The following is a 57,671-nucleotide window of genomic DNA, read 5'->3' on the forward strand; positions in this document are numbered from 1 at the left end:
ATGGTACTGTCTGGAATATTGGGACTGTAAAGCTTAATTTAAATAATTCATTATCTATAGAGAGTTTACAGCTTTCAGGAACAGTCGATAATGATATTCTAATTGGTGGAGCAGGAAATGATCAATTATTAGGGTTGGCCGGTGATGATATATTAGATGGCGGAGCTGGTAATGATGCACTGGATGGTGGGTTAGGAAATGATATCTATTTATTTGGACGAGGTTCAGGTAAAGATACAATTAGTTCTTATGAGAATAACAAGAGTAAGTTAGATATTGTCCAGCTTGGAGCAGATATTTTCCCAGACGATGTGTTACTAAAACGAGAGGGCGATGCTCTAGTTTTAAGTATAAGAAACAGTTCAGATAGTATAAGAGTAAATAACTTTTTTATAGGTGATGCTGCCTCAGGTTATCAAATTGAACAAATCAAGTTTGCAGGCGGGACATTCTGGGATGTTGAGACAATCAAAACGAAGGTTATGGAAGCGACGCTAGGTAATGATAGTTTGATTGGTTACGCAACTTCGGATCATCTGGTTGGTTTGTTAGGGGATGATTCGATTTATGGACGTGCAGGAGATGATCGTATAGAAGGTGGGGCTGGAGAAGATATTCTCTATGGAGAGGATGGAAATGATCTTCTTTATGGCGGCTCACAAAATGATAAGTTATACGGTGGTAATGGTAATGATACTTTGTTTGGTGATGAAGGTGATGACCTCTTAGAAGGTGGTGCTGGTGATGATATTCTGCATGGCGGTGTAGGAAAGGATATTATCTTTGGCGGATCAGGTCGTGATACCGTTATTTTTGATTTACTTAAAGGTTTTGAAAAAGACTCTCTTGGTGGTAATGATCAAGATATTTGGCAGGATTTTAGTCTAGTTGATGGAGATAAAATTGATATATCAGCTCTACTGATTGGTGAGGTTTCGAAAGCAAATTTAGCCCAATACGTTTATTTTGAGAAAAGTTCAAACAACGTTATCTTATCCATAGATCGAGATGGTGCTGGGGAACAGTATGAAAGTAGCCGTTTCTTAACATTAACAAATCAGCCGCAGATTAAGTCATTAGAAGATTTTATTACTTCGAATACGATTCTCTATTAATTAGGAACTCAATGAAACAGGTGTTTAAACAAACACCTGTTTCATTTTTATCAAGCTACAATGGTACTGCGACTTTTTTGCTGAATGCGTTTGGCAAGGTTATAGCAATCTTGTACATGCGCTTCGGTAATTTTACGCATCATGAAATAGCCTAAACTGGCTGCAACAAGTTGCCCGCCTAAAGGAATAAATTTAGTCACTTGTTTGGTGGCGATTTTGGTGAAAAAACCATTAAATGATTTTTTCATGGCAGTACGTGCCACCACAAAACCTGAAAACTCAAAACCACGTTTACGTAGTTCATCCCAGTGAACTTTTTTGGTTTCAGGATCATAAACACTGATATGTTCAGGAGCGAGACCAAAACGTGCATTAATATCTGGAATGATTTGTGTCAGCATGCCTAAATCGACAACAACATCAAAAAATGGAATCGGTACAATCGCTGCACCCGCTGACCAATAGGCACGCTTCTTGGCGAGCTCCAAACATTCATCACGAATCTGTTCCAAGTTCAAACTTGGGTCAATTGCATCAGGAATTTTTTCAATTTTCATAAAGTTATACCTAAAGTCTATCCCTTGATAGTACATTCAATCGTATTGAGTGGTGAAATTCAAAACAATTTTTTTATTGGATTGTGTGTTTAGCGTGACATAGTGATCTGAAGTTGTATAGTGATGATGATAGACATTTTGGTAGAGCAAAATGGTGATTTATTGATGGGGTTATATTAACGCATGGGTATTCATGTTATTCAAAGTCAACGCCTTGACGTGTTATTACAAGGTGTGATGGCATCAATCACTCAGCCGAGTAACTCACCCTTTCAGGTGTTTAAAACCCAGCATTTTATTGTCCCGAGCCCCGCACAAGAACAATGGCTGACGCAAAAAGTTGCCGAACAACAAGGCATGACCGCCAACTATCAATTTCACCAACGCATTCGTGGTTTTCAATGGTATGCCTACCAACAAGTTTTGGAAAATAAAGAGCAAGTGCGTAAAGCCAATATTCCACGTTTGATTTTAAAGTGGCGTATTCATCAAGCCTTACAGCCTTTTATTCAACCCGAACAGAATACTGTTGCGAATGAGCACCCTTTATATTCAATTGTGCAACGGATTTACGACAGCGCCGATCAACTGCAACAAGGCACTGAAAAACAACTTAAAAAACAAAGCATGTTGTATTGGGTGGCAGAGCAGGTTTCACAACTGTTTAACAACTACATGATTTATCGCGGTCATTGTCAACGCGGTTGCCAAAGCAATTGTACTTGTGCAGGGAATTGGTTAGCGACCTGGGGACAGAACAAAGCCTTAAATATCGAACAATTGATTGCTCAAACAGATCAACAAACTTCAGCCTTTAGCTTACAACAAACCGAACAATTGGAAGCTTGGCAGCGTTGGTTGTGGCAAAACTACTTTCATGATGATTTTGTTGAAATACAAAGCATTGATGCTGATTTCTGGCAGCTTCTAGACAATGAGCAGACACGATCACGAGCTTTGGCACAATTGCCGAGTCAGGTGGTTGTATTTACGATTTTAGATTTACCACCAAGCCAACTGCAATTTTTACGTCGTTTGGGACAGTATCTGGATGTGGTGATTCTGCACTATAACCCATCGCAGGAATATTGGGCCGACAGTGTCGATCCACTCTGGAAAAAGCGTTATGACCTCGGCGTGAAAGAGCGCTATATCGCCAAACATCCCCATGCCAGTGATGCAGACATTGCCGCATTCTTCGACAGTTTTAGTCTGGGGTTTAATGCCTTAAATCGAGAGTCTCGGCATCCCTTACTGACACGCTTAGGTAAGCAAGCGCGTGATCATTTTTCCCTGTTATCACAACTGGCAACAGGAGAGGAGGGAAAGTGGGTCGATGCCTTTGTAGAGCAGTTTCCTGAAACGCTACTCGGTAAGATTCAGTCGGATATTTTCTATTTAGCTGAACCTCAGCCTCAGCAATATGAACTTGCGCCTGAGGACGAGTCAATTCAGATTCATGTTTGCCACTCCAGTGTGCGACAGCTCGAAGTCTTAAAAGAACAGTTGCTGTATTGGTTATCTCAAGCAGATACGACACCGCGTCGCCCAAGTGATGTGCTGGTTTTGACCCCGAATCTAGCCGAGCTTGAGCCTTTAATTCGCAGTGTCTTCCCTACGGTTGCAAATGAACATGAAGTCTTTTTACCCGTTAAAATTGCAGGGGTGGCGCAGTTAGATGCCTTAAATGCATGGCGTGCTGTACTTGGACGCTTGCAATTGACACAGGGTCGTTTTACGCAGGATGATTTTGCTGATTGGCTCAATCTTTCCGCGACGCAACAACGTTATGGCTTGGATTATACACAGGTACAACGGATTCTGAGTTTACTCGATGATGCTGGCTTTAAGCGTGGTTTGGATGCTGAACATTTAAAACCAACGCTCAGTGATGACGATCAAGATTACCGTTATAGTTTTAAATTTGCCCTCGATCGTTTGGCGCTTGGGATTGCCGTGCCAGCCCATGTGATGGTGCAAGACATCTTAAGTTATGCGCTGGTGCAACCAAGCGATTTTGAACTGATTGGGATTTTGATTCAGATTTATCACGAGCTATCGGCACGGCGAGACTGGTTGGTGGCGCATGAACAAGGACAGCGTTTGCCTGTTGAAGTCTGGTTACAACGGATCAAACAGGATGTGCAAGAGTTTGAACAAGCCGATGTGGTTGCTTTAAAAGCAATCCGCGAAATTATTCAGAAACAAGAGCGGATGCTGACCTTGGCCAGCTACTACGAAGATGCTGAAACACAGTTGCGCCAAATTTCTTTGCCATTGCCTTATATCATCGAAGAAATTCAACGAAGCCTAGAAAGTCAGTCCGCACAAGTTGAACCGACAGGACAAATCACCTTTAGTCAGATTGGACAGATTCGTCCGATTCCTTATCGCCTGATTGTACTGTTGAATTTGGATACAGGTAAATTTCCAAATCGAGACAGTCATATTCCGTTTGATTTGATGGATGCACTGCGTCAGCAATTGGGTGATCGCTCTCGTTTGGAGGATGATCAAGGGGCATTTTTGGATGCCATCTTATTGGCACAAGAACAGGTTTGGCTGTTTTATAATGGCTTTGATCTCAATGATGGCGAAGTCAGAGAGCCATCCAGTGTGTTGCAGGGGTTCCGCGAGCATTTGGCTTTGATTGTAAAACCGACGAGCAGCGAAGATGGCCCTCCTTTATCCGAAGCGGATTTAGCCGGATTGAATGCTTTGCAAGTCCCTGCACAGCTTTATCCGTTGTATCATTTACATCGTCTACAACCGTTCGATCCACTCGGCTTTGTTTCGGATCGTCCTGTGCGCTTTCAAGACCAATGGTTTAAGGTCGCTTCACAGATTCAGCAGGTGAAGGGTGAGCGACAGGCGTGGGCCAATACCGTCTATCCCGTTGAACAAAATGAAATGATCATTTTGGAGAGTCAGCAATGGATTCAAGATATCAGTTTCCCTGCGCGGCTGTATTTAAAGACCTTAGGTGTGGAAAATTTAACCGCACAAGCATCGCTTGATCAAGCTGAACCATTATTACTCGATGGTCTCGGTAAATATGCCATTCGACATTTTTTACAGCAGCAGGATGACCAGCTATCTCCAAGTCTTTTGCAAGATCAGTTGCCCGTTGGCAAAGTTCAGCACAGTGCTTGGCAGCAAAGTCGCTTAGAGCAGCAACGCTTGTTGGAGCGCTTGCAGCAATATGCCCCAGCACCGACTGAAACCACGCAACGGGTTTGGCGGGTCTCGAAACAATTACAAATCGCCTGTGTGACCCCGAAACAACTAACCCAAGATTGGGTCAGTTTGGAGGCGTCAAGTGCACGTGCCAAGCGCTTTGCCAAAGTCTGGCTGGAATATCTGCTTTGGTTGGCGCTAATCAATAGTGACGCTGCTACAGAGAAGCGTCGAATTGTAGTGTTTAGCGATCAGACCGTGATTTGTGAAGGCTTAAGTTCACAACAGGCACAGCATTATTTAAAGGCATGGTTACAGCTTTGGCACGATGCACAGCAGCAGCCTGTGGTCTTGCCTGCTGCCTTAGTGTTAAAGCCTTTAGAAAAGGGCAAGCAATATGAGTGGATTGAGCTGGATTCAACTCAGGTGTTAACTGAAGAGAGTCAAAAGCAAGTATTGAAAGACTGGAATGATACGGGGGATTTCTCGGGTTTTGATATGACCCAGAATGAAGCTTGTAAATTGCACCGTGATTGGCAGTTCATTTTGCAAGAGCAAGATGCAACCGCTTTATTGCAGTATGCCTGTGATCATTATTCCTTTGCTTTATATCAACCGATTTTTGAATTTTTACGGGTGGAGTAAGACATGAACTCACAGTATCCCGTGTCTTATCAGCCGATTAGTGATATTCAATTTGAAGGGTTGCATTTAATCGAAGCCTCAGCAGGAACGGGGAAAACCTATACACTTTCTAGTTTGATGGTGCGGATTTTCTTAGAAAAATATTTGCCCAATCAGGTGATTGCCACCACCTTTACCCGTGCTGCAGCCGCAGAACTCAAAACGCGTATTCGTTTGCGTCTGGTCGAAATCCTTGAGTTTTTAGAGCCTTTCCGTGATGTATTGGAACAAGATATTCAGGTCAAGGCATTACAAGAAACTGATCCGTTAAAACAACAGGTCTTACAAAACTTTGCGCCACGAATTGCCTATGCCTGTGAACGGCTCAAACTGGTCATCGATCAATTGGATGAATTGTTTGTTGGAACCTTGGATAGTTTTAGCCAAAAGCTATTGCGTGAGTTTGCCTTTGAAAGTGGCAAAATTGAACGCGCAGAAATTACTGAGGATGCCAAAAGCTATACCCGTCAATTAATTCATGATGTGTTGCGGGAATGGATTCAGACTCAACCACAGCAAGTGATCAATGCGCTATATAGTGTGGGGGGGCTGAAAAGTGTCGATCATTTTGTCGGGATGGTGGAAAGCTCGCTGAATTTTAGTTCGGCACAATTTAAACTGCCTGCCATGCCTGAAATTGAGTTGGCTCAGTTGCAGCAGTGGCAACAGCAAGCACAGCAGATTGACCTGAGCAGCTTGGCTGAATACTTTCAGTTAGAGGGCGCCTATTATGCACATATCAATGGCGCTTCTTTCCGTAACAATGCCTTTCATAAACTATTTACAGAATCCTTGCCGCCCTTATTAACTGCACTCAACAGTTCTGAGAATATACAGATCTTTGATGCCTATTTTGCCAATGCACGTGATGCGGTATTTAAGTTTTTAGACAAACTCGAAGCACAAAAAATTTTTAAGAAATGTCCTGTGGAAATTGCCGAGGGCTTCTATCAACATCCATGCGTGTTGCAACTGCAAAAGCTGTTTCAAGCTGTACAGCAGACTCAGCAGGAATTTGAGCAGTTACAGGTCTATTTAAAAGCCTATTTATGTGTTGAAGTCAAAAAGCGTTTGCCTCAAGTGTTGCAGCAAAAAGGGGAGACCACCTTTGCTCAGCAAATCAAGACTTTGTCTGAAGCTTTAAAAGGCGAGCAAGGACAACGTTTCGCGGTATTTGTACAGTCACGCTATCCATTGATTTTGGTGGATGAGTTTCAGGATACCAACCAAGATCAAGATGATATGTTGGCCAGTATCTGGCGCCATCCGCAACGTTATCAAAAAGGTTGCATGATTATGGTGGGTGACCGTAAGCAGGCGATTTATGGTTTCCGTGGTGGCGATATGCTGACCTTCCTGAATGCTTATCAGGATATTATGGCCAAACAGGGGCGTGAGTATAAGTTGGTGCATAACCACCGTTCGGTGAAAGAACTGGTGGAAGTGGTGGATGTGCTGTTTCAGCGCCAGATCGATTTTGGTGAGCAGGTCAGCTATGACCCGATTCAAGCGGGTTCACGTCCACATCCCGCCTTGATTGAAAATGCCCAACCCAATCCAATGCCTTTACGCTGGTTGCATTTGCAAGAGGGCAATGAGCAGGCCACACAGGTGGCGTGGCAGATTCAGCACTTACTCAACCAAGCCTATTTAAAGCAATTGTACTTAGAGGGTGATATCCCGACTGCGATTGATGAAGATGATATTGCCATTCTTTCGCGTAGCCATCGCCAACTGGATGAAGTGCAATATGTATTGGAACGTATGGGGATTCGGGTCAATCGACCATCGAAACGCAGTGTGTTTGATTCCAGCATTGCACAGGATGTGGGGGCCCTACTCACGGCGTTGCTTCATCCTTATGATGAGGCCAAGCTCAAACGGGCTTTGCTCAGCCGTTTATTTGGCTTTGATCTGGCTAGACTATTGGCATTAGAACAAAGTGCAGAAGGCTTGAGTGATTATATTCAGCAGTTTGATGACATACGTGAAATGTGGCTGAATCAGGGCTTTTTATCAGCGTGGCAGCGTTGCCTAAATCAGTTTGGTCTTTGGCAACAACTGGTGGCCACACAAAGTAAAGACAATGAACGTGCCGTGGTGAATCTACGCCATCTCACTGATCTGTTGAGTCAGCACAGTGAACATGTACAAGGGATGCAAAACCTGTATCACTGGTATTTAAAACAATTAAATTCGCCAAGTGATCGAGATTGGGAGCTTGAACACAAGCTGTCGAGTGAAGCGGGTGTGCAACTGATGACGATTCATCAGTCCAAAGGCTTGGAGTTTAAAATCGTCTTTTTACTGGGGGCGAATAAGGCTTTTGCTGAAGTACAGAAAACACTGAATTTTTCTACCACTGAAATCCAGTTGCCTGAGACGGGTCAAATACGGACGCAACGGGTGGTAGCTGTGGCGGATAAAAATTTTTTACAGCAAACTGAGCTGGATCAACATCAGCAACGCGCTTTAGCGGAACAAAACCGGTTGTGGTATGTGGCACTGACGCGTGCCAGTCACCGTGTTTACGCCGTGTTTGAACCGGAAAAAGGCGATAAAAATAAGTTTTCAGGTTTGGCTTTTTGGAAGAATCAGGGCGATAACTTTCAACATCCCTATAGTGCCGATGCTGCGCTGATCTTAGCGCGACCACAAGCCTTACAGATACAACAAACTCAACAACAACGCGTACTGTTGGCCCAAACACTGCCGACACAACGTTTTTATGCACGCGGAAAAACCAGTTTTAGCTATCTGGCACAACATTTAAAGCATAAAGCGACTCGGGCTGATCGCTTGGCCAATATCGATACTGATTTTGAGCAAGCTGAAGATGAGTTGAATCTTGCTGAATTGGAAAATAAAACCACGGCTCAGCCGATTGCCTGGATTAAACAGTATTTCCCGAAAGGGACTTTGGCTGGCAATTTCTTGCATGAGATTTTTGAGCAGATTGATTTTCAGCAACCCCACATGTGGGTGGAAGAAATTCGCCGTCGTTTTAAAAATACCTATCAAAGTTTATGGTCAGAATTGTTGCAGCAATATCAGCTGCATTTTCCTGAACAAGAAAATAGCGAGCAGCAACTGTATCAATGGATTGCTGATTGGCTTGGTGAGGTATTACACACGCCACTCAATCAGGGTTTTCAGTTAAAGCAATTAGCTGCAGGACAATACTTGTCTGAATGTCCTTTCTATCTGGCTTTATCGGATCGAGTGCTGGCGATGCAGCGTGTACAGCAGCTGTTTGAGGAATATGGTATCGAAATGCCTGAGTTACTTGAGGCTAAATCTGCCCGTTACTTAAATGGCTCTATTGACTTGGTTTACTTCGATGGCCAGCGTTACCATATTGCTGATTATAAGAGTAATTATCTGGGGGCGGAGCAACTGGATTATCAGCAGCCTCAGATTGCAGAAAGTATGTCGCTGTCGAGTTATTGGTTACAAGCGGCGTTATATCTGGTAGCGCTACATCGTTATCTGTCGGTGAAATTACAGGATTATGAGATGCAGCAGCATTTAGGCGGCGCATCTTATCTGTATTTGCGCGGCATGAATGGGCAAGCGCAGCAAGGCTGTTACTACTGGAAGCCTGAGGATGAGTTTATCTTGCGTTTGGATGCAATACTTGGATATTTTTCTGAGGATAAAGCTGGAAAAATGGTGTAGATAAAGTGCGTGATTTTAAATTAAACAAAAGCTTAGCTTGTGAATAACTCTGTTTATAACCTTGTGGACAAGCGTGTGGGTAAGTTTGAGGATAACTCTGTGGACAAACAAGTTGATGATCAGTCAGCACAAATGACATGGTTAAATATGTGGAGTGACTATCTCTCACAAGCACCATTTTCTCAATCTACTCAATCAGTTAACGCTGCACAGGTACTACAACAACTGGTTGAAGCCAGTTTACAAGGCGACAGTTGTATTGAGGCTGATCCAGCACAGATTGAAGCACTGGCTGATTTAGCAGTTTCTAGTGAAATTGCAGTGACGCAAGTCGCGCCGTGTGTCTATGATCAGCAGGGCTTGGCATTATACCGATATTGGCATCTAGAGCAACGCCTCGCACAGCAGATTTGTCGATTAAAGCGACAAACGATTCAGGTGGTTGATGCTGAACATTATCAAGACTTATTGAGTGACGTGCACCAGCAGGCTGCACTGAAAATGGTGCTGCAACAAGGTCTGAGCATTATTACCGGCGGTCCAGGGACAGGTAAAACCTATACCTTGGCACGTATTATTGCAGCCCTCAACCAGACCATTCCCGATATTCGTATTGCCATGGCTGCACCGACAGGTAAAGCCGCGCAACGTATGCAGGAAGCATTACAGAACTCATTGAATGATCCAAAATTATTGGAATCAGGTTTAATTACAGATGAGTTGCGTAATCAAACCACGCAGACCTTGCACCGTTTACTGGGCATGGGCAATCGACAAATACCGAGGTTTAATCAAAAACAGCTTTTGCCTTATGACGTGATTGTGGTTGATGAAGCCTCAATGCTGGATTTGAATTTGGCAACTCTATTATTCGAGGCAGTCCCAGATCAATGCCGAATTATTTTGCTTGGTGATGCCAATCAGTTGGCTTCGGTTGATGTCGGCTCGGTTTTGGCTGATTTACAGCAAGTACAGGCATTGGCTGAAAACCGAGTCCAGCTACAGACCAGCCGTCGTTTCTCTGGTGAAGCCAAGATTGGGCAATTCGCTCGATTTATTCAGGCGCAACAAGATCTAAGCGACCCCGATTTAGTCTTATCAAAACTAGAGACGGAAATTGTTCAGGCTGCACCTTTGCAAGCCATTTCCTTGAATAAAGATATGCCTGACCTGATCCAGCTGGAATATCTACCCGAGCAGCAGGATGTGGAGATTGAACCTTATCAACATCAGTTAATGGCTGGATTTCAAGCTTATATCGAAGCTTTGAAACATTATATACAGGCAGATGAACCTGCCGAACAGATTCAGAACGTGATTCAAGCCTTTGATGATTATCGAATCTTAACGGCAGTTCGACATGGGCCACTGGGGATTGAACAACTGAATCGTTATGCCGGACATTGGCTCAATCAGCAACTCAAACAAATCGCTGTTGGAGACTGGTATATCGGGCGTCCTGTAATGATGACCTATAATGACTATCAGCTTGGAATTTCCAATGGTGATATCGGAATCTGTTTTAAACATCGCACCCAGTCACAGCAATTTGAAGTCTTTTTCCCGAGCTTAAATAAGTGGATTGCAGCACATCGACTGCCACGCAGTATGCAAACCGCCTTTGCTTTAACTATTCATAAATCACAAGGCTCGGAATTTACCCATACCGCGATTGTTTTAGATGCGCATGCCGAGAAGCTGTTGAGTCAGGAATTGATCTATACCGCAGTCACCCGTGCTAAAAAAGTGGTGAGTATTTTGGCTGATTCAAAGGCTTTGCAGCAGGCATTGACGATACGGACTGTTCGGCGTAGCGGTTTAGTGCAAAAGATCAATTTGAACAGATTGTGAACTTATTCTTTAGAATTCACTATTTTGTAAGTAAAAGCTTACAAGGATTCGAGATATTGTCGCTAGAGCAAGCGCAAGGTTTTTGAGATTATGTACACACAAAGAGCCTAGCATGGAAAGCTAGGTAAATCGCAAAAATATAATAATAACGTCGTATGACAGCGAACTTACAGTGAAGTAAGTGATAAAAGAGGAAACTTACAGCCGCTAAGCCTTGTAGTTTTGGGAGAGACTACAGGGCTTTTTTATTTTCATGTCAAAATTCACTATAAAATCAACATAATCCATATCGCTCATAAAGTATTCTGAGAATATGTGAAAATTCATGTTTTTCAGCATATGAGTCTATTTCGCTTCAATTAAATGATCAAATAAAAGGAAGAAATATAAAACTTATTGTCTGACAATTTTTTGTTATTATTAAGTTAAATGTTATACAGACTTGTACGTTTTTTCTTACACAGAGATAAGAAAAATGCTATTTTTCTTCACAATTGAATCTGACAGAATAGTCGGTATAGGAAGAGCGAATAGCAAGAGAAACAACAATAAAAGAGAAGGGTGTGGAGTCTGCATTCAGAGGGTCTGAATGGTATAGGAAAAAAGAATAAAAAATAACAAAATTAAGAAGAATGATAAGTTCAAGCGCAAAAGCCCAAGTTTAACTTGGGCTTTTTTGTGCGTGTGATTTGGATGAATAGCCCTTATACCAAATCTGCTTCAGTACGGTCAGTTGCGAACAATGAGCGACGTTGATTTCTTGGAATCTTTGGGCAGTTGGTTGAGATTTGATAAAGTGTTTTTGCCAAGGCTGGTAAGTGGGTACCAACCACAGATTTGCCTGTGGTTAAGAGCGATACACTGATATCCCGTTCAGGATCAGCCCAGCATAGGATATTGGAAAATCCAATATGTCCAAAAGCTTGTCCTGTCATTGGGCCAAACAAGCCGACAGGATTACTGCCGAGCATTGGACCCAGCGCATAGCGCATTGGAGCTAATAAGGTACGATCTAAGCTAACACCAGAGGTTGGCAGGGTGGAGCGGAATACAGTTTGAGCACTCATAATTTGTTTGCCCTGATATTCTCCGCCACTTAATAGCATTTCAAAAAAACGTCCTGCTTGTTCAGCACTGGTATAGATGTTCCCCGCAGGGCAAATGGTGTCCATGAAACGGGTATCATTGGTGACATCGACTGCAAGCTGTAGACCGCCACCGAGTACATGGTTGAGATAATGATCTGTACCTAAACTTGGATGGATACCTGTCGCATAGTTCAAGGCAACATCAGCGCGATATTCAGGTTTTAAACCATAATTGAAATAATCCAAGCCCATTGGTTTTTCAATATTTTCAGCCAAAAACTCTCGAACGCTTTGACCTGTTACACGTTGAACGATTTCACCCAGAATATAACCTGCGGTAACCGCATGGTAGGCAAGATGAGTCCCTGATGGAGAAACGGGTTTGGCGGCACAGAGCAGTTTTAATATATCATCTTGGTTAAACAGAAGTTCTGGTGTGACTTCAGTGTCGATACGTGGAATACCACCACGATGGGAGAGTAGATGGAAAATCGTGGCACGACGTTTACCATTCACGCCATATTCCGGAATGTAATAACTAATCGGATCAAGTAAATTTAGCTCACCACGTTCATCCAACATATGAATCAACATCGCCGTGACCATTTTGGATGCAGAGAACAGGCAGACTGGTGTATCTGGGCTGCCGATTTTGGCATTGGTTGCTAAGCCATCTGGGGAGTTGCCTTGCGCATAGCCGATGCTACGATTTAAAAGAATTTTCCCCTGACGACGTAAACATAAAGTAATGAGTGGATAATTGCCTGTTTTATATAGACCTTCAACACTGTTCCATATCTTTTGAATCTGTCTCTCAGTCATACCACCCGATTCGGCTGAGACTTCTTCTTTACTGCGAATCACTTGATTTAAGTCATGTGGTACATAACAGGTATTGGTTGATAAAATTTTCACGATTCCCTCGCAATATTTTCGTTTTCTTTCTTCTCTGTCATAAATTGAAAACAGAACAAGGGTAGTGTGCCTATTTTGTTCAATGCTGTCAGCTGCCGAATTGCCGGCAGATATAAAACAATTTTGCAATATAGCGATAGATCACTTAAAATGGGCGCCTTGCTGTAGTGATGCACGGCAGTCGGTTGGTTTCAACTGATCATTATCATTTTATTTTTGTAAGCATCTCGGAGAAATCGAATGGCTTTAACTAACACTGATCGCGCAGAGATCATCGCTAAATTTGCTCGTGCTGAAAACGACACTGGTTCACCTGAAGTACAAGTTGCTTTATTGACTGCTCAAATCAATGATTTGCAAGGTCACTTTAAAGAACACAAACACGACCATCATAGCCGTCGTGGTTTGATCCGTATGGTTAACCAACGTCGTAAATTACTTGACTACTTAAACGGTAAAGATCACGGTCGTTATGTTGCTTTGATCGGCGCATTAGGTTTACGTCGTTAATTCGATTTTACTTTGTTTTCGCTATTTCGCATGTTGCAATGCTTTATCGCTGAAAAGAGAGTTTCATCTAATTTACCTTAGATGATTTTTAGAAGGGGCGCTTGTTCGCTCCTTCTTTGTGTTTAAATTTATTTAAAATTTTGATCTAGTGCGATGGCTTCTAAGCTTTGTCATTTATCTACACAGCAGTTGTAGTCTGAATGCCAAACCTTAGGGGTCTCACTAGAATAAAACTAGGAAAATATAATACATGTCAATGTTTAATATCGTTCGTAAAGAATTCCAATTTGGTCAACACCAAGTTGTTTTAGAAACGGGTCGTGTTGCACGTCAAGCAAATACAGTTTTAGTTACCATGGGTGGCGTGACTGTTCTCGTTGCGGTTGTGGCTCAGCCTAAAGCAAAAGCGGGTCAAGACTTTTTCCCGTTAACTGTTAACTATCAAGAAAAACAATATGCTGCTGGTCGTATCCCAGGTGGTTATGGCAAGCGTGAAGGTCGTGCTTCTGAAGCTGAAACTTTAATTTCACGTCTGATTGACCGTCCGATTCGTCCGTTGTTCCCAGAAGGTTATTTCAACGAAATCCAAGTGACAGCAACAGTTGTTTCTTCTGATAAGACGATGGATGCCGATATTGCTGCAATGTTAGGTACTTCAGCTGCATTATCGATTGCAGGTACACCATTCCGTGGTCCGATTGGTGGTGCGCGTGTTGGTTTAATCAATGGCGAATACGTACTTAACCCGAACTTTGAACAACTTGCACAATCTGATCTTGACCTTGTGGTTGCGGGTACAGAATCTGCTGTGCTTATGGTTGAATCTGAAGCGAAAGAACTTTCAGAAGATCAAATGTTGGGTGCAGTTCTTTTCGGTCATGACGAAATGCAAATTGCGATTCAAGCAATTAAAGAGTTTGCAGCAGCAGCTGGTGCAGTTGAATCAACTTGGGTTGCGCCAAGCAAAAACGAAGCACTTCTTGAGCAATTAAAAACTGCTTTTGAAGCGAAAATTTCTGAAGCATATACGATTGCAGTAAAGCAAGATCGTTATGCAGCACTTGATGCACTTTATGCAGAAGCCGTTGCTCAGTTCGTTCCTGAAAATGACGAAACTGGTATTGCTGATGAAGTAAACGAATTATTTGAAGATCTTAAATACCGTACTGTACGTGACAACATCTTGTCTGGTAAGCCGCGTATCGATGGTCGTGATACCAAGACTGTTCGTGGTATTGACGTTCAGGTTGGTGTATTAGGTCGTGCGCACGGTTCTGCATTATTCACACGCGGTGAAACTCAAGCGTTAGTTACAACGACTTTGGGTAATACACGTGATGCGTTGATGGTTGATACGCTTTCTGGTACCAAAACTGACAACTTTATGTTGCACTACAACTTCCCTGCATATTCTGTAGGTGAAACGGGTCGTGAATCAGGTCCTAAGCGTCGTGAAATCGGTCATGGTCGTTTGGCTCGTCGTGGTGTTCAAGCCGTTCTTCCTGCGGCTGATCGTTTCCCGTATGTGATCCGTATCGTATCTGATATTACTGAATCTAATGGTTCATCTTCTATGGCTTCTGTATGTGGTGCTTCATTGTCACTTATGGATGCTGGTGTGCCATTGAAAGCACCAGTTGCGGGTATCGCAATGGGCTTGGTTAAAGAAGGTGAGCGTTTTGCCGTTCTTTCTGACATCTTAGGTGATGAAGATCACTTAGGTGATATGGACTTTAAAGTCGCAGGTTCTGCCAACGGTATTACCGCACTTCAAATGGACATCAAGATCGAAGGGATCACTGAAGAGATTATGGAAGTTGCATTAAACCAAGCATTTGCTGGTCGTATGCACATCCTGAATGAAATGAACAAAGTCATTTCACGTGCACGTTCAGAAATCAATGCACATGCGCCAACGTTTGAAGTGATCAACATCAACCCTGACAAGATCCGTGACGTGATTGGTAAAGGTGGTGCAACCATCCGTGCGATTACGGAAGAGACTAAAGCAGCGATTGATATCGAAGATAACGGTACTGTACGCGTGTTTGGTGAAACTAAAGCGGCTGCGAAAGCTGCGATTGCGAAAATCCAAGCGCTTACTGCAGAAGTTGAACCAGGTACAATCTATGCGGGTAAAGTTATTCGTATCGTTGAATTTGGTGCATTCGTCAATATCATGCCAGGTACTGACGGTTTGCTTCACATTTCACAAATCTCAAATGAGCGTATTGCGAATGTGACTGACGTATTAAAAGAAGGTCAGGACGTTAAAGTACAAGTTGCTGATGTCGACAACCGTGGTCGTATCAAGTTGACAATGAAAGACATTGAACAAGCTTAATGCTAGCAGGCATTTTGCTTAAAAAAAGCGCATTGTTTTAACAATGCGCTTTTTTATTAAGTGAATGATTGTTAAGAACATAAAAAACTGAAACTATAAACATAAAATTTCTTGATATTAGACATTAGTCTAATGCTTTAATTGTGTGCCTCACAATTAACGTAGAATTCCCCAAATTTCCGTGCCTGCCTGCGTTTATGTGGTTTTAGATAGACAGTCGGAAGTCTATTTGTTCATCTCAATATGAAGGAATATCGCACATGCTTGTCGATCATGTCGCCACAGGTCAAGATGACCAACAGCCTCCCAAGAAACCAAAGTTTTATCAGATTCTCTATGTGCAAGTGATCTTCGCGATTGTCGCGGGGATATTGTTAGGTCATTTCTTCCCAGAATTAGGTGAAAGCTTGAAGCCACTCGGCGAAGCCTTCATTAAATTAGTTAAAATGATTATTGCTCCTGTAATTTTCCTGACCGTTGTGACAGGGATTGCAGGCATGAAAAACCTCGGCAGTGTAGGTCGGGTGACCGCGAAGGCCATGATCTACTTCCTGACGTTTTCAACCTTGGCCTTGATCGTAGGATTGATTGTCGGGAATGTGATTGAGCCAGGTCACGGTTTGAATATTGATCCAAGTAGCTTGCACAGTACCAAAGTTGATGAATATGCTGCCAAAGCACATGAGTCGACGATTACGGGCTTCTTGATGAATATTATTCCAGATACATTGGTCAGTCCATTTGTATCAGGTCAAATTCTTCAAGTCCTGTTTGTCGCGGTATTGTTTGGTTTGGCTTTGGCAAAATCAGGTGATTTAGGTCGTCCAGTCACAGATTTTCTACAGCAGCTCACTACGCCAGTATTTACCTTAGTCGGTATGTTGATGAAGTTTGCGCCGATTGGTGCATTCGGTGCCATGGCCTTTACCATTGGTGCTTATGGGATCAGTTCAATCGGTAATTTGATGTTATTGATTGCGACCTTCTACATTACCGCTTTGCTGTTCGTGATTATTATTTTGGGCGCAGTGGCTCGCTATAATGGTTTCTCGATTATTGATCTGATTCGTTATATTAAAGACGAACTTTGGTTGGTACTCGGAACAAGCTCATCAGAAGCAGCATTACCGTCCTTGATGGCAAAAATGGAAAAAGCAGGCTGTGAAAAGTCGGTGGTTGGTCTGGTGATTCCAACGGGTTATTCATTTAACCTTGATGGTACCAATATCTACATGACATTGGCGGCATTGTTCATCGCCCAAGCCTGTAATATTGAATTAACCCTCACCCAACAAATCACGATTCTATTGGTCGCGATGCTGAGTTCTAAAGGTGCAGCAGGCATCACAGGTGCGGGCTTTATTACTCTGGCTGCAACCCTGTCAGTTGTTCCTGCAATTCCAGTCGCAGGTATGGCATTGATTCTGGGTATTGACCGTTTCATGTCAGAATGCCGTGCATTAACCAACTTGGTAGGTAATGCTTGTGCCACAATCGTGGTGGCAAAATGGGACAATGCCTTGGACAAAGAGCAACTTGACCAAGCCCTTAAATATGGTGTGGTTGAGAAGAAAGAAGTGTAATCTTCCTGAGATTCGGAAAAGCCTCCATGCTGTGCATGTGAGGCTTTTTTATTGGATGTCGTTTCAGTCCTGTAATAGCCGTAGCTTTTTATCTGGCTTCGTGGCAGCATTTCTCTCGCCATTCTAATTTCTATTGTCCTATGCAACTTTATTATTTTTATCGTCATAACAGTGAAAATACGATTTTTATCAGTGCGGAACAACAAACAGAACATACGCTTGAATTTTTATGGGTGGATAGTCTTCGACAAGATCTGGTGAATCATACAGAGGCTTGGCAGAAGAATATTTATGAGCATACGGGATTGGTACTGAATGAATTCCATTTGCGGGATTTACTCAATATTGAGCACCCTTGTGCATTTGATACCGTCGAGGAATATGACCTGTTGGTGTTTCGCAAACTGATTAGCCCAGACGACCAGATTTTGGCAAATGAGAATGCTTCAGAATCACATGAAAGTGTTTTTGGTTTGGCGACCACACCGATGAGTTTTATCTTAACACCTACGGTTTTGCTGAGTGTGAGAGAGCAGGGCAATCAGGCGGTAGAGAGCTATATTCAGCGTATTCAGACCATTATGGGACGACCGAGTACCGAGCAGAATAAACCACGTAAGTTAGCCAGCACCCCCGCAGATTTATGCTTACGCTTATTGAATAGCATGATTGATGGTTATCTGAATTTACGCACACCCTTAACCCGCCGGGTTGAATATTGGCAACAACAACTTTTACAGGGCAATCGTCGTTTTAAGCAATGGCATCAATTGTTCCATGAAGATATGGCCTTTCAGCAAATCGAAAATCTCTGCGAGGAGCAGATCGAAACCCTGCAGGAATTTAGAGATGAACTGGTCGATAATTATCATCATGTGGTCGGTGAACATAAGCACAAAGCGCAAGATATTCTGTTGGTACGTCTGAACGATTTGATGAGTCATGTTGAACGGGTGCAAAAGCATACCTTGCGCTTAAGAAATGCCATTCAATCGGCCATCGATTTGCATTTCTCTGCGATTGCCAATCAAACCAATGAAAACATGCGCATCTTAGCCATTATTACCGCCATCTTTGCACCACTGACTTTATTGACTGGGGTCTATGGTATGAACTTTGAGTTTATCCCTGGGCTGAAGTCACCTGTTGGCTTCTGGATCATGCTGGGTGTGATGCTGATGAGCACAGTATTTTTACTGTATTATTTTTATCGGCAGCATTTGGTTGGGCGCGGTGAGCGCAGTGTGATTGATTTACTGGCACAGCAGCATCGGCAGCGTAATTTTAATCTGTTGTGGTTTTTGGATTATGAACCGATTAAGCAAACGCTGAAAGAAGTGGAGAAAATGACCAAGCTGAAATAGGGATGGGCTTGGTCATTTACAGGATGGCTTAATGAAAATGCTTGAGCTGTTTACGCAGCTGTTGCACTTCATCGATTAAATCCAGCATCACCGCTACGGCTGATAAGCTTGCATCGAAGTCACGTTGTAAACGGTAAGCACGTCTAGCCCGACTGACATCTTCACCAATAAACTGATAGCTTTGCGGTTCCACAGAAATCTGCAAAATATCGTAATCAATCAGTTTTAACACCCAGTCGGTACTTTGACCGCATGCCTCAGCGAAGTGCTCAAGATCAAGTGCCAATTGTTCATCAATGATTTCAACTTGGCTATGACCGTCATATTGAATTTCTTTGTATTGAATGGTTGTCATGATCTTACTCCTTATGAGGCGCGAGGTCGGAATGAGGCAAAGGCATCGGCAAATTGTTGGTAGGCCTGTTGCTCTTGCTCATTGTGCACTGGCGGTAAAACAATATTAATAATCAGGTATAAATGTCCCGCAGTTTTGTTTGGAATGCCTTTGTCTTTTAAACGCAGTTGTTGCCCATTCTTGGCATTTTTTGGTAAGTTAACTTTGAGCTGCCCAGCAGGGGTACTGAGCTCGATGCTTTGCCCTATACCAGCTTCCCAAGGACTGACATCAATGGTTTGATACACATCGGCACCTTCGACACGAATTCTATCCGTGTCTTTGTATTGGATCTCAATGTATAGGTCACCATTTTCGCCGCCATTAATACCAATCTGACCTTGACCATTTAAGCGAATTTGTTGACCTTCCTTCATGCCTTTTGGAATTTTAACCTCTAAGGTTTTACGTTGTACCTCAGGTTCACCATAAACGTTATAAGTCGGGATCTGTAGGGTAATTTGTTGGGTTGAACCGTGATAGGCAATATCTAAATCAACTTGAATGCTGGCATGTTGATCTTCACCACGATAGCTACGTTGTTGACGCTGAGAGCGTTGCTGTCCTCCACCAAAGCCAGAACCAAAACGGCCAAATAAGTCCTCAAATCCACTAAAGTCAGCACCATCGCCTGAACTTTGGCGATAGAATTGTGAACCGTCAAAACCGCTTTGATTGCCTTGTCCAAAATTAGAGAAACCTTGTGGATGATCCAGCATCTGATCATATTCAGCTTTTTTGGTACTGTCACTCAACGTGTCATAGGCGACATTAATCGCCTGCATTTTGGCTTCAGCATCGGCTTCTTTGCTAATATCAGGATGATATTTACGTGCCAATTTTCGATAGGCTTTTTTGATTTCATCTGCTGAGGCGTCTCTTGAAACACCCAGCTCTTCATAATAATTTTTTGCCATGATCTATAATAAATATAATGATGTGTTTGTTTTATTATGAAACGAATCCAAGAGATTTCAATGGATTCGATTGTATAAGACTTGTTCTGTTTGGCTAAAAACTACATCGTTAAGGTTTTTAATGTGGACTTGATGTCGATTTTAAATAAAGGTATCGATTAGTCCATAGAGCGCGATCAAGACCAGTAAAACACCACATAGTCCCAGAATCTTCGGATAGATGCTGCTTTGAGATAGGCTACGAAAGAACAGATATACCAAAGACAGGGTTAGGAAATCCAAGACAATCCACGTCACAGTCAGTAGGCTTAAACTGAAATTGATATTCGATGAGATGTTAATAAACTGCGGGAAAAAAGCCGAAAAGAAAATAATATCTTTCGGATTGGAAATTCCTACGAGAAAGCCTTTTTTAAAGCCGCCACTTTGTGCAGATACGGTTTGGATAGCGGTTGGATGTGGTGCCTGAAGCACTTCTTTAATAATGCTATAACCCAGATAGGCAATATAAAGGCAACCTAATATGCGAATGGCTTTTAGGTAGTTTTCATCAATGGTGAGAAAACCCTTGAGAATGAGTACGGAAATAAAAATCAGGATTAAAGAGGCGAGGTTGGTTCCAAAAATTGTCTCTAGTGCTTTTTTATAGCCACCCTTAAGGCCAGCACTGGCGACCAAAATCATCACAGGACCAGGCGTGGCAATCAGTACAACCACACTGATGATAAACAGCAAGTATTCGAAGTAATTCATAAGTCAAATTTTAGGTCTATGTTATTGGGAGATTTGAAAATTGTTTTAGCGCATAGACCTTAATACAAAATAAAAAAAGACGGAAGTCCGTCTTTTTTATTTTTAACATTTAGTCAATTAACTTAAATGTTCACCGAACAAACCTAAAGCTTCTTCTGCTGTAAATTCATAACGTGTATTACAGAACTGACAATCCATTTGGATTGGGTTTTGCGCTTCCAGTGTTTCATGGACTGCAGTAACACCAATTTGGATCAAGGCATTGGCACAACGTTCTTTGGAACAAGTACAACCAAATTTTAACTGTTCGACCTCAGGCAAACGCACTTCCTCTTCGTTATACAAGCGATAGAGAATTTCATTTGCTGATAGATCAGTCAGCTCTTCCGGCTTAAGGGTTTCAGTGAGCATGGTCAAACGTGGCCATAGATCTTCATCAACCAACTTTTGCTCTTCTTCATCATTACGAGGAAGTAATTGAATCAATAGACCACCCGAACGTTGGTTATTGGTTGCCAATACAATGTGGGTTGGGATCTGCGCAGACAAATCGTAATACTGTGTCAAACAACCTGCCAAGGTCGGTTGATCAAGTGGAACGATCCCTTGATAGCGTTCGCCGTGTTCAGGTTCAATGTTGATGAACAGCACTGGGTTGGTTAAAGCCGCAAGCACAGTACGACTGTCGCTACCTTCAACGAAACGAGGATCTTCTTCGTAATCCGCCAATGCGCGAACTTCACCTAAATGGTTGCACTCAGCCATGGCCCATTTAAATGTTCCAGTTGCTTGGATCTGTAAGCTAATACGACCACGAATCTTGAGTGTACTGGCCAGTAAGGCTGTTGCACTGAGCATTTCACCTAACAGGCTTTGTACCGCAGGCATATATTCACGTTGCGCCAAAATAGTTTGAAGCGCTTCTTCTAAATGCACTACTTCACCGCGAACAGGGCAGTCTTCGATAAAAAAGCGTTGGCGTAAATCAGACATATTTTTCTCCAGTACCCCCTAAGGGGAAAACAAAGCAACGCTTTGCCTTGTAAAGCACTTCAGGCTTTATAAAAAGGTGCATGGTTATGCAGTCAATAATGGTGTCAGTTTGCTAAAACTCAAGATATTTCATTGAGTGAATTTGCATCACTTTGTGTGTTTTGATCATTGCTCAAGCGATCTGATCTTAAAGTTTTTGTGTTTTCAAACAAATACTCAAGCTCTGCAATCGCACTTGGATAGTTTTCAAGGACATCTTGTTGATCATGGGACCAATGTTGCTGCATGAGCAGCTTTTCATCTTCTTGTTTAAAGCGCTCAATTTGAATATGTGCATCTTCAACGGAGAGACCCGTTTCAATCAATGCCTGTTGTGCCATATTTAACGATGAAGCATAGGTTTCACGCCAAATATGTTGTACGCCTAAATCATTGAGTAAATGCGCATGATGGCGGTCACGTGCTCGTACAAACAGGGTTAAATCTGGATAGTTCAAACGTAGATGCCGCGCCAGATTCATACTGTCTTCAACATCATCAATTGCAACAATCAATAATTTGCAATATTCAATGCCTGCTGCACGTAAGTTCTCGACTTGGGTGACATCAGCATCAAAGAAACGATGTCCATATTGTTCAATAAAATCAGCATCGGGTTGATTGCTATCAATGACACTGAATTGTTTGCCTTGTGCGTGTAAGGCCCGTGCGATGACTTGTCCAAAACGGCCAAAGCCCAAAATAAGAATCGGGTGTTGAGGGACATCGTCAATCTGTACTGACACCCTCTTCTGCAATTTTGGTAAAACTTTTGAATCAAATAACCAATACAGCAGTGGGGTCATTAGCATTGAACCAAATACAATGAGTAAGGTCGGTTGCAGAAGATCTTTGGTCAGCAAGTTCTCGCTTTCTGCCAGTTTGAGTAAAATAAAACTGAGTTCACCACTTTGAGCCAAGATGATTGCAAACAGGGTACTGAGCTTGGCATGACGTTGTTGGTAATAGCTGATTGCTGTAACAACAGCAGCCTTGATCACAACTAAACCAAAGATTGATGCGATGATCAATAATGGTGTTTGGATAAGGGGTTGCAGTGAAAGCCCCAAGCCGATGGCCAGAAAAAATAGACCTGTTGCAGCATCTTTAAAGGGTTCAAGAATGCGTTCAACTTCACTTTTAAATTCTGTCTCTGCGAGTAATAAGCCTCCCAGAAATGCACCAATTAGAATATGGATATTTAAAATATCCATGATGAGGATGACAGAAAGAAAGACCAGTAAACTGAGGACAGGAATCAAATGAATACTGTGTTTACGGGCTAAAAAACGGAATGCCGGACGAACTAAATAGCGGCTGGCTAAGAATAATCCTGAAAATGTCGCGATGATTGCTGCAAAATAGGAAATGCCATGCCGTGTAGAAGCAGTGTCTTCAAGTAATGGAAATAACACAATCAAGATGACGGCAACAAAGGCTTGAAATTGCAAGGTTGCTAAAGTCGCTTGTCCTAATTTGTTATTGAGTTGCTGTTTTTTTTCTAGGAGTTGTAATGGTAAAGCGACTGCGGATAGCGCTAAAGCACATCCGAGAATCAGACTGGTTAGCACATCATTAAACAGTAAAAAACATGCGCCAATCACAACAAGAGTAATGATTAGGAGTTGTAATCCGCTGTTTTTTAGAATGCCTCTACGCTCGAGCCAAAGTTGTTGTGGTCGAAAAGCAAAACCGACAAATAACATGATTGCAATCATACCAAAATGTAGCAATTGCTCGATGAACTGTGGATCTTCAATCAGACCCGAAACACTGGAGCCAAGTAACAGTCCTGCAATCAGATAACCCAGAACAGTATTGGCGGCATAGCGTTTTGCTAATGGAACAAAAATTAAAGTCGCAGCCAGTAAAAAAATAATCGGTAGCAGTAAAGACATTGAATGCCTCAAATTTTTCTATTTTGTCTAGACTAACTCAAATGAGTCGTCCGTAAAAATATGATCTGAAAAGATGATATTGGAAAACGTTCGATGACTTGAACACGCTCAGGCTAAGCCTCTAACTAAACTCTTGCGGATCAACATCAATCGATAGCCTCAGTAGATGCTGGCGAGGTAAGTGTACGACGTGTTGCCACCATTGGCGCAAATAAAAATGCAGTTTTGCTCGATCGCTAGACAAAATCACCATATGTGCACGATAACGGCCTGCTTTACGTTCCATCGGTGCGGGAATCGGTCCCCAAATGTCGACTAAATCTCCAGCCATTGTCCGTAATTGTTGTGCAATATCCGCTAAGAATTGCTGACTATAATCTCGATCTTTAGATTCAACCCGAACCAATACCGCATAGCGATAGGGTGGAAGGAGTGCGATTTTACGATCAGCCAGCATTTGTTTGGCGACTGTACGGTAGTCATGCTCAATTAAAGTGGTCAACATCGGGTGATCGGGGCGTAGGCTTTGTAAATAGACACTGCCTTTATGCTCGCCTCGACCAGCACGGCCGGCGACCTGTACAATCAACTGTGCGGTTCGCTCAGGTGCACGTGGGTCGACACTGAGCAAGCCTGCATCAATATCTAAAATCGCAACGAGCGTCACATGTGGGAAATGATGACCTTTGGCTAGCATCTGTGTACCCAATAAAATATTGGGTTTATTTTGCTGAATGCGATCATAAATTTTCTGCCAGCTACCCACTTTGCTGGTACTGTCACGATCGACCCGAATCACTTCATGGTGTGGGAATAACTCTTGTAAGTGTTCTTCAAGTTTTGCTGTGCCTGCACCAATGGTTTTTAAGCTTTGTTTCTGACATGCAGGACAATGATCAGGCAGGCGATTGATGGTGCCGCAGTGATGGCAATGTAAATAATGATAGGGCTGTGAATGCAAAGTAAAATGCGCATCACAATGTGGGCAGTTGGCTTGCCAACCACAGCTTTCACACATCAGGATCGGTGCATAGCCGCGTCGATTTAAAAAGATCAGCACTTGTTCTTTACGCTCTAACGTATGCTTGATTTGTTCGATGAGCGTTTGGCTGAGTCCGTGCTTCTTTTTTGCGATTTTTAAATCAACCACATGCATTTTCGGCAGTACCGCCACGCCCGCACGTTGATTTAGTTCAAGCAAATGTAATTTGCCCGATTCTACCAAGTGATAACTGTCGATACTTGGTGTTGCAGATCCGAGAATGACAGGGCAGTTCTGTAAATGACCACGATATAGGGCTACATCACGGGTATGGTAGCGGAAACCTTCTTGCTGCTTAAAAGAGAGATCATGCTCCTCATCCAAGATAATCAAGCCAAGATGAGGGAGTGGTGTGTAAATTGCAGAACGTGTACCAATAATAATCGAGGCTTTACCCGTTTGCGCATGTTGCCATGCCTGTAAGCGTTTCGAGTCATTTAAGCCTGAATGGAGCAAGGCTACATCACAATGAAAGCGTGACTTAAAACGAGCGACCGTTTGTGGTGTCAGGCCAATTTCAGGCACCAGTACCAACACCTGTTTACCTTGTTTTAATACCTCATACATGACTTGCAAATAGACTTCAGTTTTACCGCTGCCGGTCAAACCATCCAATAAAAATGCTTGGTATTGATGCTGTGCTTTGAGGATCTGTTGAATGGCTTTCTTTTGATCTTCGTTCGGCGTCAAAGGTACTTGCGCCAGTTGCACAGGCGTTGGGGTGAAATCATGCGGTTCCAGACAGCACTCAACCAAGCCTTTTTTTTCTAATGCCTTTAAAGTTGCGGTTTCTACACCACTTAGATTGAGCACATTTTCAGTGGTACCGTGTGGATGCAGTTTAAGAACCTGATAAGCATCATATTGTTTTTGAGAGCGTTTTAATAAAGAGGCTGGGTCTTCATGTGCTGTGATCTTCCATAAATGAAACAGGATATCTAAGGCACGCCCTTGTCTTAATAAGCTGGGCAGGGCACTTTGCATTACCTCACCAATCGGGAATTGGTAATATTGTGCTGACCATGTCAACAAAGTTAAAACTTGTTGGTCTAGAATCGTTTCCTGATCGAGTAATTCTGTGATGGCCTTAAGTTTGAATTGTCCTGTAAATACTTCGTGAGGATCTACTTTTTCAGTAATAATTCCCACGAGGTTTTGCCGCCCAAAAGAAATGGCAACGCGTGCACCGATTTGTGCTTGTGCATATTGCTCAGCACTGACTGTATAGTCAAAGGTGTCATACACATAGACGGGTATCGCGACTCGAATACGGTAGAGAATAGCGTTAGAATTTTGGCTAGGCATATAGGCTTCATTCATGGGTAAAATGGCATGACTGCATGTCATGGAATTATGCTAAAGTGCGAAGTGTTATGTCGATGAATTTCTTGTGAAACGCTCAGGTTTCACTTCAAACACGGATGCAACGGTAACAACAACTATTTTGGGACAATTAGAACAGAACCATGCCTGCTTATCAATTTACCGCGCTTGATGCCTCAGGAAAGCAACATAAAGGTGTGCTGGAAGGGGATTCTGCACGCCAAATTCGTCAACAGTTACGCGATAAAGCATGGACACCCATTGCGGTCGATGCCGTTGAGCAAAAAGACAAACAGCAACAACGTTCATGGTTTAAAAAAAGCTTTAGTGCCTATGATTTGGCATTAATGACCCGACAGCTTTCTGTGTTAGTTGCTGCAGGTATTCCACTTGAAGAAGCACTACGTGCAGTGAGTAAGCAAAGTGAAAAATCACATGTGCAAAACCTATTAATCGCCGTACGGTCCAAGGTTCTAGAAGGACATTCACTGGCGAAAAGTATGCAGCAATCGGGTCGCTTTCCCGAACTGTATATTGCCACCGTTGCTGCAGGCGAGCGCTCAGGTCATCTTGATTTAATCTTAGATCAGTTGTCGGACTACACCGAAAATCGTTTTGCTATGCAGAAGAAAGTACAGGGTGCGATGATCTATCCGATTGTACTGATGCTGATGTCTTTCGGGATCGTGATGGGCCTGATGACCTACGTCGTGCCTGAAATCGTCAAAACCTTTGAACAAAGTAAAGAAGCCTTGCCTTGGATCACGGTTGCCTTGATGAAGGCCAGTGCCTTTATTCGGCATACTTGGATTGGCATGCTCATTCTTGCATTTATTGCCATTATTGTATTTACCCGTTTTTTAAGAACCAATGCGGGACATTATGCATTTGACCGATTAACACTCAGATTGCCACTATTTGGTAAACTTTCGCGTGGTATAAATGCGGCACGTTTTGCCAGTACCTTATCGATTCTGACCCGTTCAGGTGTGCCTTTGGTCGAAGCCTTGCGTATTGGGGCGGAAGTTAGCAATAACTGGGTGATTCGTGATGCGATTGAAGTGGCAATGGAGCGTGTAACAGAAGGTGGTAATTTGGCAACACAGTTGGAGCGTTGCGGTTATTTCCCACCAATGATGGTACAAATGATTCGAAGTGGTGAAGCGTCTGGTGAACTGGATCGTATGTTGGATCGTGCATCGACCATGCAAGATCGTGAGGTCACCACCTTTATTTCCACATTACTGGCGTTACTCGAACCCTTGATGCTGATTTTTATGGCAGCAATTGTATTGGTGATTGTGATTGCAGTAATGTTGCCAATTATTAATATGAACAATATGATTTAATGAGTGACATGTAAGAGATGAATATGAATAATTCAATGGATAAACAAAATGTTGGACGTAGCTTGAATCCTGCCACTCGAAGCATAGCTTCTCGTCTTGCGACCCGACCGAGCGCTGCTCGGTTTAATCGGGTCTCAGGATTTACACTCATTGAAGTGATGGTTGTTATTGTAATTCTTGGTGTTTTGGCAGCATTGATCGTTCCGAACGTGATGGGTCGTGGTGAAAAGGCCAAAGTGGATACCACCAGTATTACCTTAAAAGGTGTTGCGGGTGCTTTGGATCAGTATAAGTTGGACAATGGTCGTTACCCATCAATGCAAGATGGTGGTCTAGATGCGTTGGTGAACCAACCAGCAACAGCGAAAAACTGGTTGCCTGGTGGTTATGTCAAAGGTGGCTATCCAAAAGACAGTTGGGAGAATGATTTACAGTATGTGATCCCAGGTCGTGAAGGTCGTCCATTTGATTTATATTCGTTTGGCGCGGATGGTAAAGAAGGTGGCGAAGGCAATGATGCGGATATTTATTATCAGCCATAATGCTTTAATAAAATATCACTTCACTTTTGCATTAAATAAATAGAGAGTGAAGTGATAATGTTTCTTAATTCAATAAAACAACATAACTATTTGAAAAATATAAAATGAATAAAATATTGAATATGTGAGAGTTATAATAAGAATTATTCCCATATTTGATAGTTACAAGAAAAAGAAATTATGCAGAAAAATAGACTATTTCTTTAGATCAAAGCTTTGCATAATAAATTCAAGCCATTGAAAAATAAGATGTGGAGAAATCAGATGAAAGCATTCTTTATGTTGGATGAACTGAATCAGTTTCATTGGGCAATGCTTAAATCTGTATTGCTCATCTTAAGCCTATTACCCTTTAGTGAAGGTGCTTTAAGTTTGTGGCAAGCTTCAGAAGGAAGTAGTCAAATCATGATCGGCTTTTTTGCATTGAGTATGTTGAGTGCATGGTTTGTATTGTGTTTTTTAAGCGCCTTAAAAACCAGTGTTTGGGATAACCATGAGCTGATTTCTAAATATGAGCAGCTTGTATTTAAAGCCTACCGATATATTCCAATGCTGTTTTTATCGAGTCTCGTGGCGTATTTATCGGTACAATTATCGATTAATTTCTAAGCCGAAGATATTCAAAAAAACGTAGACTCAAGATCTACGTTTTTTTGGTCTAAATTTAAACTGGTCGCACCAAGAGCATTGTCATTTTACGCACGATAGGCAAGACCAACAGCAGCACAGGAAATGCGATCAGCCAAGAAATTCCCCATGCTGACATCCACGTTGCAAAAGAGAACTGCTCAAAACCCATACTTCTGAGCGTACTAATACAAGACACAATAAAAGTCATAATAATGGACAAGAAGAAGGGTAAAACAATGGATGCGTAACGATTAGGAATTTTTTGAAAATTAAAACTAGAAGATTTTGAACTCTGCATTTTTTACTCCGTAAACCAACAAACGCCAGTGCCTGATCAAAGATAAAAATATCTTGATCAAATAGCTCCAAGCTTTGTTGGAGATATGTTGGCACGTTGATTGACGTAAACGTTTACGGCTTTATGATCAGCAAAATTAATTTAGCATGAAGTTGCTCAATTGAAAATAAAAATAAGCGTATTTATTGAGTTGGATAGATTCGCTATGCTGCAAATGGGCTTAAATGAGAGAAAAGGAAAAAGCATGCAACAGATCGAATGGAATGACTTTACCAAGGTTGAATTACGTGTGGGTAGAATCATTCAAGCGGAAGTGTTTCAACAAGCGCGAAAACCCGCTTATATTTTGCAGGTGGATTTTGGTGAAGAGCTGGGGATCAGAAAATCCAGTGCACAAATTACCAAGTTGTATCAACCTGAGAATTTGATTGGAAAATTGGTGGTTGCTGTCGTGAATTTTCCGGAAAAACAGATTGGGCCGATTCAGTCCGAATGTCTGGTGACAGGTTTTCATAATGCAGACGGGGATGTCGCGCTTTGTGTCCCAGAGTTTGATGTTCCTCTGGGCACAAAGTTACTGTAATTTATCGACGTGATTTGAAGCTAATATCAACTTTACGTGGACGATAGATCCAGCCTACGATTAATAAAAGCAATGAGAAAATCAAGATCGGGTAATCACTTAAACGATTATAGAGAGTTTGCCCTTGCATGGCAGGTAATTCGCCACGTAACACGGCTTCTTGATCCATTGGCGCCTGTTTAACAATATGACCATGCTGATCGATAAATGCGGTCACACCTGTATTGGTGGCACGAATAAACCAACGACCATTTTCTTTGGCACGCATCTGTACCATTTGTAGATGTTGCCAAGGTCCAGCCGTCCCCGTGAACCAAGCATCATTCGATACGGTGATTAAGAAGTCACTATTAGCAGCATTACGACGAGTCAGGTTTGGATAGGCTACTTCATAGCAAATGGCGGCTGCCAGTGCATGACCTTTTACAGTCAGCGGTTTTTGATTGGCTTCACCGCGTGAAAAACCACTCATGCTGACATCGTTCTGCATCGCAGGCAGTACCCATTTCAGCATGCCTGACAATGGAATATATTCGCCAAAGGGTACTAAACGTTGTTTCTTATACAAGCCAAAGGAGTCGCTACCCGATGCCATAATACTGTTGTAATATAACGGCTCACCCACTTGCTGCGATTTGGCTAGATCCCAATAGGGAATACCTGTGACCCAAGCGCTATCGGTTTTCTTGGCTTGTGCCGACATTGCATCTAAGAACTCTTGAATATCGGTCTGGAACATTGGAATTGATGATTCAGGCCAAACAATCAGGTCACGGCCCCATTCTGCGCGCGTCAGAGTGGCATAGATTTCTAAAGTTTTAATCTGATATTCAGTCAGCCATTTCAGATCTTGCGGAATATTCCCTTGAATCAGTGAAACACTCAGCGGCTTTGCTGCTTTAGGCTGCACAAATTGAATAAAACCAGCGCCCCAAGCACCTAATACGAGAAGTGCAGAAGGAATGGCCCAGAACCAACGACGGTTTAAAATCTCAACCAAGGCACAGGCCAATACAATCACGACAAATGAAACGGCATAGACCCCGAATAAAGGTGCATAGCCATCGAGTAAGCGTTCAGTGAAGGCATAACCTGCAAATAACCATGGGAAACCTGTGAATACCCAAGTTTTTGCCCACTCAAATAACACCCAGAGTGGCGCGAAAGTCAGCGGTGTTTCTGGGAAAAAGCGACGATACAACCACGTTTGAAATGCGGTAAATAAGCCCATTGCGGCTGCCATAAAGACAATCATCAAAATGCTTAGAAAGGCATTGGTATCGCCATAGGTATGGATTGAGGTATACAGCCAGAACGCGCCGACAAACCATAAACCAAAACCATAGGCCCAACCGAGCGCAAAAGCTTGGCGTGGGCTACGTTGACGCAATACCGCATATAATAATGCAGGCGACAGAATCGCAAGCCACCAAAAGTAATAAGGGGCTAAAGCCAAACTAAAGATTACACCTGAAATTAGTGCAATCAACAGTGGAAAAATAAAAGGAAGCTGAGTGTGTGTTTGAGATGGATTTAACAGCTTCTCAAAATAGGTTCTCATTGACGGACAGCTCGAATCAGATGGATAGTGCGTGCATCTGCTTCAATAATGGTAAATTGCCAATCGCCAAGCTCAATGGTTTGACCTTGTAAATCGCTCACTAAACCAATCTCTTGCAGCAGTAAACCGCCCATAGTTTCAACTTCATCGTCAGAAAAATCTGCATCTAAAATAGTGTTGAAGTGTTCGATTGGTGTAAGTGCCTGCACAATCCAAGTATTGGCTGTGGTCGGGTCATTGTCTGGGACGATATACAGTGCTTCTTCATCTGCAATATCGTGCTCATCTTCAATTTCACCGACAATCTCTTCGAGAATATCTTCGAGGGTAACCAAACCAGAAGTCGAGCCATATTCATCGATAACAATCGCAATATGGGTTTGGGTATTTTTCAACATGCGCAACACTTGGTCTGAACGTGCACTTTCAGGTACAAATACAGGCTGACGCATCAATGAACGAATATCGACTTTGACATTGCGCTCGGTTAAGAAGGGCAATAGATCTTTTGCTAATAAGATACCAACGACATTATCCGTTTGATCCGCAGAGAATACTGGAAAGCGTGAATGTGCAGAATCAATCAACACATGCAGAATATCAAGTAATTGATCATCTTCCTGCAAACTGATAATCGCTGTACGCGGCGTCATGACTTCTCGAATCTTGGTTGCTGGCAGATCGAGAACACCCTCAAGCATAGCAACAGTATCTGGCTCTAAAAAGCGACGTGAGTCTTGAACTAACTTGAGTAATTCATCGCGGGTTTCAGGTGCGGTACCTAACCATTTTCTTAAGCCACGCATACCCCACGATGGACTGGATTCCTCGACCATGATCTTTCCTAAAGACTCTCTATATCAATTAGATGATTTTCATCATACCGAAGATAAAGCGGATATGCATCAATAATACTATGTAAAAAACGTACAGTTTTTCAAAACACTGTTGATGATTTTTATTTGAGCGGGTTATGCTAAAATGTGAATCTTCGAATATTTGAGTTTTATGATGTCTGAACAACCAAAACTTCCTGCTGTTCAAATCAATACGCGAGGTTTACGTTGCCCTGAACCTGTGATGATGTTGCACCAAGCCATTCGCAAAGCCAAGTCTGGCGATGTGGTTGAGGTACTTGCTACAGATCCGTCTACATCATGGGATATTCCAAAGTTTTGTATGCATCTCGGACACGAGTTGGTGTTAAAAGAAGAAAGCCAAGATGAAAATAGCAATACGGAATATCGTTATTTGGTGCAGAAGGGTTAACTGTCATTTCAGCCAAATAAAACAAAAGCATAAAAAAATCCGAGTCTAAACTCGGATTTTTTATTTTGAATTACATATTCGGATAGTTTGGACCACCGCCGCCTTCAGGGGTTACCCACGTAATGTTTTGTGATGGATCTTTGATATCACAAGTCTTACAGTGGACACAGTTGGCTGCGTTGATCTGGAAGCGTTTAGAACCGTCATCATTTTCCATGATTTCGTAAACACCTGCAGGGCAGTAGCGTTGAGCTGGCTCATCCCATTTCGGTAAGTTCACGTTCACTGGAATTGAAGGATCAGTTAACTTCAAATGAGCAGGCTGGTTTTCTTCATGTACGGTATTGGATACGAATACAGAAGATAAACGGTCAAAAGTTAACTTGCCATCTGGTTTTGGATAGTTTGGCTTAAACGTAGAAGCATCCACTGTTTTAAGCACGGCAAAGTCTTGTTTAAGATCATGCAAAGTGAATGGCACTTTAAAGATGTTTTGATCGATAAAGTTAAATGCACCACCAATCCATTGACCGAACTTATGCATCGCTGGACCAAAGTTACGCGAGCTATATAACTCTTCTTTTAACCAAGAATTGTTATATTTATCTGTGTAAGCAGTTAATTCTTTATCGAAGTGGTCTTCGCCTTCAAGCACACGTGCAATCGCAAGATCGCCACCTTTGGCAACACCCGCCGCAATCGCTTCAAAGACTGCTTCACCACACAACATGCCTGATTTCATTGCAGTGTGTGAGCCTTTGATTTTTGCGAAGTTCAAGAAACCAGCATCATCACCAATCAAGCAACCGCCTGGGAAGGTAAGTTTAGGTAAAGCATTGAAGCCACCTTTCACAACTGCACGAGCACCGTAAGAAATACGTTTGCCGCCTTCAAGGAATTGCTTGATAGTTGGGTGTGTTTTCCAACGTTGCATTTCCATGAATGGGTACATGTGTGGATTTTCATAAGATAAATCTACGATCATGCCCATGGTAACTTGATTGTTTTCTGCGTGGTATAACCACCAACCACCAGTAGAACCTGTTTCAGACAAAGGCCAACCAGCGCCATGCATCACTAAACCTGGTTTGTGTTTTGCAGGATCAATTTCCCAAAGTTCTTTAATCCCGATACCGTAATGTTGCGGATCAGCATCTTTATCTAGATTGTATTTGGCAATCAGGCGCTTACCAAGGTGACCGCGGCAGCCTTCAGCAAATAATGTGTATTTGGCATGAAGCTCATAGCCAGGCGTGAAGTTATGGGTTGGCTCACCATTTTTGCCAATCCCCATATCACCTGTTTGGATGCCTTTTACCGTACCATCTTCATGGTAAAGCACTTCAGCAGCAGCAAAGCCTGGGAAGATTGAAACTTCAAGTTCTTCTGCTTTTTGACCTAACCAACGCACCACATTACCTAAAGAAACCACATAGTTTCCTTCATTGTGCATTGATTTAGGCACCATCCAATGCGGCATTTTTTGTGCTTTGCTATCAGACAGTAAGAAATATGTTTCGTCACCCGTTACAGGGACATTCAGTGGCGCACCTTCTTCTTTCCAGTTTGGAAATAATTCGTTCATGGCACGTGGTTCAAGTACAGCACCAGAAAGGATATGCGCACCTACTTCAGAGCCTTTTTCAACAACACATACAGAAAGATCAGGTAGGTTGTTTTCAATCGCTAATTGACGAATTTTAATCGCAGCAGATAAACCCGAAGGTCCTGCGCCAACGATCACTACGTCAAACTCCATCGCTTCACGTTCGATGTGTTCCATGTAGGACTCCTCATATTTTTAAGGGTGGCAACCGTAATATTGCGATTCGGTGCTGCCATGAGTGTTCTGAATTGCCGAACACAAATGATAGTATGTGCTCGCAAACGTTTGGGCTAGTATAGTTTTAAACCTTGGTCTCGCCAATTGGCTGAGCGGTCATATTTTCTCGTCATCAAGGCATAAACTATGATAAATGAAAATGATTCTCCACAAAACCCTTTAGAAAATCAGGGAAAAATCATGTTTTCTGATGATAAAAACTTAATTGACATTGCACAATACATAAAAGATGTACAGCAAAGTCACAAAAGGTCAATTCCCCCATTGGAGCAGTGGCATCCAAAGCATTGCGGCAAAATGGATCTACGCATAAAAGCCAATGGCGAATGGTGGCACGAAGGTCAATTGGTCAAACGACAAGCGCTACTCGACCTGTTTAGCAAAGTCTTGTGGAAAGAAGATGGCAAATTCTATCTTAAAACCCCAGTTGAACAGATTGAAATTGAAGTCGAAGATGAGCCTTTGCTCGTTAATCAGGCAGATCAGGTGGAAATCGAAGGTAAAACCTATTTGCAGCTGACGACGATCAATCAGGATGTGGTGATTGTTGATGAGCAACATCCCATTTTTATGCGTGAATATGACGGTGAGTTAAGGCCTTATGTACATGTTCGCTTTGGTATGAATGCCTTGATTCAACGTCAGAGTTTTTATCATCTCGTGAACTATGGCAGTTTGTCTGAAAATGCGCAGGGCGAGACGGTTTTAACACTAAAAAGTGGTGATTTGGTCTTGCATTTGAGCACCTGAGGTTTAAGCTTAAAAGAGCGAATAAACCAATGCCTAAGTGTGTATGACAGCTGTTCAATCGATGCCTCTTTTACTCAATCCTATGCCACATGCGTCATCAGATGCGCCTATTGGTGTCTTTGATTCAGGGGTAGGTGGATTGTCGGTTGCGCAGGAGATTGCCCGACATTTACCCAATGAGCGGATTATCTACTATGCAGATACGGCACATGTCCCGTATGGGGCACGTAGCGATCAGGAAATCCGCCAGCTCACCGCTCAAGCGATTGAATGGCTGTATCGTCAAGGCTGCAAAATTGCGGTAGTCGCATGTAATACAGCTTCGGCATTTAGTTTGGATTATTTACGTGACCATTATGGTGAACGATTTCCAATTGTTGGTTTAGTGCCTGCATTGAAACCCGCAGTGATCCAAACCCAGTCAAAAGTTGTAGCAGTACTGGCGACACCTGCAACCTTTCGCGGTCAGTTGATTAAAGATGTCATCGCTAAATTTGCGGAGCCTGCTGGGGTTAATGTTTTAACAGTGACGAATTTAGACTTGGTGCCGTTTGTAGAAGCGGGTCAGGAGATGAGTCAGGCGTGTTTAAATGTCTTGCAACAGATACTTCAACCTGTGGTTGAGCAGGGGGCTGATTATTTAGTGTTGGGATGCACGCACTATCCATTTCTAAAACAAGCGATTCATCAGATTTTTGCAGAAAAATTAAAATTAATTGATTCTGGACAAGCAGTTGCACGACAAACAACCTATATTTTAATTAAAAATGGGTTATTATGTGACAAATTGCGTCATAATATTACACGTATTGAATGTTATGTCAGTGGTAACAATGCTGTCGCACTGCAATCAGTCCTTCAGCACCTTATACCAGAACAATTAACATGGAAAGTTAGAAATTTGGACGATCTAGGTGTTTCTCATATCTAAATTGAGCCAGTTTTATATATTTTATTGGGGTTAGCTGTTAATAAAAATCAAGATGCATACTTGATATTATTGATAAATGAATTGGGGCTTCGCCTATGCAAGATACTCGTTATCAAGTCTTTATTTCTACCTCTGGCAATGAAATGCAACCAGAGCGAGCGGTTTTGGCACAAACTCTTGTGGGAATGGGATTCCTGTCTTGGGGTTTAGAGCAACGTACGCCTTTAAGTACCTCGATTGCCCGTCGTCAAATTGATGATTGTGATTATGTGGTGATTCTGTTGGGTAGCCAATATGGCGAGCAGTCGGTTTCAGGTGTGGGTTATATGCATCTGGAATATATTTATGCGATGACCAAACAGAAGCCAGTCATTGTATTTATGCATGAAGATCCGGAATCGCGTGATACAAAATTGCATGATCATAAATCTGAGTTAAAAGAAAAATTTAAAGAGTTTAGAAAGCAGCTTCAACATGAAGTTGACCAAGTCTTTTGTTATCGCACATTAAGAGATTTAGAGTTGGCAGTGCGTTCAAGTATGCCGCAGATGTTAGAGCGTTATCCTGTCGTGGGTTGGGTGCGTCCGCAAAACACACAGGTACTACGTGATGAAATTGATGCATTGCGAGCCAAAGTCAAACAGCTGGAAACAGAGCTCGGTAATCGTGAAACAGATCCATTGACCAATGTTGCTAAAGTTTCGATGCATGAACTGTATTCTTTTGAGTACCGCATGCATGCTTATCAAGATGGTAATTTCAAAGAAGTTAAACCGCATCGTAAAATGACGTGGGCACAATTACTGAATGTTTTGGGCTCGGCTTTTGTCATTCCAACACCTGAAGAATATTTTTCTAAACGCATGAATGAATATCTAAATGAAACGGGTTTGGAGGATGCACGCAAAGAGATGCCAAGAGCACATGCGGTTTCTCGTGCTCAAGTCAATATTCGGGCGTTGCATGAAATTAAATTGCAGATGCGTCAAAATGAATGGATCATGCCGACAGGACGTGATGATCGTCAGCGTATGCTGTGGCAACTGACAGCAAAAGGGCAGAAATTATTGGAAAGTAATGTTTTGGACAGTAATCGGGTTTTTCAATTTAAGACCATGCATTAATCCAATTTAGAAAAAAGCCTTAAAACTGCTAAAGTAATTGAATGAACTCAATGAAAAGCGGATGCGGTCTATGTTAGCAACACAAAAACCAAAAGTGACTGTGATTCTGGCCAATCTTGGTACACCAGATGCAGCCACTGTGCCAGCAGTAAGACGCTTTCTAAAGCAATTTTTGTCAGATACGCGTGTGATTGAAATTCCCAAGTTGCTTTGGTGGATCATCCTGCACTTATTTGTTCTGACCTTTCGTCCAAAACGTGTGGCTGAAGCTTATGCTTCGGTTTGGTCAAATGACTCGCCAATGCGTGAAATTGTATTGGAACAAACACTGCTGATTAAGCAGCGTCTACAAGAAGAAAATCATCAGTTTGAGCTTAGCGTTGTCCCTGCAATGACCTATGGTCAACCCAGTATTCATGATGTACTTGATCAACTGGCGCAAACGCCACAAGAGCAAGTCATTTTACTACCCCTGTTCCCACAATATTCTGCGACCTCAACTGCACCTTTATACGATGCCTTTGCCAAATGGATTCCGCAGCAGCGCCACTTGCCAGGCATTACCCTGATTAAGGATTATTATCAGCATCCTCTGTTTATACAGGCATTGGTAGATAGCATATTAAACTATCAATTGCAGCATGGAAAACCTGAAAAATTACTCATGTCGTTCCACGGTATTCCTCAGCCTTATGCCGATAAAGGTGATCCTTATGCTGATCGTTGTCGAATGACTGCGCGTCTCGTTGCGGAGGCTTTACATCTGCAAGAGCATGAATGGGCGATTAGCTTCCAGTCAAGATTTGGTAAGCAAGAGTGGGTCAAACCGTATACCGACCAGCTATTACAACAATGGGGTGAGCAAAAAGTACAGTCTGTGCAGGTGATTAGCCCTGCATTTTCAGCTGATTGTCTGGAAACGCTGGAAGAGTTGGCAATGCAAAATAAAGAGATTTTCCAGCATGCAGGTGGTGGCGACTATGCCTATATTCCTGCCTTGAATGCAGATCAGGCGCATATAGATTTGCTTGCCAGTCTGGTTCAGGCTAATCTTGATGCACTCACTCATACCTTAGCCCATCGTTAAATCGACGCTTTATTTCGCCAGAGGTTTCTATGCTACAAGTCAAAATTGTCCCTGTTACTGCATTTGCCCAAAACTGCTCAATCCTGTGGGACAGTGAAAGCAAAGAAGCGATTTTGATTGATGCGGGTGGTGATGCTGCGGTACTTAAAAAAGAAGTAGAAAGCTTGGGTTTAAAAGTGAAAGCACTATGGTTAACCCATGGACATCTTGATCATGCAGGTGCAGTCGGTGAGTTGGCTGATGCGTGGAAGATCCCTGTGATTGGTCCGCACAAAGAAGACCAATTCTGGTTGGATATGATTCAGGAAGTCTCTGCTCGTTATGGTTTCCCAATCCCACAACCTGTAAAAGTTGATCAATGGCTTGAAGGTGGCGAAGTATTAAAGCTGGGTGATGATGAGTTTGAAGTGCGTTTTGCGCCAGGACATACTCCAGGGCATGTGATGTTCTATAACGCCAAACATGGCTTGTTGTGGACTGGCGATGTACTGTTTAAGGGTTCGATTGGGCGTACAGATTTCCCAAAAGGCAATCACCAGCAGCTGTTAGATTCGATTCAACGTGAATGCTTTAGCCTGCCAGATGAAACGCAATTTATCTCAGGTCATGGTCCGATGAGCACCATCGGTTATGAAAAGCAATTCAATCCTTTTGTGGCAAGTAAAGCGGGTTAATTCGGTATTGAGCCTGTGTATAAATCAGTGTTTATACACAGGCTAAGCCTGTTTTATTGCTGACTAAATGCTTTCTAGCCATTTTTGATTGGCTAAGTTCAAATCAAAATTCAAACTATTACAAATACTTTGTAAATCAAAAGATGCTTTATCTTCTGGGATCTGAATCAAAATTGGTAGACGGGTAATACCATTGTCTCCTGTTGGGAAGGCATAATGCCGTTCTTTATGATTGATTGAAATCAATGATTCAAACTCTAAATACACGATCAAGGAAGGAAAACGCCGTTGAATACGAATAATTTCCTGATGCGCATGTCTTTTGATTTGCGTGGTTTTTTCTTTTAACTTGATAATATTATCTTTAATTTTCTGAGGTTTATTCAGTAGCTTACTGAGAAATGACGCGCTTTGTTTGAGCTGGCGTTGATTTTCCTTTAATTCGGAAAATGCATCTTTATATTCTTGTAAGGAGCTTGCGCTGAGATCTTTGAGAATATTGGTTGGTTCCAGTGCTTCTGCGTGGTGTTTTTTCCAATCCTCATACGAAAATACAGTAAACACATCGGCATGTCGTTTTTGCAATAAGGTGGCGTAGGATTTAAGTCGCGCGATAAATAGATTGACCTGTTTATTTAAGATAATTGAAGGTTGTGATTGAAAGGCAATAAAATGGCTAATCAGATCATCCAAGGTTTGTTTGACGCTAATGTAAAGATAATGACATTCATCACTATGATGCACTGCATGTTTTAAAGCATCTGCGATCGGTTCAAGAATATTGCGACAGAGTTTCTGTTCAAAATCAATTAGTCGTTGTTCAACTAGCTTCTCAATAAAGACGCCGTGGGGATTGAGTGGTTCCATCAAAAAGGGAATCAGGGTTTTATTGGCATAAAGCTCGATATGACGAACAATATCAGAGACATAGTGATTGACTTGTTTATCAATCGTAATGATGTGATCCATTTGCCATCGGAATTGCTGATGCTGTGAGTCATCTTCGATTTGGTCTAAAGCTAAAAAAGCAGCATTGAAGTAAATATTTTCACAAGCTTCAAATTTTTCTTCCTGCAAAAAGCGTCGAATTGAAAAAGTATTTGCGATACCTTCTTTGCTCGGTGCGAGTGCAAAGATATATTGAGACGTTTTAACAATATCAAGCTGTTTTGTTTTTTGCTGTTGATATAAAAAATATTTAAGAATATGTGGCTTTTCTTCGCGTAACTGATGAGAACGAATAATATTAAAGGAATATTTGAGTAGCTGTTGTTTCAAAAATACTTCAGTAATAAAGGTTTTGATGACATCTGTATTGATATGTCTTTGATTGGCGGGTAATTGAATGACTTCTTTCTGCAAAATGATATGTGCAGAGGCATAGATGAATTCTTTTAACACCTGTTTTTTCTGTTCTTGTAGATCAAAGTCATCTTCTGTATTGATGCGGTTAATCTGATCGAGCATATTCTCTAAATAGTCGGAGATGGCATAGATATCTTGGTATTGTTTTAATTTTTCCAAAGAATTGGCAATGCTTTTGACTAACACTTTCATGGGCGCATCTTGAATTTTTTCTGCCAATAGATGGATGTCATGCTTGGCAAGATAACAAAAACTGTGCTCTTTTCGATTCCAGTGAATCTTTTTGAGTTGCAAAATCTGCTGACAGATATTTTCATGGTCTTCAGCAGTGCAGGTGGAAAAAAGTGTTTGTAAACTGAGCTGCCAATTGGCATCTAGATTTGGATCAATTTGAGTGACTAAAACCCTGAGCTGATAAGGAATAGATTGATTCATTATTACATCCTAGTAAGTCTAAATATTTTTATTAAACAAACTGATCCCTATAAAATTTTGATTAAGGTTGGACCAGTATGAGATATAAGTTGTCGTGAGTTATTTGCTATTTTTATTCATTACAATGTTTGAGTTAAGATTTGCATAAGGTCAAAAAAAAGTAAATTACTGTGATGTAATTCACATATCTAAAATGTGTAAATTTTTATTAAAATGCATCAATCTGGATTGGGGAAAAACTTTCTAATGGTTGAAAGAATGAAGATGATTAATCTTCATAATCATCTTCATTGCGTTTTTGATCTGCTTGTGGCGCATCCTGAGTCGGGAGTTTGTATTCATCACTGGCCCAAGCACCGAGATCAATCAATTTGCAGCGTTCCGAACAGAAAGGACGAAATTGATTACCTTCCCAAGTGCTGGCTTCACCGCAACGCGGGCAGGGGAATGTACGTGGCATAGAAAATTCCTAAAACAAAGAGGGTTTGTTGACATTTCAACCATGCATTGCGTTATTAGCTAAAACGACATAAACAAGGCATGAAACGTAGACAATGGCGATTCCCTTGTCAAGTTTCATAACGAAGTTTAGGGAGGTTTTAGCCATAACCCTATGGGACAGGAGCATTTTTTGCTGCTACTGTGTTATGACTTATTTATTTAGAATAGCTAAACTTCATAAGTCATGCCTTGCATCAGCTAAAAAATGCTCTCTGTCGCAAGCATTTGTGAAATGTTAACAAACCCTAAATAGATTAGGCAAAAGTAAGGTGAGTTGTTAGACTTATGCCGATTTCTAGATAGTTTGATGAGATTATGTCGATTCGTCAATTTCAAGCACAACGTATGCAAGCCCCTCGTGATTTTATAGCCATTCCCAATACGCCAATCTGCGTTGAAATTGGGGCCGGAAAAGGTAAACATGCCTTATTGTTTACTGGGCAAAATCCGCACACCACGTTGTATGCAATTGAGCGAACCAAAGAAAAATTTGTGGCAATGCAGAAACAGCATCAATTAGAACCACGTGAATATTTAAATCCGATTCATGCCGATGCATTGCCGTGGGTGGTGCATGCTTTATTCCCTGCACAAGTCGAACAATTTTTCATTCTCTATCCGAATCCAGAACCGCATAATCCAGCGCAGCGTTGGCTGAATATGCCATTCTTTGAGTTTCTACTCTCTCGTCTTCAGCCGAATGGCACAATTACTTTGGCGAGTAACATTCCTGAATATATTGATGAAGCAGAACAGCAATTGATTGAATTGTGGAAGCTGCCGCATGAAAAGCAAAAAATTGCAGCAGATTCTGCACGAACCCATTTTGAAATCAAATATTTAGGGCGTGGCGAGTTGTGCCAACAGTTGATCATTCGAAAACCAGAAGGCTATGCAACCCGCTTTGATGATTTTGAACCGTTACAAGGTCAAAACGCTCAAGAGCAAGCTGATGCCTAAGCGTGTTGCAATTATTGGTGCAGGCCCAGCAGGATTGATGGCTGCTGAAGTTCTAAGCCAATATGACTATGAGATTGACGTGTTTGAACAGAAACCTTCCGCAGCACGTAAGTTTTTAATGGCGGGTAAAACAGGTTTAAACATTTCACATGCTGAGCCTGTCGATACGTTTATACAGCGCTATGACCATGCGGCATGGTTGGGTCCTTGGGTCAAGCAATGGGATGCGCAGTGGATTCAGAACTGGATGCAAGGACTTGGTATTGAATCTTATATCGGTAGCTCTGGTCGAATTTTCCCGATTGAAATGAAAGCTGCCCCCTTACTTCGTGCGTGGTTAAAACGCTTAATGGCCGATGGGGTGAAGTTCCACTATCGTCATCGTTGTGTGGATTTATCTGAAAATCAACTCACGATTGAGAACCAAACCCAGCGCTTTAGTGCAACTTATGATGCGATTATTTTGGCCTGTGGTGCAGTATCATGGTCGCAGTTAGGCAGTGATGGTGCATGGCAGCAATGGCTCTCAAAAAATGAAATTGAGCCTTTCCAAGCCAGTAATGCTGGTGTGCTGAAAACATGGTCGCCGTTCATGCAGGCGTGCTTCGGTCAGCCGTTGAAGCGTGTTAATGCATGGGTACAATCCGAACAGCAAACCCATGGGGATATCATCATTACTCATTACGGCTTTGAGAGTGGCGTGATTTATAAACTGGGTCGTGATCTCAGAGCACAGCTTGCCCAAAAAAAGCGTTTACAATTACATCTGGATTTACTGCCTGATGTCAGCATTGATCAATTAGGAAAGAAATTACAGGGCAATAAAAAGCAGTCTTTGACCAATCTCTGGCGTAAAGCAGGATTGGACAATGTCAAAATTAATCTGCTTCGGGAAATCGTCGAAAAAAGCTTGTGGTCAGATGCCAAGCAAATGGCGCAGCAGATTAAACAGCTCAGTATTCCTTTGGTAGGCTTTCGCCCGATTGAGGAAGCCATTAGCTGTGCGGGTGGGGTGAAGCAAGAGGTGTTATCTCCACAACTTCAATTAAACTCTAACCCTTATGTATTTTGCTGTGGTGAAATGCTGGATTGGGATGCACCAACGGGTGGCTATTTGCTGACAGCCTGCTTTGCAACTGGGCGAGCCGCTGGAGAGGGGGTACATCACCGATTAGAGTGTGCCCCGACAAGATAATGTTTTTAAAAGCGTTATTTAAAATTTCTGTATTTTTCATGTTCTAAATCATCTTATTCTTATCGATTGGCGAGTTTTTTGCAGTGTTGATGTTTATCTTTTTATTGATGAATGTTCAATGTTGCAAAAGTTCAAGTCCAGCCTATTTGCTCAAGTTGTTTTTGCATTAATTCTCGGTATTGTTATTGGGGTTAGTTTTCACGATTTTTCTTTAGCGTTAAAACCATTCGGGGATGGCTTTATTGCGCTGATCAAGATGTTGATTGCGCCTATTGTTTTCTGTGTGGTTGTTCTGGGAATTTATGGCGCAAATGACATTAAAAAAATGGGAAAAGTTGGTGCAAAAACAATTTTATATTTTGAAGTGGTCACCAGTATTGCACTGATTTTGGGGATTGTGGTTGCCTACGTATTCAAACCTGGTGTCGGGATGAATATTGATATCACCAAGCTAGATGGCAAAGATTTAAATGTTTATACCGAACGTGCACATAGCATTAGCTCGGGATCAGACTTTTTACTCCATCTTATTCCTAAAACATTTGTAGATGCGTTTGCCCGTGGTGATATTTTACAGGTTCTGTTGATTGCGATTTTATTTGGTGTCGCCTTATTACTGATCCCAAAACATTTAGCAGAACTGGTTTGCAAGGCAATTGAAGCATTTTCTGAAGTGTTTTTTAAAATGATGGCTTTGATTATCCGTCTAGCTCCAATCGGAGTATTCGGTTCGGTTGCGTACACCACCGCAAAATTTGGAGTGGATTCGCTGATCCAGCTTGGTTATTTAGTCTTGTTATTTTATGTGACGTGTACTCTATTCGTGCTGATTGTTTTGGGTGGAATCCTGAAAGTTGCAGGTTTAAATATATTCAAATTTCTCAATTATTTTAAAGCCGAGCTTTCCATCGTATTGGGAACAGCATCTTCTGATTCTGTACTGCCTCAGATCATGAAAAAGTTGAAAAATTTAGGGATCAAGGAATCAACCGTAGGCTTGGTCATTCCGACAGGTTATTCTTTTAATCTGGATGGATTCTCTATTTATCTAACGCTTGGGGTGATATTTATTGCACAAGCCTGCAATATTGATTTATCCATGCATGATCTACTGGCAATTTTATTGGTTTCTTTAGTGACCTCTAAAGGTGCGCACGGTATTCCAGGTTCAGCTCTAGTTATTTTGGCGGCAACTTTATCCGTCATTCCGAGTCTTCCAACCATTGGTTTGGTTTTGTTGTTGTCAGTAGATTGGTTTATAGGGATTGTACGCGCGTGTACCAACTTGATTGGAAACTGCGTGGCAACGGTTGCAATTGCGGATTGGGAAAAGGATATTGATCATGCACGTGCTCAAGCAGTATTAAGCCAAAAGGTTTAACTGCGGATTATTGCAAAGGATTGTCCGAGTAAATTGACATGTTCTGAATAAATACCATTTGTAATTTGCATGGGGATGAGATCTAGCCTATATTTTTAGTGGAAAAATCATCAAAGGAATGTGCAATGTCTCAGATCTCGCCTATATATCGTGGCAGTTGTTTATGTGATGGGATTCATTATGAGATTCATGGCGACATTGGCGAGATCATACAATGCCATTGTCAGCGTTGCCGAAAAGCCAATGGCACGGCTTATGCGACCAATGCACCGATTAGCAGTGCAGCTTTTAAAATTACTCAGGGTGAAGAGTTGGTTAAAAAGTTTGCTGCATCGGGCGTGTATCGCTGGTTCTGTGGTGAATGTGGCTCTCCACTGATCAGTTCGCGCGATGCACAGCCTGAGCTTTATCGCTTAAGAATAGGGACGTTGGATACACCTTTGCAGCAAAAACCAAGCATGCATATTTTTGCGGCTTCCAAAGCCGAATGGGATTGTATTGCCGATGATTTACCGCAATATGCTGAACGTCCCTAAATTGGACGTGTTGTTATCATGATTTTTGCAACGTCTGATTTAGATGCCAATGAAATCTATCGCTTGCTGGTTGGAGGGATTACGCCTCGACCCATCGCATGGATTAGTACCCTGTCGGCAGATGGGGTTGCTAATATTGCCCCGTATTCCTTCTTTAATGTCGCCAGCTGTAATCCGCCTATTCTGTGGTATTCACAAGTCAATCCAAGAAATGGGCAAGATAAAGACACCATCAGAAATTTAATTGCGACCAAAGAATGTGTGGTGCATATTGCCAATACTGACCTGCTTGAACAGATGAATTTATCCTGTGCTTTATTACCCCCAGAGCAAAGTGAATTTGAGTTTGCTGAGATTGAGTCTGAACCAAGCCATGCGGTCGCAGCCTTAGCGGTAAAGCATGCGCCTGTGCGTTATGAATGCCATTTAAGAGAGGTGATTCAACTCAGTAGCCTACCATCGGGAGGTACTGTGGCCTTATTGGATGTGAAATCAATTTATGTTGATGATCGACTTTGGGATGGGCAGATGATTGATCAGCAACAACTTCAAAGTGTCGGCAAAATGGGTGGAGATTTTTATAGTTTAAGTACCGACTTACGGAAATTGTCGCGTCCTTGAATGGTAAAAAATGAAAGAAAAAAGGAGGTGTTGAGCCTCCGTTTTATTTTGTAATAAACGCTTTAGGTGAAGACTTAATCATGATGACGTTTGGCTTGTGATGTGGCAACGCGTGAGTTCCAGTGACACATGATTTCTGTTACTGCTGCATCTAAACAGGCACCAGAAACTCCGTCACGCGCTTGTATGGATATGCCAAGTAAAAAGCTATATATGCTAGTCGCATAAGCAGTGATATTCGTATCCGCCGTTAATTCACCTGTATCCACAGCACGTTGAACGCATTGTGTAAATCTATCGTGAGTTGTTAGGCGATGCTGGGTTAAGAGTTGTTGAATGTGGATATTTTCGGGGGAACAGGTCGCCGTTGAAAGAACCAATAAACAGCCTTTTGGATGACTAGATTCGGTTTGCATTTTCACGGATTGGCGCAGGGTTCTTTCAATCGCTTCTCTTGGTGTAAGACTTTCATCCCAGAGACTGTTCGTGACCTGACCATGCGTTGCGATGTAATGCTCAATGACTTCTCGGAATAATTCTTCTTTGGAACCAAAGGCAGCATAAAAGCTAGGAGCACTGATACCATTGCCAATATTAGCTTTGAGCAGGGCCAAGGATGTCGAGTCATATCCGTATTGCCAAAATAGATGCATGGCCTGCTGAATTGCTTGATCACGTTCAAAGGTCCTAGGTCGGCCCATTTGTGCCATTTGATACTCCTTTTTAGATATATACTATTCGATACAAAAGTCGTTGACAATCAGAAATACTAAGCCTACATTTGTATCGATCGATACATATATTGGTGCTGACCCAAGACCCACTAACGATCATTATTTTTCCAGCTAATTAAGTCGGCTGAGCAATGAATTGGAACAGTACTGAATATCTGACTATGTTTAAAACAGGGATTTTTATAATGAATACACTTACAGGTAGAGTTGCTCTCGTGACTGGTGGAAGTCGTGGTATTGGTGCGGCTATTGCTCGTATGCTTGCGCAACATGGTGCAGATGTGGCGATTACGTATAGTCGTTCGAAGCAACAAGCTGAGGCTGTCGCTACAGAAATTCGTGCCTTGGGTCGACGTGTAGAAGTTATTGCTGCTGATGCGGTTGATGCCAGTCAGGTAATCACCGCGGTAGACATTACGGTCGACCGACTTGGACAACTGGATATTTTAGTCAACAATGCGGGTAATTTTCTGACGGGGCAGATAGATCAACTTACACTTGAGGATTATGACCGTACTATGTCGGTTAATTTACGAGCAGTTTTTGCCGCGACCATGCAGGCAAGCAAGTATTTGCCTGATGATGGGCGTATTATTTCGATTGGTAGCTGTCTTGCATCAAGGGCAAGTCGTGAAGGAATTAGTTTATATGCAGCCAGCAAAGCTGCCTTAGTTGGTTTGACTAAGGGGGTTGCGCGAGATCTGGGCAAGCGCGGAATTACAGTCAATCTTGTCCAGCCAGGACCAACCGATACCGATATGAATCCTGCTGATGGATCACATGCCGACGCTGCACGAGTGACTCTGGCATTGGCTGATTATGGACAACCTGATGATATTGCCGCAACTGTGCTCCATCTGGCAGGTGAAAGCGGGCGTTATATCACGGGTGCAGTGATTGATGTGGATGGTGGTTTTAATGCCTGAACAGGCGACACAGAAAGAATTTTGATAAATCAAAATGATAAAAAGGAGGTTAAACCTCCTTTTTATTATTTTGCAGTCAGTGCTTCAGCTTCAAATTTGACGCCATCCCAGCCATGTTGCATAAACTGGCGGATATTTTGATGGTCAGTGGCTTCTGGCGTTGCCAATACAGACGCATAATGCTCTGCAAATAAACTGAGCGTATCTGCTTGATTCAAGCCCTCAATTTTGGCAAAGCTGAGTACTTTGGCACTGCCTTGGTTTTCAGTCGCAGCATTCGATTGTGCACCATTCTGAAAGGCAGTTGGAGTATGTTGATAACGTGCTTCGATAAATGCCAATACATCTGCAAATTTTGCAGAGCCATCTTTCAGTTGTGCCAATAAACTTTGAGCCATTTTTAAAATTCCATGTTGATTGAATCAATGGCAAGCATCATAACATTGAAAATGCAGAATAGAAGCTGGACGCGATTTGAACTGGACGTAGCACATTCAGCGGTTTATGCTCAAACAGAGTATTAATCTATTGAATAATAATGAATAGACATCGTTTAAAGTTATCAATATCCAACGCTGTGCTTCGATTTTTAGCCCCTATTTTAAGTTGTGGTTTGCTGTTACAACTCCGTCGTAGGATGATGCGACGACTGCCTTTTATGCGCTTGCAGAGCCAGGTCAGCAATGTAGTGTACTTGTCTTGGTTGGTTGATGTTGAGCAAGTACGTCTGCGCTATCCGAAAGATGTACCCTTATGGGAAAAAGATGGAAAAACCATTTTTACCATTTTGACTTATCAGCATCAGCATTTTGGCTTCAGTTTCTTGGGTAAATTACGTCAGTTCATGCCTTCACCCAAACAAAGCAACTGGCGCTTTTATCTGGATGATTCACAGCCCAAGACGGTGATCTTTGAGCAGGTCGTGGTTGATCAAGTACTTTATGTTTTAGGTGGTCGTCTGGCCAGCGATGTGATGCCTGCACAATATGCATCGATGTTTCAGCATCAACGGGCAGAACATGTGATTCATACTGAAATGAGTGTTGATGAACATTATTCCTTGAAGAGTGATGTGCAGATGATTAAGGAAAAGCAATTACCTGATGCATGGCAGCAGTTATTTTGCTCTTGGGACGATGCTGTTGAGTTCTTGGTCGATCAAGACCATGCATGGGCGGAATGGGTTGACCAACCGACTCGAATGTCGCAGGGCGATATTCAGATGCCTGTACAGTTTCAGCAGATTCAAGCGGCTGAGATTCTGAGCTTAAATGCCCCTCAATTGTTGCAACAATTCGGTTTAGATCAGGATGCTGAAGCGTTTGCTTTTGTTATTCCCTCACTGGATTTCTATGTGGTTGGAGAGCAAGTCTTAGCTCAAACAACCTAAATTGTGGATAACTTTATATTTATACACACTTGATTTATAGCTCAAAACAGCAGTTGAGTTGTCTAAAAATTATGTTATTTTAGAACAAAGGAGATGGCATTCCTCCTATTACAAACCGCCATTGTGGCTAATGATGCCTACGTTACCCTGAACAGGGGGCGTAGGTTCGTGCGTGCTCTGTTCCCTTTTTGGAGTTCGCAGATGAAAAATAATCAAAAAAACGTTGATCTATCCATGTTAAATGTCGCTTTATCTCCTGCGCGATGTGTGGAGTAAGCCATGTATTATCCTTTACTCTCAATCGCGCTTGGCTCGGTACTCGGCGCATGGTTGCGTTGGTTCTTGGGTTTAAAACTTAATCCAATTTTTCCCAATATTCCTTTAGGTACAGTAACGGTTAACTTTGTCGGTGGCTTTATTATTGGTTTTGCAATTTCTTATTTTTCTCAAAGTTCACTGAGTCCCAATTACAAGCTGTTTGTGATTACAGGCTTCTGTGGTGCATTAACCACCTTTTCGACCTTTTCTGCCGAGATTATTGCGTTATTGCAAAGTGGTAAGTTGGGTTATGCCTGCGCAGCAATTTTGATTCATGTGATTGGATCATTGCTGTTTACCATTTTAGGTATGAGCTTGCATCAATGGCTGAGTGCCGCTTAGCTTTGGAGTGATGATAATGAATGGATTTTTACTGAGTTTTTACACGGCACAAAACCGGACTTATCAGGGACAAATGATGAGTGAATGGTTATTGGCAGTGGCGAAGCAAATGAATTTGCGTGGCGCGACGGTACTGGCTGGGATGGAAGGTGTGGATCATCAAGGTTTATTTCATTCGGCCAGTTTTTTTGAGTTAACTGATCGGCCCGTACAAATTCAGTTTGCGGTAAGCAATCAACAGGCGACGGAATTATTGGACTATTTGAATGACAAAGAAATTTCTTTGTTTTATGTCAAAACACCGATTGAATATGGTGTGGTGGGACAGGCCAAGCCAGATTCTTGAAAGTGAGGCATAAAAAAAGAAGTCTAAGTGGAGGAGAGATAACCTTAGACTTCTAATGCTTACAGCCTAATGTGTGAAACTTAAATGAAAATTAAGCTTTGCGGTTAAAGCGCGCAAAGCGTTTGTTAAAGCTTGCGACACGACCTTCATTGCTGGCTTGGCGAACTTCACCTGTATAAAACGGATGTGAAGCACTGGAAATATCAAGCGTCACATAGGGATAGACCTGACCTTGATATTCTTTGGTTTGTTTGGTCTGTAGTGTACTGCCAATTAAAAAATAGGCATCGGCATTGGTATCGTGAAACAACACTTGTTGATAAGCAGGATGGATATCTTTACGCATTTTGAATGACTCCTATTGTTAATAGAAATGTTATAACATAACAATATATGCCGTCAATCTTGTTCATTTCAAGTTTTGTTGGAAATTATTTGTAAACAATGAATCAGCGAGCATGAGATATAGAACTTTGCTTAAGCCATTTCATTTGTTAAAAGTTTGAATATGAAAGAAATAAAAATGCCAATCATCTGATTGGCATTTTTATGAAGTTTAGTTTGGGACTAATTCTTCAAATAAATCATTGAGATTGTCATGTACTTTGAGGTGAATCAGGTTCCAGTAATGTCCTGAAATGGTTCGATTAACCATCAAGGTATCTGGAGAGGGTTTAAATACATCCCAGTATTTCAGGGATTTTTTGACTAACAGCATGCCATCGTGATGCGATGAGTTCTTGGCAAAGTCATAATGAGTGCTTAGTGGGCGCAACAGGATTTCAATCCATTGCGTATACAGTTCGCTTGGAAATTTCTGTTTTTCCGCAATCGAATGCAGTTCAACCAGTAAGTCTTCGACCTGAGCAATATCTTCTTGGCGAGCAGCATTCACCAGTGCTTTGAAGTGCTGAATGATTTCAGGTGAAAGAGTCTTTACGCTGCCGTAATCATAAATAATCACGCTGCCATCTTCGCGGAAAGCAAAATTGCCTGGATGTGGGTCACAATGGAAACGCTTCAAGAAAAACATTTCCTGTCCTAAAGCGCGAATCAGACGACGACCAATTTGATTACGTGTTTCAACCGACCATGTGCTGGCGGTTTCAATGGACTCACCCTGCTCAAGACTGAGCGTGAGTACACGACGTGATGAATAGTCTTTATACACGGTTGGGATGATGATTTGATCATCCAGCTTTTCATGGAAGGTTTTAAACACTTCTAGGTTTTGTGCTTCAATTTCATAATTCAGTTCGGCAGATAAACTGTCTTGGATTTCCTGAAACAGTTGATCTTGCAGCTTCTTATCAATTTTTAATACACCCATTAAGCGTAAAGCCAGACGAACCTGTTTTAAATCACTTTCACAAGCTTGATCTACACCAGGATATTGCACTTTCACCACCACAGCCTGACCGTCTGGTAGTACTGCACGGTGTACTTGACCAATTGAAGCAGCAGCAAAAGGCTCTGTTTCAAAGGAACTAAAAATCTGGTTTAAAGGTTTGCCCAGCTCTTTTTCAACTTGTTGCTGAATCGCTGCAAAAGGCATGGCAGGGGCTTGGCGTTGTAGTTTGGCAATCGCCTTTGCCACTTCTGGTGGGAAGATATCTTTATATTGCGAGGCAATTTGCCCGACTTTCATCACCGCACCTTTCATTTCACCTAAGGTATCGGCAATTTGTAAGCCGATATCTTGGAACAGTTTGCTGCGTGCTGCATTTTTTTGTTCTTCATCTGCGGTGAGATTGCGAATGGAGTTGGCAACACTTTTGCTGGCAATACTTGCGGTCATGCCAGCCAGTTTAAAAAAACGCTTACTGGGAGAGCTTGCATGTTTTGCCATATGTGCTTGACCTCGGATGATCCAGTTTCAAAGTGATGCTTTGATCATAGGCGACAAAACTTAAATTGCCTATACCAAAATGTTAAGTGATGTAAGCATGTCGTGAAGGAGGGGAGCCTTGATGAGCGCATCAAGGCAAGCGCAGCATCCGTGCTGCTCTGAATCAATAGCGCTTATGTATTGAGAGCACGCTGTGCCAAACGTTTATTGTTTAAATATAAACGGCCGATCAGTAGTACACAGGCAATCGTTAAGCCAATAATCAGGCCGAGCCAGACACCAGCAGCGCCCCAAACCGTATAGCGCGCAAGGTATAGGCCGATCGGGAAGGCAACAATCCAATACGCCATTAAGGTGATCCACATCGGCGCTTGAGTGTCCTGCATGCCACGTAAGCACCCAGCGGCACTGACTTGCCATGCATCCATCAGCTGATAAGCCATTGCAAACCAGAGTAGGTACATTGCCACAGGAATGACATTGATATCCGTGGTATAGATCGCCACGATATAGGGACGTGCAAGCACAATCAGTGTCATGGTCAAGGCAGCAAAGATTGTGGCCGTAATCAATCCCACAATTTGTACTTGACGCATTGCATGCCAGTTTTGTTCGCCATAATACATGCCAACACGAATCGTCAAAGCAATGGCTAAGGACAGCGGAATCATAAACAGCTGTGAAGTAACCGAAATTGCAATCTGATGAGCTGCAATCGCATTTTCACCCAATGGCCCCAGTACAATCGCTCCAGTACTGAAAATGCTGACTTCGAAAAATACCGCCAGCCCAATCGGTAAGCCCAGTTTTAAAATGCGTTTAATCCAAACAGGATCAATTCTTTCCCATTTGGTGAAGATCGGTGCCTGTTTATAAGCTTTTGCTTTGGAAATATAAATGGCTAAAGTGATAAACATGAGCCATTGCAAGATCGCAGTTGCAAAACCACAACCTGCACTGCCTAATGCTGGAATTGGCCCAAAGCCATACATAAAGATAAAGTTCAGCGGAATTAATACCAGTAAAGCAATCAAGCTAATGGCTGTGACAGGGCGTGGATGTCCCAATGCTTCAGAATAACTGCGTAGTGCCGCATACATCATCACTGCAGGCATACCAAAACCAATTGCATGTAAGAACAGGCTTGCTTTGGGTATTAAACTTTCAGGCACGCCAAACATGGGCAGAAACATGGGCATACATTGCAGAATCAACATGGCAACAACACCAAGAATCACCGCAACCCATAAAGACTGGCGGGCAATGGTTGGAATTTTTTCAGGGGTTCTTGCACCACGTGCTTCAGCGACCAAGGGCGTTGTTGCCAACATGATTCCGGCAAAGAGCAGCATGACGGGAATCCACAATCCAACACCAACTGCGATCGCAGCCAGATCCGTAGCAGAAAGATGACCTGCCATAATGGTATCGATTAAACCTAATCCAGCTTGGGCAAACTGTGTAATCAGAATTGGAAACATCAAATGAAATAGCTGTTTGAGCTCAAAGCGCTTGGTTGTGGCATGGGACACAAAAATTACTCTTATTAAAATGGGGGAGAATTAGCGTTGTAGTGTTAATAACACACCAATAAAAATCACAATACTGCCCAGTAGGCGTTGCCAGTTAATGGGTGTTTTGTCTGTACCTAACCAGCCAAAGTGGTCGATGAGCATGGAAATCACCAATTGTCCAAAAATCACTAAACCTGAAAAAGTTAAAAATCCGAGTTTAGGTGCAGTATAAATGCTCATACTGATTGCATAAACCCCAAGGCATCCACCTAACCAGAGAAACCATGGAATTTGTGAAAGTTCAGTTAAACTGGGTTTGTCTGCACCTTGGAAATAAACCAACAGGGCTAGAATAATCGTTCCAATACAAAAGGAAAGTAAGGCGGCTTGTAGGGGAGAGTTAAGATACTCTCGGAGCTGTGCATTGATTGCCGTTTGAAAGGCCATTGCTATTCCAATCCCTAAAGCAAGCGGCAGAATAAATAGCAGTTGGCTGGAAATTTTCATCATATTATCGGTCTAATTGTTCTTTATACTTTCAGTCTAACTGAATACCTAGGGGATGATAAGTTGTATACCGTATTGAAGCTGCAACTGTACCGAGTCGAGTCATGTTAAAATAATCAGGTTCTGTCATTGAGCTTGTATTTTGAGTCTGTTAAATCCTGCAAATATCCCACTGTCCTTGTATATCCATATGCCGTGGTGTGTACGTAAATGTCCTTATTGCGACTTTAACTCACACGCTGTCCCTGATGGGCAATTGTCACTGGATTTGGAACAGCAATATCTTGCTGCGTTAGTGGCTGACTTTGATACGCAGATTGAAATGGCGCAAGGGCGGTCTATCCACAGTGTATTTATTGGTGGTGGTACGCCATCACTGATTTCTGCACAAGGTTATCAATGGTTGTTTGATCAACTCAAAGCACGTTTAGACTTTGAAAATGACTGTGAAATTACACTGGAAGCCAATCCAGGGACGGTTGAGCATGATCCATTTGCTGATTATCTGGCGGTGGGAATTAATCGTTTATCACTCGGTGTGCAAAGTTTTGATCCTGAACATTTACAACGGCTAGGTCGTATCCATTCTGCCAATAATGCATTAGATGCGATTCAGCAGGCACGTCAAGCAGGCTTTGAGCGCGTTAATGTTGATCTGATGCATGGTTTGCCCCAGCAAACAGAAGAACAAGCCTTAACGGATCTTAAATTGGCTGTGGAGCAGGGTGCAACACATATTAGTTGGTATCAACTGACCATTGAGCCAAACACGGTTTTCTTCCGAACCCAACCTGTATTGCCTCAAGATGAAGTTTTAGAACACATTCAGGAGCAGGGTGAGGCATATTTAAAGGCCAAGGGTTATGTCAATTATGAAGTTTCAGCATGGCGTAAGGAAAAGCCATCTGCGCATAATTTAAATTATTGGCAATTTGGTGATTATCTGGCGATTGGTGCAGGAGCACATGGCAAAGTCACCCGACCAGATGGGATTTATCGTTTTCAGAAAACCCGTTTGCCGAAAGACTATTTAGCCAAAGTGCCAGCTGAGCATGTACAAATGAAACGGATTGAAGCTGAGGAATTGCCGTTTGAGTTTATGATGAATGCCTTGCGTTTAAATCAAGGTGTGGCTGCTGAATTTTATACTCAACGTACTGGGCTTGCGTTGGAAGATTTGAATGAGACCTTGCATCAGTTGCGTGAGAAAAAACTGCTCATTGCTGATCAGGATCGAATTGCCTGTACCGAGCAGGGGCATATCTTTTTAAACTCGGTGTTAGAGAAATTTTTATAATTCAATGGTTGTAATGCTTTAAGCAAGGATGCTTGAAGCCATTCAAATGAGTCTGTCATTTTTCTGAAAGAAATTAGGCAGACAATAAAAAAGCCTCATCATTGATGAGGCTTTTTAGAATTTGGTGGGTCGTCCGCGATTCGAACGCGGGACCAACGGATTAAAAGTCCGCTGCTCTACCAGCTGAGCTAACGACCCTGAGCGAGGATAAGTAAAACAACGTTTTACCTGAGCGCAAGAGAAAATCTATGATTTTCTGTGGCTTAACCTCTTACAGGCATTTGTAAAATACATTTTACAAACTATCAAAACATTAGATGGTGGGTCGTCCGCGATTCGAACGCGGGACCAACGGATTAAAAGTCCGCTGCTCTACCAGCTGAGCTAACGACCCTAAGCATGTATTTCAACAAGCTTCGCAAGAAAAACTAATTTGTTCTAAATGCGTCTTCGTTTTGATGTTGCGTATTCTAGCAACTTATTCAGCTAACACAAGAGGAAATTTAAAAACATGTGCATGATTGTTTATAAAAAGCACGATTTTCTCTTGTTTAGCTAAAAAATAAACTAGAAACGGTATTGATAGCTTTGAATATTATCAAAGATCTCAGTATTTACATCACTATAGCTGCTTGCACCGGGTAATAAAACCAGTAAACGTTCAGAAGTTTTGCTTGGATTAAAGCCGTCTTCTTTCAGTTTATTCTTCTGGTATTTAAATGTACCTGTGGTTTCAACTTTCTCTTGAACACGTAAGAAAACAGGAATGGCATAAGACGGTAAGCACTTTTTAAACACATTGACCATGTCACTTAAATCCGCTTCATTAAGTTCTGCACCATCAACCAAAGTAATCGCTGCCATACCTGCGCGACCATTGGTATTTGGAATTTCCACGCCATAAACCACAGCCTCTACGATCTTTTCATATTCGCAGACCATATTTTCAACTTCTGTGGTTGAAACGTTTTCACCTTTCCAACGGAAAGTATCTCCTAGACGGTCCACAAACTGCGCATGGCGGAAACCAATATCACGAACCAAGTCACCTGTATTGAAATAGGAGTCACCTTGAGTAAACACATCTTTCAAAATCACAGACTTGTTCTTTTCAGGATCGGTATAGCCATCGAACGGTGAACGGCTGGTGATCTTACCAATCAGTAGACCGACTTCGCCTGTTTTCACTTTCTTACAGTGACCTTTCTTATCGCGGACTAATTCATTCTTCTCTTTGTCGAATTCAACGATTGCATACGGCGTTGGGGAGAAGCCAACCGTATTATCAAAGTTAAAGATGTTGCTAAAACCAACGTTGCCTTCGCTTGAAGCATAAAGTTCAAGCACTTCTTCGACGCCAAAACGTTCTTTGAATTTGCCCCAGATATTCGGACGCATGCCATTTCCGATCATCTTGGTCACACGATGTGCACGATCCTGTTCTGTGACAGGTGCATCAATCAGGTAACGACACAGTTCACCGACATAACCAATTGCAGAGGCATTGAATTTTTGTACATCTTTCCAGAAGGCACTGGTTGAATATTTACGACGAACAGCAAGTGTTGCACTGCCAGCAATCACACCACACCAGCACACGACTACACCTGTTGCATGGTAAAGCGGGAGAGTCACGTACATCACATCATCTTTACCTAGATTCAGGATATGACCATAAGTGCCATATGCCAGTGTCCAGCGGCTATGCGTGAAAATAACGGCTTTTGGTAAACCTGTGGTACCTGAAGTGTAGATATAGAACAGTCCATCTTTACCTGTCACGGTACGTGTGGTGGATGGATTGAATTTTGGGAATTGATCAATTTGTTCGGCAAGGTTCAGGTAACCTGCTGGTGCCGTTCCTGCATGTTTACGGGTTTCTTGATCGGCAAACCAGTGGAAACGATCTTGAGCAACTTTTAAGTCTTGGCGTGCTTCATCAATTGCAGCGCGAACTTCTTCCCCTGCAATGACTGCAATTGGATTGACCAGATTAATACTGTGCGCGAGTACCTTACCGACTTGTGAGGTATTCACAAGCGCAATCGTGACCCCAATTTTTGCCAAAGCAACGATAGAGGCAATCAGTTCAGGACGGTTTTCTACCATCACTGCAATCACATCACCTTTCTTTGCCCCAAGCGATAAGTAGTAATGTGCAATCTGGTTTGCCCACTCATTGAGTGCTTGGTAACTATAGCTTTGATCTTCAAATAACAGTGCGATGCCTTGAGGGTTACGCTTGACTGCTTTTTCAAAGGCAATACCTAAACCAGCAGGAGATGTTGGCGTTCGCAAATATGCTTGTTTCAGACCATTGAGGATATGAGGTACTTTAGTGATGAAGTTAGGAAGTCGAGTAGCGACATCACCAAGGGTAATAATATCGGTCTGCGTAGTTTGGCTCATATCAATCCTATTTATTTTTCGATCAATCCAAGAAATGGCTATCCGTTAGAACACAACCATTCACACCATTTTGTTAATGCTGTTTTGTAATGGTAAGTGCCTAGAGCAATCAACCTAATTTGACAAAATAACAAAAAAGCCTAGTCATCGAAATGACTAGGCTTCGCCTTATTCAGTGC

General features: G+C 42.2%; 49 protein-coding genes, 2 tRNA genes and 1 riboswitch. Of the genes, 28 read left to right on the top strand and 23 right to left on the bottom strand.

What is annotated here, in order from left to right:
• Positions 1–1,115: calcium-binding protein (locus B2727_RS15645; protein WP_291349615.1), on the top strand; the 1,115-nt coding region annotated here is incomplete at its 5' end.
• Positions 1,116–1,165: 50 nt separating this feature from the next.
• On the opposite strand, the gene B2727_RS15650 is transcribed toward B2727_RS15645, so the two are convergent.
• Complete coding sequence (locus B2727_RS15650; RefSeq protein WP_033133207.1) at positions 1,166–1,672, bottom strand: hypothetical protein; 507 nt, start codon at positions 1,670–1,672, stop codon at positions 1,166–1,168.
• A 183-nt stretch (positions 1,673–1,855) separates the two neighbouring features.
• Between B2727_RS15650 and B2727_RS15655 the strand changes: the two genes are divergently transcribed.
• The 3 genes from B2727_RS15655 (at position 1,856) to recD (ending at position 11,062) form a co-directional block, all read left to right on the top strand.
• Positions 1,856–5,494: an exodeoxyribonuclease V subunit gamma gene (locus B2727_RS15655; RefSeq protein ID WP_033133208.1), complete on the top strand. Its 3,639-nt coding sequence runs from the start codon at positions 1,856–1,858 to the stop codon at positions 5,492–5,494.
• Between the two features lie 3 nt (positions 5,495–5,497).
• Positions 5,498–9,211 (top strand): UvrD-helicase domain-containing protein, encoded by a 3,714-nt coding sequence (locus B2727_RS15660; RefSeq protein ID WP_033133209.1) that lies wholly within the window; start codon positions 5,498–5,500, stop codon positions 9,209–9,211.
• Between the two features lie 132 nt (positions 9,212–9,343).
• The gene (gene recD / locus B2727_RS15665; RefSeq protein ID WP_277605688.1) at positions 9,344–11,062 is read left to right on the top strand and encodes an exodeoxyribonuclease V subunit alpha; all 1,719 of its coding nucleotides are present in this window, start codon (positions 9,344–9,346) and stop codon (positions 11,060–11,062) included.
• A 704-nt stretch (positions 11,063–11,766) separates the two neighbouring features.
• Here the strand turns inward: recD and B2727_RS15670 are convergent.
• Positions 11,767–13,065 carry an EstA family serine hydrolase gene (locus tag B2727_RS15670; RefSeq protein ID WP_033133211.1) on the bottom strand — a complete coding sequence of 433 codons (1,299 nt, stop codon included), beginning with the start codon at positions 13,063–13,065 and terminating at the stop codon, positions 11,767–11,769.
• Positions 13,066–13,305: 240 nt separating this feature from the next.
• Here B2727_RS15670 and rpsO point away from each other — a divergent pair, with 240 nt between their 5' ends.
• From rpsO to B2727_RS15690, 4 genes are all read left to right on the top strand, one after another.
• Positions 13,306–13,575, top strand: coding sequence for a 30S ribosomal protein S15 (gene rpsO, locus B2727_RS15675; RefSeq protein ID WP_004656162.1), 270 nt, complete (start codon positions 13,306–13,308; stop codon positions 13,573–13,575).
• Between the two features lie 256 nt (positions 13,576–13,831).
• Positions 13,832–15,919 (top strand): polyribonucleotide nucleotidyltransferase, encoded by a 2,088-nt coding sequence (pnp, locus tag B2727_RS15680; RefSeq protein WP_171061149.1) that lies wholly within the window; start codon positions 13,832–13,834, stop codon positions 15,917–15,919.
• A 260-nt stretch (positions 15,920–16,179) separates the two neighbouring features.
• Positions 16,180–17,502 (top strand): dicarboxylate/amino acid:cation symporter, encoded by a 1,323-nt coding sequence (locus B2727_RS15685; protein WP_004802372.1) that lies wholly within the window; start codon positions 16,180–16,182, stop codon positions 17,500–17,502.
• A 140-nt stretch (positions 17,503–17,642) separates the two neighbouring features.
• On the top strand, positions 17,643–18,866 hold the full coding sequence (locus B2727_RS15690; protein WP_033133212.1) for a magnesium transporter CorA family protein: 1,224 nt from the start codon (positions 17,643–17,645) through the stop codon (positions 18,864–18,866).
• Between the two features lie 28 nt (positions 18,867–18,894).
• Here B2727_RS15690 and B2727_RS15695 read toward each other — a convergent pair whose 3' ends face one another.
• The 6 genes from B2727_RS15695 to B2727_RS15720 form a co-directional block, all read right to left on the bottom strand.
• A complete protein-coding gene (locus tag B2727_RS15695) occupies positions 18,895–19,221 on the bottom strand; it encodes a chaperone modulator CbpM (protein WP_004802375.1) in 327 nt (108 codons plus the stop codon).
• A gap of 11 nt (positions 19,222–19,232) precedes the next feature.
• Positions 19,233–20,177, bottom strand: coding sequence for a DnaJ C-terminal domain-containing protein (locus B2727_RS15700; protein ID WP_033133213.1), 945 nt, complete (start codon positions 20,175–20,177; stop codon positions 19,233–19,235).
• Positions 20,178–20,318: 141 nt separating this feature from the next.
• Positions 20,319–20,930 carry a LysE family translocator gene (locus B2727_RS15705; RefSeq protein WP_033133214.1) on the bottom strand — a complete coding sequence of 204 codons (612 nt, stop codon included), beginning with the start codon at positions 20,928–20,930 and terminating at the stop codon, positions 20,319–20,321.
• A gap of 117 nt (positions 20,931–21,047) precedes the next feature.
• Positions 21,048–21,923 carry an Hsp33 family molecular chaperone HslO gene (locus B2727_RS15710; protein WP_033133215.1) on the bottom strand — a complete coding sequence of 292 codons (876 nt, stop codon included), beginning with the start codon at positions 21,921–21,923 and terminating at the stop codon, positions 21,048–21,050.
• A gap of 119 nt (positions 21,924–22,042) precedes the next feature.
• Positions 22,043–23,860, bottom strand: coding sequence for a cation:proton antiporter (locus tag B2727_RS15715; RefSeq protein WP_033133216.1), 1,818 nt, complete (start codon positions 23,858–23,860; stop codon positions 22,043–22,045).
• 121 nt (positions 23,861–23,981) lie between these two features.
• Complete coding sequence (locus B2727_RS15720) at positions 23,982–26,222, bottom strand: primosomal protein N' (RefSeq protein ID WP_033133284.1); 2,241 nt, start codon at positions 26,220–26,222, stop codon at positions 23,982–23,984.
• A gap of 146 nt (positions 26,223–26,368) precedes the next feature.
• Here B2727_RS15720 and gspF point away from each other — a divergent pair, with 146 nt between their 5' ends.
• The 3 genes from gspF (at position 26,369) to B2727_RS15735 (ending at position 28,725) form a co-directional block, all read left to right on the top strand.
• Positions 26,369–27,574 (top strand): type II secretion system inner membrane protein GspF, encoded by a 1,206-nt coding sequence (gene gspF, locus B2727_RS15725; protein WP_005315020.1) that lies wholly within the window; start codon positions 26,369–26,371, stop codon positions 27,572–27,574.
• Between the two features lie 23 nt (positions 27,575–27,597).
• Positions 27,598–28,116 (top strand): type II secretion system major pseudopilin GspG, encoded by a 519-nt coding sequence (gspG, locus tag B2727_RS15730; protein ID WP_033133217.1) that lies wholly within the window; start codon positions 27,598–27,600, stop codon positions 28,114–28,116.
• Positions 28,117–28,380: 264 nt separating this feature from the next.
• A complete protein-coding gene (locus tag B2727_RS15735; RefSeq protein WP_033133218.1) occupies positions 28,381–28,725 on the top strand; it encodes a hypothetical protein in 345 nt (114 codons plus the stop codon).
• A 55-nt stretch (positions 28,726–28,780) separates the two neighbouring features.
• On the opposite strand, the gene B2727_RS15740 is transcribed toward B2727_RS15735, so the two are convergent.
• Positions 28,781–29,044, bottom strand: a complete 264-nt coding sequence (locus B2727_RS15740; protein ID WP_005200416.1) for a DUF2798 domain-containing protein — start codon at positions 29,042–29,044, stop codon at positions 28,781–28,783.
• A 244-nt stretch (positions 29,045–29,288) separates the two neighbouring features.
• Here B2727_RS15740 and B2727_RS15745 point away from each other — a divergent pair, with 244 nt between their 5' ends.
• A complete protein-coding gene (locus B2727_RS15745; RefSeq protein ID WP_033133285.1) occupies positions 29,289–29,627 on the top strand; it encodes a tRNA-binding protein in 339 nt (112 codons plus the stop codon).
• A 1-nt stretch (position 29,628) separates the two neighbouring features.
• Here B2727_RS15745 and lnt read toward each other — a convergent pair whose 3' ends face one another.
• Together lnt and B2727_RS15755 are read right to left on the bottom strand one after the other, a co-directional pair.
• A complete protein-coding gene (lnt, locus tag B2727_RS15750; protein ID WP_033133219.1) occupies positions 29,629–31,188 on the bottom strand; it encodes an apolipoprotein N-acyltransferase in 1,560 nt (519 codons plus the stop codon).
• Positions 31,185–32,024 (bottom strand): HlyC/CorC family transporter, encoded by an 840-nt coding sequence (locus tag B2727_RS15755; RefSeq protein WP_004802396.1) that lies wholly within the window; start codon positions 32,022–32,024, stop codon positions 31,185–31,187. Before B2727_RS15755 ends, lnt begins: the two co-directional genes overlap by 4 nt.
• A gap of 175 nt (positions 32,025–32,199) precedes the next feature.
• Between B2727_RS15755 and tusA the strand changes: the two genes are divergently transcribed.
• Entirely contained in the window at positions 32,200–32,457 is a 258-nt protein-coding gene (gene tusA, locus B2727_RS15760; protein WP_033133220.1) for a sulfurtransferase TusA, read from the top strand.
• A gap of 70 nt (positions 32,458–32,527) precedes the next feature.
• Here tusA and B2727_RS15765 read toward each other — a convergent pair whose 3' ends face one another.
• A complete protein-coding gene (locus tag B2727_RS15765; protein WP_033133221.1) occupies positions 32,528–34,240 on the bottom strand; it encodes an electron transfer flavoprotein-ubiquinone oxidoreductase in 1,713 nt (570 codons plus the stop codon).
• 186 nt (positions 34,241–34,426) lie between these two features.
• Between B2727_RS15765 and B2727_RS15770 the strand changes: the two genes are divergently transcribed.
• From B2727_RS15770 to B2727_RS15790, 5 genes are all read left to right on the top strand, one after another.
• The gene (locus tag B2727_RS15770) at positions 34,427–35,050 is read left to right on the top strand and encodes a DUF1285 domain-containing protein (protein WP_033133222.1); all 624 of its coding nucleotides are present in this window, start codon (positions 34,427–34,429) and stop codon (positions 35,048–35,050) included.
• A gap of 43 nt (positions 35,051–35,093) precedes the next feature.
• Positions 35,094–35,981 (top strand): glutamate racemase, encoded by an 888-nt coding sequence (gene murI / locus B2727_RS15775; RefSeq protein WP_033133223.1) that lies wholly within the window; start codon positions 35,094–35,096, stop codon positions 35,979–35,981.
• 95 nt (positions 35,982–36,076) lie between these two features.
• Positions 36,077–37,105, top strand: a complete 1,029-nt coding sequence (locus B2727_RS15780; protein ID WP_004802409.1) for a DUF4062 domain-containing protein — start codon at positions 36,077–36,079, stop codon at positions 37,103–37,105.
• A 70-nt stretch (positions 37,106–37,175) separates the two neighbouring features.
• Entirely contained in the window at positions 37,176–38,192 is a 1,017-nt protein-coding gene (gene hemH, locus B2727_RS15785) for a ferrochelatase (RefSeq protein ID WP_033133224.1), read from the top strand.
• 29 nt (positions 38,193–38,221) lie between these two features.
• On the top strand, positions 38,222–38,866 hold the full coding sequence (locus B2727_RS15790) for an MBL fold metallo-hydrolase (protein WP_033133225.1): 645 nt from the start codon (positions 38,222–38,224) through the stop codon (positions 38,864–38,866).
• A gap of 63 nt (positions 38,867–38,929) precedes the next feature.
• Here the strand turns inward: B2727_RS15790 and B2727_RS15795 are convergent, their stop codons facing one another.
• Both B2727_RS15795 and B2727_RS15800 read right to left on the bottom strand, forming a co-directional pair.
• Positions 38,930–40,666, bottom strand: a complete 1,737-nt coding sequence (locus B2727_RS15795; RefSeq protein WP_033133226.1) for a hypothetical protein — start codon at positions 40,664–40,666, stop codon at positions 38,930–38,932.
• 268 nt (positions 40,667–40,934) lie between these two features.
• On the bottom strand, positions 40,935–41,126 hold the full coding sequence (locus tag B2727_RS15800) for a DNA gyrase inhibitor YacG (protein ID WP_004802417.1): 192 nt from the start codon (positions 41,124–41,126) through the stop codon (positions 40,935–40,937).
• A 356-nt stretch (positions 41,127–41,482) separates the two neighbouring features.
• On the opposite strand from B2727_RS15800, the gene B2727_RS15805 reads away from it, so the two are divergent.
• From B2727_RS15805 to B2727_RS15825, 5 genes are all read left to right on the top strand, one after another.
• On the top strand, positions 41,483–42,127 hold the full coding sequence (locus B2727_RS15805; protein WP_033133227.1) for an SAM-dependent methyltransferase: 645 nt from the start codon (positions 41,483–41,485) through the stop codon (positions 42,125–42,127).
• The gene (locus tag B2727_RS15810) at positions 42,120–43,322 is read left to right on the top strand and encodes a TIGR03862 family flavoprotein (protein ID WP_033133228.1); all 1,203 of its coding nucleotides are present in this window, start codon (positions 42,120–42,122) and stop codon (positions 43,320–43,322) included. The genes B2727_RS15805 and B2727_RS15810 overlap by 8 nt, the downstream gene beginning before the upstream one ends.
• A 118-nt stretch (positions 43,323–43,440) precedes the next feature.
• Complete coding sequence (gene dctA / locus B2727_RS15815) at positions 43,441–44,703, top strand: C4-dicarboxylate transporter DctA (RefSeq protein ID WP_033133229.1); 1,263 nt, start codon at positions 43,441–43,443, stop codon at positions 44,701–44,703.
• 125 nt (positions 44,704–44,828) lie between these two features.
• Entirely contained in the window at positions 44,829–45,239 is a 411-nt protein-coding gene (locus B2727_RS15820) for a GFA family protein (RefSeq protein WP_005200385.1), read from the top strand.
• A gap of 18 nt (positions 45,240–45,257) precedes the next feature.
• Positions 45,258–45,860, top strand: a complete 603-nt coding sequence (locus B2727_RS15825) for a flavin reductase family protein (protein ID WP_033133230.1) — start codon at positions 45,258–45,260, stop codon at positions 45,858–45,860.
• Between the two features lie 74 nt (positions 45,861–45,934).
• Here the strand turns inward: B2727_RS15825 and B2727_RS15830 are convergent, their stop codons facing one another.
• On the bottom strand, positions 45,935–46,570 hold the full coding sequence (locus B2727_RS15830; RefSeq protein ID WP_005200381.1) for a TetR/AcrR family transcriptional regulator: 636 nt from the start codon (positions 46,568–46,570) through the stop codon (positions 45,935–45,937).
• A 209-nt stretch (positions 46,571–46,779) separates the two neighbouring features.
• Here B2727_RS15830 and B2727_RS15835 point away from each other — a divergent pair, with 209 nt between their 5' ends.
• A complete protein-coding gene (locus B2727_RS15835) occupies positions 46,780–47,520 on the top strand; it encodes an SDR family NAD(P)-dependent oxidoreductase (RefSeq protein WP_033133231.1) in 741 nt (246 codons plus the stop codon).
• Between the two features lie 65 nt (positions 47,521–47,585).
• Here B2727_RS15835 and B2727_RS15840 read toward each other — a convergent pair whose 3' ends face one another.
• Complete coding sequence (locus B2727_RS15840) at positions 47,586–47,918, bottom strand: HopJ type III effector protein (RefSeq protein WP_005200379.1); 333 nt, start codon at positions 47,916–47,918, stop codon at positions 47,586–47,588.
• Positions 47,919–48,058: 140 nt separating this feature from the next.
• Between B2727_RS15840 and B2727_RS15845 the strand changes: the two genes are divergently transcribed.
• The 3 genes from B2727_RS15845 (at position 48,059) to B2727_RS15855 (ending at position 49,916) form a co-directional block, all read left to right on the top strand.
• Positions 48,059–48,910, top strand: a complete 852-nt coding sequence (locus B2727_RS15845; RefSeq protein ID WP_033133232.1) for a DUF2071 domain-containing protein — start codon at positions 48,059–48,061, stop codon at positions 48,908–48,910.
• 80 nt (positions 48,911–48,990) lie between these two features.
• Positions 48,991–49,057: riboswitch (Fluoride riboswitch) on the top strand.
• A gap of 132 nt (positions 49,058–49,189) precedes the next feature.
• On the top strand, positions 49,190–49,570 hold the full coding sequence (gene crcB, locus B2727_RS15850) for a fluoride efflux transporter CrcB (RefSeq protein ID WP_004802433.1): 381 nt from the start codon (positions 49,190–49,192) through the stop codon (positions 49,568–49,570).
• Positions 49,571–49,586: 16 nt separating this feature from the next.
• The gene (locus B2727_RS15855; RefSeq protein ID WP_033133234.1) at positions 49,587–49,916 is read left to right on the top strand and encodes a DUF190 domain-containing protein; all 330 of its coding nucleotides are present in this window, start codon (positions 49,587–49,589) and stop codon (positions 49,914–49,916) included.
• Between the two features lie 91 nt (positions 49,917–50,007).
• Here B2727_RS15855 and B2727_RS15860 read toward each other — a convergent pair whose 3' ends face one another.
• The 4 genes from B2727_RS15860 to B2727_RS15875 all read right to left on the bottom strand — a co-directional run bounded on the left by B2727_RS15860 (position 50,008) and on the right by B2727_RS15875 (position 53,789).
• Positions 50,008–50,262: a type B 50S ribosomal protein L31 gene (locus tag B2727_RS15860; protein ID WP_004656092.1), complete on the bottom strand. Its 255-nt coding sequence runs from the start codon at positions 50,260–50,262 to the stop codon at positions 50,008–50,010.
• Between the two features lie 210 nt (positions 50,263–50,472).
• Positions 50,473–51,765 carry an ABC1 kinase family protein gene (locus tag B2727_RS15865; RefSeq protein WP_033133235.1) on the bottom strand — a complete coding sequence of 431 codons (1,293 nt, stop codon included), beginning with the start codon at positions 51,763–51,765 and terminating at the stop codon, positions 50,473–50,475.
• 173 nt (positions 51,766–51,938) lie between these two features.
• Entirely contained in the window at positions 51,939–53,297 is a 1,359-nt protein-coding gene (locus B2727_RS15870) for an MATE family efflux transporter (protein ID WP_033133236.1), read from the bottom strand.
• Positions 53,298–53,327: 30 nt separating this feature from the next.
• Positions 53,328–53,789 (bottom strand): DMT family transporter, encoded by a 462-nt coding sequence (locus tag B2727_RS15875; RefSeq protein WP_033133237.1) that lies wholly within the window; start codon positions 53,787–53,789, stop codon positions 53,328–53,330.
• A gap of 139 nt (positions 53,790–53,928) precedes the next feature.
• Between B2727_RS15875 and hemW the strand changes: the two genes are divergently transcribed.
• On the top strand, positions 53,929–55,083 hold the full coding sequence (gene hemW, locus B2727_RS15880) for a radical SAM family heme chaperone HemW (RefSeq protein WP_005200373.1): 1,155 nt from the start codon (positions 53,929–53,931) through the stop codon (positions 55,081–55,083).
• Between the two features lie 122 nt (positions 55,084–55,205).
• On the opposite strand, the gene B2727_RS15885 is transcribed toward hemW, so the two are convergent.
• The 3 genes from B2727_RS15885 to B2727_RS15895 form a co-directional block, all read right to left on the bottom strand.
• Positions 55,206–55,281: transfer RNA gene (locus B2727_RS15885), tRNA-Lys, on the bottom strand.
• A gap of 120 nt (positions 55,282–55,401) precedes the next feature.
• Positions 55,402–55,477: transfer RNA gene (locus B2727_RS15890), tRNA-Lys, on the bottom strand.
• Positions 55,478–55,650: 173 nt separating this feature from the next.
• Positions 55,651–57,492, bottom strand: coding sequence for a long-chain-acyl-CoA synthetase (locus B2727_RS15895; protein WP_033133238.1), 1,842 nt, complete (start codon positions 57,490–57,492; stop codon positions 55,651–55,653).
• Positions 57,493–57,671: the final 179 nt, after the last annotated feature.

The organism is Acinetobacter sp. UBA991, assembly GCF_002292065.1.
GTDB lineage: Bacteria > Pseudomonadota > Gammaproteobacteria > Pseudomonadales > Moraxellaceae > Acinetobacter > Acinetobacter higginsii.

What these genes read in the sequence shown, in the direction of transcription:
- B2727_RS15650 (WP_033133207.1), bottom strand. Translation starts at nt 1,672, where the DNA reads ATGAAAATTGAAAAAATTCCTGATGCAATTGACCCAAGTTTGAACTTG.
- B2727_RS15655 (WP_033133208.1), top strand. Translation starts at nt 1,856, where the DNA reads ATGGGTATTCATGTTATTCAAAGTCAACGCCTTGACGTGTTATTACAA.
- B2727_RS15660 (WP_033133209.1), top strand. Translation starts at nt 5,498, where the DNA reads ATGAACTCACAGTATCCCGTGTCTTATCAGCCGATTAGTGATATTCAA.
- recD (WP_277605688.1), top strand. Translation starts at nt 9,344, where the DNA reads ATGACATGGTTAAATATGTGGAGTGACTATCTCTCACAAGCACCATTT.
- rpsO (WP_004656162.1), top strand. Translation starts at nt 13,306, where the DNA reads ATGGCTTTAACTAACACTGATCGCGCAGAGATCATCGCTAAATTTGCT.
- pnp (WP_171061149.1), top strand. Translation starts at nt 13,832, where the DNA reads ATGTTTAATATCGTTCGTAAAGAATTCCAATTTGGTCAACACCAAGTT.
- B2727_RS15685 (WP_004802372.1), top strand. Translation starts at nt 16,180, where the DNA reads ATGCTTGTCGATCATGTCGCCACAGGTCAAGATGACCAACAGCCTCCC.
- B2727_RS15690 (WP_033133212.1), top strand. Translation starts at nt 17,643, where the DNA reads ATGCAACTTTATTATTTTTATCGTCATAACAGTGAAAATACGATTTTT.
- B2727_RS15695 (WP_004802375.1), bottom strand. Translation starts at nt 19,221, where the DNA reads ATGACAACCATTCAATACAAAGAAATTCAATATGACGGTCATAGCCAA.
- B2727_RS15700 (WP_033133213.1), bottom strand. Translation starts at nt 20,177, where the DNA reads ATGGCAAAAAATTATTATGAAGAGCTGGGTGTTTCAAGAGACGCCTCA.
- B2727_RS15705 (WP_033133214.1), bottom strand. Translation starts at nt 20,930, where the DNA reads ATGAATTACTTCGAATACTTGCTGTTTATCATCAGTGTGGTTGTACTG.
- B2727_RS15710 (WP_033133215.1), bottom strand. Translation starts at nt 21,923, where the DNA reads ATGTCTGATTTACGCCAACGCTTTTTTATCGAAGACTGCCCTGTTCGC.
- B2727_RS15715 (WP_033133216.1), bottom strand. Translation starts at nt 23,860, where the DNA reads ATGTCTTTACTGCTACCGATTATTTTTTTACTGGCTGCGACTTTAATT.
- B2727_RS15720 (WP_033133284.1), bottom strand. Translation starts at nt 26,222, where the DNA reads ATGAATGAAGCCTATATGCCTAGCCAAAATTCTAACGCTATTCTCTAC.
- gspF (WP_005315020.1), top strand. Translation starts at nt 26,369, where the DNA reads ATGCCTGCTTATCAATTTACCGCGCTTGATGCCTCAGGAAAGCAACAT.
- gspG (WP_033133217.1), top strand. Translation starts at nt 27,598, where the DNA reads ATGAATAATTCAATGGATAAACAAAATGTTGGACGTAGCTTGAATCCT.
- B2727_RS15735 (WP_033133218.1), top strand. Translation starts at nt 28,381, where the DNA reads ATGAAAGCATTCTTTATGTTGGATGAACTGAATCAGTTTCATTGGGCA.
- B2727_RS15740 (WP_005200416.1), bottom strand. Translation starts at nt 29,044, where the DNA reads ATGCAGAGTTCAAAATCTTCTAGTTTTAATTTTCAAAAAATTCCTAAT.
- B2727_RS15745 (WP_033133285.1), top strand. Translation starts at nt 29,289, where the DNA reads ATGCAACAGATCGAATGGAATGACTTTACCAAGGTTGAATTACGTGTG.
- lnt (WP_033133219.1), bottom strand. Translation starts at nt 31,188, where the DNA reads ATGAGAACCTATTTTGAGAAGCTGTTAAATCCATCTCAAACACACACT.
- B2727_RS15755 (WP_004802396.1), bottom strand. Translation starts at nt 32,024, where the DNA reads ATGGTCGAGGAATCCAGTCCATCGTGGGGTATGCGTGGCTTAAGAAAA.
- tusA (WP_033133220.1), top strand. Translation starts at nt 32,200, where the DNA reads ATGTCTGAACAACCAAAACTTCCTGCTGTTCAAATCAATACGCGAGGT.
- B2727_RS15765 (WP_033133221.1), bottom strand. Translation starts at nt 34,240, where the DNA reads ATGGAACACATCGAACGTGAAGCGATGGAGTTTGACGTAGTGATCGTT.
- B2727_RS15770 (WP_033133222.1), top strand. Translation starts at nt 34,427, where the DNA reads ATGATAAATGAAAATGATTCTCCACAAAACCCTTTAGAAAATCAGGGA.
- murI (WP_033133223.1), top strand. Translation starts at nt 35,094, where the DNA reads ATGACAGCTGTTCAATCGATGCCTCTTTTACTCAATCCTATGCCACAT.
- B2727_RS15780 (WP_004802409.1), top strand. Translation starts at nt 36,077, where the DNA reads ATGCAAGATACTCGTTATCAAGTCTTTATTTCTACCTCTGGCAATGAA.
- hemH (WP_033133224.1), top strand. Translation starts at nt 37,176, where the DNA reads ATGTTAGCAACACAAAAACCAAAAGTGACTGTGATTCTGGCCAATCTT.
- B2727_RS15790 (WP_033133225.1), top strand. Translation starts at nt 38,222, where the DNA reads ATGCTACAAGTCAAAATTGTCCCTGTTACTGCATTTGCCCAAAACTGC.
- B2727_RS15795 (WP_033133226.1), bottom strand. Translation starts at nt 40,666, where the DNA reads ATGAATCAATCTATTCCTTATCAGCTCAGGGTTTTAGTCACTCAAATT.
- B2727_RS15800 (WP_004802417.1), bottom strand. Translation starts at nt 41,126, where the DNA reads ATGCCACGTACATTCCCCTGCCCGCGTTGCGGTGAAGCCAGCACTTGG.
- B2727_RS15805 (WP_033133227.1), top strand. Translation starts at nt 41,483, where the DNA reads ATGTCGATTCGTCAATTTCAAGCACAACGTATGCAAGCCCCTCGTGAT.
- B2727_RS15810 (WP_033133228.1), top strand. Translation starts at nt 42,120, where the DNA reads ATGCCTAAGCGTGTTGCAATTATTGGTGCAGGCCCAGCAGGATTGATG.
- dctA (WP_033133229.1), top strand. Translation starts at nt 43,441, where the DNA reads ATGTTGCAAAAGTTCAAGTCCAGCCTATTTGCTCAAGTTGTTTTTGCA.
- B2727_RS15820 (WP_005200385.1), top strand. Translation starts at nt 44,829, where the DNA reads ATGTCTCAGATCTCGCCTATATATCGTGGCAGTTGTTTATGTGATGGG.
- B2727_RS15825 (WP_033133230.1), top strand. Translation starts at nt 45,258, where the DNA reads ATGATTTTTGCAACGTCTGATTTAGATGCCAATGAAATCTATCGCTTG.
- B2727_RS15830 (WP_005200381.1), bottom strand. Translation starts at nt 46,570, where the DNA reads ATGGCACAAATGGGCCGACCTAGGACCTTTGAACGTGATCAAGCAATT.
- B2727_RS15835 (WP_033133231.1), top strand. Translation starts at nt 46,780, where the DNA reads ATGAATACACTTACAGGTAGAGTTGCTCTCGTGACTGGTGGAAGTCGT.
- B2727_RS15840 (WP_005200379.1), bottom strand. Translation starts at nt 47,918, where the DNA reads ATGGCTCAAAGTTTATTGGCACAACTGAAAGATGGCTCTGCAAAATTT.
- B2727_RS15845 (WP_033133232.1), top strand. Translation starts at nt 48,059, where the DNA reads ATGAATAGACATCGTTTAAAGTTATCAATATCCAACGCTGTGCTTCGA.
- crcB (WP_004802433.1), top strand. Translation starts at nt 49,190, where the DNA reads ATGTATTATCCTTTACTCTCAATCGCGCTTGGCTCGGTACTCGGCGCA.
- B2727_RS15855 (WP_033133234.1), top strand. Translation starts at nt 49,587, where the DNA reads ATGAATGGATTTTTACTGAGTTTTTACACGGCACAAAACCGGACTTAT.
- B2727_RS15860 (WP_004656092.1), bottom strand. Translation starts at nt 50,262, where the DNA reads ATGCGTAAAGATATCCATCCTGCTTATCAACAAGTGTTGTTTCACGAT.
- B2727_RS15865 (WP_033133235.1), bottom strand. Translation starts at nt 51,765, where the DNA reads ATGGCAAAACATGCAAGCTCTCCCAGTAAGCGTTTTTTTAAACTGGCT.
- B2727_RS15875 (WP_033133237.1), bottom strand. Translation starts at nt 53,789, where the DNA reads ATGATGAAAATTTCCAGCCAACTGCTATTTATTCTGCCGCTTGCTTTA.
- B2727_RS15895 (WP_033133238.1), bottom strand. Translation starts at nt 57,492, where the DNA reads ATGAGCCAAACTACGCAGACCGATATTATTACCCTTGGTGATGTCGCT.